Origin of the sequence: Hyphomicrobium sp. (assembly GCF_041659645.1) — a bacterium.
Lineage (GTDB): Bacteria > Pseudomonadota > Alphaproteobacteria > Rhizobiales > Hyphomicrobiaceae > Hyphomicrobium_B.
Genome location: NZ_JBAZXX010000002.1, coordinates 806008 through 861492, shown reverse-complemented (window position 1 = coordinate 861492; position 55485 = coordinate 806008). Strand labels below are relative to the sequence as shown.

General features: G+C 60.3%; 58 protein-coding genes and 1 other RNA gene (2 of these 59 cut by a window edge). 28 read left to right on the top strand and 31 right to left on the bottom strand.

All coding sequences use genetic code 11. The annotated features are described in order from the left end of the window. Positions 1–365 carry the start of a polyhydroxyalkanoate depolymerase gene (locus WC811_RS09110; RefSeq protein ID WP_372643319.1) on the bottom strand. It extends 1018 nt beyond the left edge of the window, so the window shows 365 of its 1383 coding nt (coding positions 1–365); its start codon is at positions 363–365; its stop codon lies beyond the left edge, outside the window. A 278-nt stretch (positions 366–643) separates the two neighbouring features. Here WC811_RS09110 and WC811_RS09105 point away from each other — a divergent pair, with 278 nt between their 5' ends. After that, on the top strand, positions 644–1945 hold the full coding sequence (locus tag WC811_RS09105; protein ID WP_372643316.1) for an NTP/NDP exchange transporter: 1302 nt from the start codon (positions 644–646) through the stop codon (positions 1943–1945). Positions 1946–2010: 65 nt separating this feature from the next. Here the strand turns inward: WC811_RS09105 and infA are convergent, their stop codons facing one another. From infA to WC811_RS09090, 3 genes are all read right to left on the bottom strand, one after another. Further along, positions 2011–2298: a translation initiation factor IF-1 gene (gene infA / locus WC811_RS09100; RefSeq protein WP_372643313.1), complete on the bottom strand. Its 288-nt coding sequence runs from the start codon at positions 2296–2298 to the stop codon at positions 2011–2013. A 90-nt stretch (positions 2299–2388) separates the two neighbouring features. Then, positions 2389–2595, bottom strand: coding sequence for a cold-shock protein (locus WC811_RS09095; protein WP_372643311.1), 207 nt, complete (start codon positions 2593–2595; stop codon positions 2389–2391). 301 nt (positions 2596–2896) lie between these two features. Then, positions 2897–3349 carry a YcbK family protein gene (locus tag WC811_RS09090; RefSeq protein WP_372643308.1) on the bottom strand — a complete coding sequence of 151 codons (453 nt, stop codon included), beginning with the start codon at positions 3347–3349 and terminating at the stop codon, positions 2897–2899. 418 nt (positions 3350–3767) lie between these two features. Here WC811_RS09090 and WC811_RS09085 point away from each other — a divergent pair, with 418 nt between their 5' ends. Next, entirely contained in the window at positions 3768–4223 is a 456-nt protein-coding gene (locus WC811_RS09085; RefSeq protein ID WP_372643305.1) for a hypothetical protein, read from the top strand. Between the two features lie 112 nt (positions 4224–4335). Further along, on the top strand, positions 4336–4584 hold the full coding sequence (locus WC811_RS09080) for a hypothetical protein (protein WP_372643303.1): 249 nt from the start codon (positions 4336–4338) through the stop codon (positions 4582–4584). A 6-nt stretch (positions 4585–4590) separates the two neighbouring features. On the opposite strand, the gene WC811_RS09075 is transcribed toward WC811_RS09080, so the two are convergent. The 4 genes from WC811_RS09075 to WC811_RS09060 all read right to left on the bottom strand — a co-directional run bounded on the left by WC811_RS09075 (position 4591) and on the right by WC811_RS09060 (position 7936). Then, complete coding sequence (locus WC811_RS09075) at positions 4591–4821, bottom strand: ribbon-helix-helix domain-containing protein (protein WP_372643300.1); 231 nt, start codon at positions 4819–4821, stop codon at positions 4591–4593. Continuing rightward, positions 4821–5054, bottom strand: coding sequence for a DUF4169 family protein (locus WC811_RS09070; RefSeq protein ID WP_372643298.1), 234 nt, complete (start codon positions 5052–5054; stop codon positions 4821–4823). The genes WC811_RS09075 and WC811_RS09070 overlap by 1 nt, the downstream gene beginning before the upstream one ends. A 199-nt stretch (positions 5055–5253) precedes the next feature. After that, complete coding sequence (fumC, locus tag WC811_RS09065; protein WP_372643297.1) at positions 5254–6645, bottom strand: class II fumarate hydratase; 1392 nt, start codon at positions 6643–6645, stop codon at positions 5254–5256. Positions 6646–6808: 163 nt separating this feature from the next. After that, positions 6809–7936: a linear amide C-N hydrolase gene (locus tag WC811_RS09060; RefSeq protein ID WP_372643294.1), complete on the bottom strand. Its 1128-nt coding sequence runs from the start codon at positions 7934–7936 to the stop codon at positions 6809–6811. 162 nt (positions 7937–8098) lie between these two features. Here WC811_RS09060 and WC811_RS09055 point away from each other — a divergent pair, with 162 nt between their 5' ends. Continuing rightward, positions 8099–8488, top strand: a complete 390-nt coding sequence (locus WC811_RS09055; RefSeq protein WP_372643292.1) for a GFA family protein — start codon at positions 8099–8101, stop codon at positions 8486–8488. An 18-nt stretch (positions 8489–8506) separates the two neighbouring features. On the opposite strand, the gene WC811_RS09050 is transcribed toward WC811_RS09055, so the two are convergent. From WC811_RS09050 to ssrA, 3 genes are all read right to left on the bottom strand, one after another. Further along, the gene (locus tag WC811_RS09050) at positions 8507–8935 is read right to left on the bottom strand and encodes a DoxX family protein (protein WP_372643290.1); all 429 of its coding nucleotides are present in this window, start codon (positions 8933–8935) and stop codon (positions 8507–8509) included. A gap of 210 nt (positions 8936–9145) precedes the next feature. After that, complete coding sequence (locus WC811_RS09045) at positions 9146–9817, bottom strand: SspB family protein (protein WP_372643288.1); 672 nt, start codon at positions 9815–9817, stop codon at positions 9146–9148. A gap of 89 nt (positions 9818–9906) precedes the next feature. Beyond that, positions 9907–10304: a transfer-messenger RNA gene (gene ssrA / locus WC811_RS09040) on the bottom strand. Between the two features lie 239 nt (positions 10305–10543). On the opposite strand from ssrA, the gene WC811_RS09035 reads away from it, so the two are divergent. From WC811_RS09035 to WC811_RS09020, 4 genes are all read left to right on the top strand, one after another. After that, positions 10544–11302, top strand: coding sequence for a lysostaphin resistance A-like protein (locus tag WC811_RS09035; protein WP_372643285.1), 759 nt, complete (start codon positions 10544–10546; stop codon positions 11300–11302). Between the two features lie 123 nt (positions 11303–11425). Continuing rightward, positions 11426–11749, top strand: a complete 324-nt coding sequence (locus tag WC811_RS09030) for a hypothetical protein (RefSeq protein ID WP_372643283.1) — start codon at positions 11426–11428, stop codon at positions 11747–11749. A 35-nt stretch (positions 11750–11784) separates the two neighbouring features. Then, positions 11785–13761: a caspase domain-containing protein gene (locus WC811_RS09025; protein ID WP_372643280.1), complete on the top strand. Its 1977-nt coding sequence runs from the start codon at positions 11785–11787 to the stop codon at positions 13759–13761. Positions 13762–13823: 62 nt separating this feature from the next. Continuing rightward, positions 13824–14618: a thymidylate synthase gene (locus WC811_RS09020; protein ID WP_372643278.1), complete on the top strand. Its 795-nt coding sequence runs from the start codon at positions 13824–13826 to the stop codon at positions 14616–14618. Here WC811_RS09020 and WC811_RS09015 read toward each other — a convergent pair. Next, complete coding sequence (locus WC811_RS09015) at positions 14615–15016, bottom strand: hypothetical protein (protein WP_372643276.1); 402 nt, start codon at positions 15014–15016, stop codon at positions 14615–14617. The two genes, WC811_RS09020 and WC811_RS09015, sit on opposite strands and share 4 nt — an antisense overlap. A 240-nt stretch (positions 15017–15256) precedes the next feature. Between WC811_RS09015 and WC811_RS09010 the strand changes: the two genes are divergently transcribed. From WC811_RS09010 to pssA, 7 genes are all read left to right on the top strand, one after another. Next, complete coding sequence (locus WC811_RS09010) at positions 15257–15781, top strand: dihydrofolate reductase (RefSeq protein ID WP_372643273.1); 525 nt, start codon at positions 15257–15259, stop codon at positions 15779–15781. A gap of 240 nt (positions 15782–16021) precedes the next feature. Continuing rightward, positions 16022–17236 (top strand): FtsH protease activity modulator HflK, encoded by a 1215-nt coding sequence (hflK, locus tag WC811_RS09005; protein ID WP_372643271.1) that lies wholly within the window; start codon positions 16022–16024, stop codon positions 17234–17236. 2 nt (positions 17237–17238) lie between these two features. Beyond that, positions 17239–18138: a protease modulator HflC gene (hflC, locus tag WC811_RS09000; protein ID WP_372643269.1), complete on the top strand. Its 900-nt coding sequence runs from the start codon at positions 17239–17241 to the stop codon at positions 18136–18138. Further along, positions 18135–18320, top strand: a complete 186-nt coding sequence (locus WC811_RS08995) for a DUF2065 domain-containing protein (RefSeq protein WP_372643266.1) — start codon at positions 18135–18137, stop codon at positions 18318–18320. Before hflC ends, WC811_RS08995 begins: the two co-directional genes overlap by 4 nt. Before the next feature lie 127 nt (positions 18321–18447). Then, positions 18448–19923, top strand: a complete 1476-nt coding sequence (locus tag WC811_RS08990; protein ID WP_372643264.1) for a Do family serine endopeptidase — start codon at positions 18448–18450, stop codon at positions 19921–19923. A 56-nt stretch (positions 19924–19979) separates the two neighbouring features. Beyond that, a complete protein-coding gene (locus WC811_RS08985; RefSeq protein WP_372643261.1) occupies positions 19980–20693 on the top strand; it encodes a phosphatidylserine decarboxylase in 714 nt (237 codons plus the stop codon). 94 nt (positions 20694–20787) lie between these two features. Continuing rightward, on the top strand, positions 20788–21702 hold the full coding sequence (pssA, locus tag WC811_RS08980) for a CDP-diacylglycerol--serine O-phosphatidyltransferase (RefSeq protein WP_372643258.1): 915 nt from the start codon (positions 20788–20790) through the stop codon (positions 21700–21702). 45 nt (positions 21703–21747) lie between these two features. On the opposite strand, the gene WC811_RS08975 is transcribed toward pssA, so the two are convergent. The 9 genes from WC811_RS08975 to WC811_RS08935 form a co-directional block, all read right to left on the bottom strand. Further along, positions 21748–23193, bottom strand: coding sequence for a mannose-1-phosphate guanylyltransferase/mannose-6-phosphate isomerase (locus WC811_RS08975; RefSeq protein ID WP_372643255.1), 1446 nt, complete (start codon positions 23191–23193; stop codon positions 21748–21750). A gap of 191 nt (positions 23194–23384) precedes the next feature. After that, positions 23385–25406: an ATP-binding protein gene (locus WC811_RS08970; RefSeq protein ID WP_372643253.1), complete on the bottom strand. Its 2022-nt coding sequence runs from the start codon at positions 25404–25406 to the stop codon at positions 23385–23387. Positions 25407–25420: 14 nt separating this feature from the next. Beyond that, positions 25421–26242: a sensor histidine kinase gene (locus WC811_RS08965; RefSeq protein WP_372643251.1), complete on the bottom strand. Its 822-nt coding sequence runs from the start codon at positions 26240–26242 to the stop codon at positions 25421–25423. 241 nt (positions 26243–26483) lie between these two features. Further along, positions 26484–27203, bottom strand: a complete 720-nt coding sequence (locus WC811_RS08960; protein WP_372643249.1) for an energy transducer TonB — start codon at positions 27201–27203, stop codon at positions 26484–26486. Between the two features lie 18 nt (positions 27204–27221). Further along, positions 27222–27674 (bottom strand): ExbD/TolR family protein, encoded by a 453-nt coding sequence (locus WC811_RS08955; RefSeq protein ID WP_372643247.1) that lies wholly within the window; start codon positions 27672–27674, stop codon positions 27222–27224. Next, entirely contained in the window at positions 27674–28357 is a 684-nt protein-coding gene (locus tag WC811_RS08950) for a MotA/TolQ/ExbB proton channel family protein (RefSeq protein ID WP_372643245.1), read from the bottom strand. The genes WC811_RS08955 and WC811_RS08950 overlap by 1 nt, the downstream gene beginning before the upstream one ends. A gap of 4 nt (positions 28358–28361) precedes the next feature. Continuing rightward, the gene (locus WC811_RS08945; RefSeq protein WP_372643243.1) at positions 28362–28814 is read right to left on the bottom strand and encodes a hypothetical protein; all 453 of its coding nucleotides are present in this window, start codon (positions 28812–28814) and stop codon (positions 28362–28364) included. Between the two features lie 353 nt (positions 28815–29167). Further along, on the bottom strand, positions 29168–30790 hold the full coding sequence (locus WC811_RS08940; protein ID WP_372643728.1) for a Wzz/FepE/Etk N-terminal domain-containing protein: 1623 nt from the start codon (positions 30788–30790) through the stop codon (positions 29168–29170). A gap of 200 nt (positions 30791–30990) precedes the next feature. Continuing rightward, positions 30991–31371, bottom strand: coding sequence for a hypothetical protein (locus tag WC811_RS08935; protein ID WP_372643241.1), 381 nt, complete (start codon positions 31369–31371; stop codon positions 30991–30993). A gap of 189 nt (positions 31372–31560) precedes the next feature. Between WC811_RS08935 and WC811_RS08930 the strand changes: the two genes are divergently transcribed. Next, a complete protein-coding gene (locus WC811_RS08930) occupies positions 31561–32529 on the top strand; it encodes a 2-hydroxyacid dehydrogenase (RefSeq protein WP_372643238.1) in 969 nt (322 codons plus the stop codon). 63 nt (positions 32530–32592) lie between these two features. On the opposite strand, the gene WC811_RS08925 is transcribed toward WC811_RS08930, so the two are convergent. After that, positions 32593–33951, bottom strand: coding sequence for an amidase (locus WC811_RS08925; RefSeq protein WP_372643236.1), 1359 nt, complete (start codon positions 33949–33951; stop codon positions 32593–32595). Positions 33952–34194: 243 nt separating this feature from the next. On the opposite strand from WC811_RS08925, the gene WC811_RS08920 reads away from it, so the two are divergent. Then, a complete protein-coding gene (locus WC811_RS08920; RefSeq protein ID WP_372643233.1) occupies positions 34195–35403 on the top strand; it encodes an alanine--glyoxylate aminotransferase family protein in 1209 nt (402 codons plus the stop codon). Here the strand turns inward: WC811_RS08920 and WC811_RS08915 are convergent. The 3 genes from WC811_RS08915 to WC811_RS08905 are packed head-to-tail and all read right to left on the bottom strand — an operon-like array spanning position 35400 to position 38525. Continuing rightward, positions 35400–37235, bottom strand: coding sequence for a cisplatin damage response ATP-dependent DNA ligase (locus WC811_RS08915; protein ID WP_372643231.1), 1836 nt, complete (start codon positions 37233–37235; stop codon positions 35400–35402). The two genes, WC811_RS08920 and WC811_RS08915, sit on opposite strands and share 4 nt — an antisense overlap. A 2-nt stretch (positions 37236–37237) precedes the next feature. Beyond that, on the bottom strand, positions 37238–38269 hold the full coding sequence (locus WC811_RS08910) for a ligase-associated DNA damage response exonuclease (protein ID WP_372643228.1): 1032 nt from the start codon (positions 38267–38269) through the stop codon (positions 37238–37240). A 49-nt stretch (positions 38270–38318) separates the two neighbouring features. Then, positions 38319–38525 carry a DUF465 domain-containing protein gene (locus tag WC811_RS08905; RefSeq protein ID WP_372643726.1) on the bottom strand — a complete coding sequence of 69 codons (207 nt, stop codon included), beginning with the start codon at positions 38523–38525 and terminating at the stop codon, positions 38319–38321. 253 nt (positions 38526–38778) lie between these two features. Here WC811_RS08905 and WC811_RS08900 point away from each other — a divergent pair, with 253 nt between their 5' ends. From WC811_RS08900 to WC811_RS08890, 3 genes are all read left to right on the top strand, one after another. Beyond that, the gene (locus tag WC811_RS08900; protein WP_372643225.1) at positions 38779–38955 is read left to right on the top strand and encodes a YdcH family protein; all 177 of its coding nucleotides are present in this window, start codon (positions 38779–38781) and stop codon (positions 38953–38955) included. A gap of 184 nt (positions 38956–39139) precedes the next feature. Continuing rightward, complete coding sequence (locus tag WC811_RS08895; RefSeq protein ID WP_372643222.1) at positions 39140–39499, top strand: ArsR/SmtB family transcription factor; 360 nt, start codon at positions 39140–39142, stop codon at positions 39497–39499. Beyond that, on the top strand, positions 39477–40415 hold the full coding sequence (locus tag WC811_RS08890; protein WP_372643219.1) for an SRPBCC domain-containing protein: 939 nt from the start codon (positions 39477–39479) through the stop codon (positions 40413–40415). Before WC811_RS08895 ends, WC811_RS08890 begins: the two co-directional genes overlap by 23 nt. A gap of 58 nt (positions 40416–40473) precedes the next feature. Here WC811_RS08890 and WC811_RS08885 read toward each other — a convergent pair whose 3' ends face one another. The 3 genes from WC811_RS08885 to WC811_RS08875 form a co-directional block, all read right to left on the bottom strand. Further along, on the bottom strand, positions 40474–41475 hold the full coding sequence (locus WC811_RS08885; RefSeq protein WP_372643216.1) for a catalase family peroxidase: 1002 nt from the start codon (positions 41473–41475) through the stop codon (positions 40474–40476). Positions 41476–41683: 208 nt separating this feature from the next. Then, positions 41684–42943 carry a zinc metallochaperone GTPase ZigA gene (gene zigA / locus WC811_RS08880; protein ID WP_372643214.1) on the bottom strand — a complete coding sequence of 420 codons (1260 nt, stop codon included), beginning with the start codon at positions 42941–42943 and terminating at the stop codon, positions 41684–41686. A gap of 139 nt (positions 42944–43082) precedes the next feature. After that, on the bottom strand, positions 43083–43850 hold the full coding sequence (locus tag WC811_RS08875; protein WP_372643211.1) for a DUF1236 domain-containing protein: 768 nt from the start codon (positions 43848–43850) through the stop codon (positions 43083–43085). A gap of 319 nt (positions 43851–44169) precedes the next feature. Here WC811_RS08875 and WC811_RS08870 point away from each other — a divergent pair, with 319 nt between their 5' ends. Next, positions 44170–44469: a hypothetical protein gene (locus WC811_RS08870; protein ID WP_372643209.1), complete on the top strand. Its 300-nt coding sequence runs from the start codon at positions 44170–44172 to the stop codon at positions 44467–44469. A gap of 18 nt (positions 44470–44487) precedes the next feature. Here WC811_RS08870 and WC811_RS08865 read toward each other — a convergent pair whose 3' ends face one another. Beyond that, positions 44488–45702 carry a polyhydroxyalkanoate depolymerase gene (locus WC811_RS08865; RefSeq protein WP_372643207.1) on the bottom strand — a complete coding sequence of 405 codons (1215 nt, stop codon included), beginning with the start codon at positions 45700–45702 and terminating at the stop codon, positions 44488–44490. A gap of 120 nt (positions 45703–45822) precedes the next feature. Here WC811_RS08865 and WC811_RS08860 point away from each other — a divergent pair, with 120 nt between their 5' ends. Together WC811_RS08860 and WC811_RS08855 are read left to right on the top strand one after the other, a co-directional pair. After that, entirely contained in the window at positions 45823–46479 is a 657-nt protein-coding gene (locus WC811_RS08860; RefSeq protein WP_372643204.1) for a glutathione S-transferase family protein, read from the top strand. A gap of 151 nt (positions 46480–46630) precedes the next feature. After that, positions 46631–48625 (top strand): acyltransferase family protein, encoded by a 1995-nt coding sequence (locus tag WC811_RS08855; RefSeq protein WP_372643201.1) that lies wholly within the window; start codon positions 46631–46633, stop codon positions 48623–48625. 33 nt (positions 48626–48658) lie between these two features. Here the strand turns inward: WC811_RS08855 and WC811_RS08850 are convergent, their stop codons facing one another. Beyond that, positions 48659–50284: an acyl-CoA synthetase gene (locus tag WC811_RS08850; RefSeq protein ID WP_372643199.1), complete on the bottom strand. Its 1626-nt coding sequence runs from the start codon at positions 50282–50284 to the stop codon at positions 48659–48661. Between the two features lie 257 nt (positions 50285–50541). On the opposite strand from WC811_RS08850, the gene WC811_RS08845 reads away from it, so the two are divergent. Beyond that, the gene (locus WC811_RS08845; RefSeq protein ID WP_372643196.1) at positions 50542–50856 is read left to right on the top strand and encodes a helix-turn-helix domain-containing protein; all 315 of its coding nucleotides are present in this window, start codon (positions 50542–50544) and stop codon (positions 50854–50856) included. Between the two features lie 90 nt (positions 50857–50946). After that, complete coding sequence (locus WC811_RS08840; protein ID WP_372643194.1) at positions 50947–52662, top strand: SulP family inorganic anion transporter; 1716 nt, start codon at positions 50947–50949, stop codon at positions 52660–52662. A gap of 24 nt (positions 52663–52686) precedes the next feature. Here WC811_RS08840 and WC811_RS08835 read toward each other — a convergent pair whose 3' ends face one another. Beyond that, positions 52687–53436 (bottom strand): DUF1013 domain-containing protein, encoded by a 750-nt coding sequence (locus WC811_RS08835; protein WP_372643192.1) that lies wholly within the window; start codon positions 53434–53436, stop codon positions 52687–52689. Between the two features lie 244 nt (positions 53437–53680). Here WC811_RS08835 and WC811_RS08830 point away from each other — a divergent pair, with 244 nt between their 5' ends. The 3 genes from WC811_RS08830 to ileS form a co-directional block, all read left to right on the top strand. Next, positions 53681–54118, top strand: a complete 438-nt coding sequence (locus WC811_RS08830; RefSeq protein ID WP_372643188.1) for a MaoC family dehydratase — start codon at positions 53681–53683, stop codon at positions 54116–54118. A 68-nt stretch (positions 54119–54186) separates the two neighbouring features. Then, on the top strand, positions 54187–55113 hold the full coding sequence (locus WC811_RS08825) for a bifunctional riboflavin kinase/FAD synthetase (RefSeq protein ID WP_372643185.1): 927 nt from the start codon (positions 54187–54189) through the stop codon (positions 55111–55113). Between the two features lie 197 nt (positions 55114–55310). Then, on the top strand, positions 55311–55485 hold the start of the coding sequence (gene ileS, locus WC811_RS08820; RefSeq protein ID WP_372643182.1) for an isoleucine--tRNA ligase. Its footprint extends 2978 nt past the window's final position; 175 of the gene's 3153 nt are visible here — the first part of the coding sequence; it begins with the start codon at positions 55311–55313; the stop codon falls past the right edge of the window.

Below are 55485 nucleotides of genomic sequence, written 5' to 3'. Positions count from 1 at the left end.
CGCAATAGCGTCGAGTAATGGCCGGACATTGGCGCCACGATCAAAACCTTCGGATCGTACCGTTTGCCGGTATCGGCTTCATCGCGCTGGAAATGGAGGAGATTGCAGAAGGGCTTGGAGGCGACGACCTCCTCGCGGATCGCGACCTTGAGTCCGGCGAGCTGAATGCTCTTGATCCCGAATTCGGGCTTGCCGTAGCGTCGCGTGATGTTTTCGAACACCTCGCAGGCCGCAATCATGTTCTTACCGGCTGTCGTATACCCGGCCGGATTGAGTGGCCACCCGAGCGTCTGCCGCAGGGCCTGAACGCCGAATCGAACCGGTGACATGAACGCATGGGCCATTTCATAGGCATAATAGTTCATATCGTTCCCAAGCCTTTGTTTTATAGGTGCTTTCTCCGAAGCGCCAAGATCGCACTGCAACCGTTGTTGCTGCATTGCATAAGTATAGAACGATTACACATCGTCACAATCTAGAAATACTTCATGTGCCTAACGAAAGAGCACACCTGGGCAGGAAAGGTACACTGTCCATAAGTCGCCTCCCATCGTTGCAGCGCATCATCCTTGTGACGCACCGCCCGTATTGATTGTTCCCGCTCAGGCCGATACGGCTACGCGAGCCGAAGCGCGGACGAACGATGTCGACTGAGAAATCCCCACCATCGCTCGCTGCTCATTCCTGGCTGCGCCGATTCGTCAACGTCGAACCCGGCGAGATCACAGCGCTCGTCGCGTCCTTCGCCATGTTTTTCGCATTGCTCTCCGCGTATTACATCGTGCGGCCTGTGCGCGATGAAATTGGCGTGGCGCTGGGGAAAGACGCGCTGCATCAGCTTTTCACAGTGGTCTTCTTCGTGATGCTTCTGCTGGTGCCGCTCTTTGGCTTCGTCGCGACGCGTTTTCCTCGCCGCTATGTGCTGCCGTCGATCTACGCTTTCTTCGCCTTGAACCTTGTCGCGTTCTGGTTCGTGATGAAGGCCGCTCCCGAAAATCGCGCGACGCTGGCGACGTTCTTCATCTGGGGAAGCGTTTTCAATCTCTTCGTCGTATCGCTGTTCTGGAGCTTGATGTCCGAGCTCTGGTCGCATGACGCGGCGAAGCGGCTCTATGGCTTCATTTCCGCAGGCGGCACAGCCGGCGCCCTTGCCGGACCGCTACTGACGCAAGGCCTCGTCCGCATCTTTGCGCCAGTCGATCTGATGCTCGTCTCGGCGGCACTGTTGATTGCCGCGATGAGCGCGAGCTTGCTTTTGCGCCGTATCAAACCACCGGAAGCAATCGATGCCGAAACCGAGCCTGGCGGCGGCGGCATTCTCGATGGCGCCATCAAGGTTTTCACGACGCCGTTGTTCGCGCGCATCGCGCTTTTTATCTTCATCGCGAACGTGATCGGCACGTTCTTCTATCTTGAGCAGGCGCGCCTCGTCGCGACATCGATCGACGGCAGCGCCAATCGCGTGTTGTTCTTCTCTGGCCGCGATCTTGTTGTCAGCATCGCGACGCTGCTGATCGAGGTCTTCGGCACGGCGCGCATTCTAAAGCGTTTCGGCGTGACGGTCGCTTTGCTCGCCCTGCCGGTCACAGGCGCGCTCGGCACGTTTTTGCTTACGTTTGATCCAGCGCTCGGCATTGTCGCCACCGTGATGGTCGCCGAACGCATCGCCGCATTTTCGCTCGCCAATCCCGCGATCAAGATCATCTACACGCTCGCGACGCCGGACGAGAAATACAAGGTGCAGAACTTCATCGACACCGTCGTATTCCGCGGCGGCGACGCGACATCCGGATGGCTTTATTCCCTTCTGGGCGGAGGCCTGGGATTTGCGGCAAGCGCGACGGGTGCCGTCGCCGTTCCGCTTGTCGTCGCTTGGGCCTGGATCGCGCAGCAGCTCGGCGCTGATCATCGGCGTCGTGCCGCGGAATTCGAAGATCGCGCTTAGGCGGCGTGAAGCGGTCGGAACATAAAACGCATCGTGACGTCAGGAGGCGGGATTGGGTGCGCCAATCACCGTCCGCCTCGGCGCTGCGGTCCGCTGCCACCCGTGCGCGGTGGGCCTTCGCCTGCCGGACGTCCATCCTTGTGACGGAAGTTGATGCGTCCCTTGGTTAAATCGTAAGGCGTCATCTCGACGGTCACGCGGTCGCCCGCGAGAATGCGGATGCGGTTCTTCTTCATGCGGCCGGATGTGTAGGCGATCACTTCATGCCCATTGTCGAGTTTCACGCGGCAGCGGGCATCTGGCAGAACTTCATCCACCACACCCTCGAACTCGAGCATTTCTTCTTTCGCCATTCGATCTCCGAACGTTGTTTGACTACCAAATAAGAAAAGCGGGGAGCAGACGATCTGCTCCCCGCAAGAGTGGAAGTGGTTTCGAAAACCTTAGAGCGGACGAAGGTTTATGGCAGCGATCTTGCCATTACGTCCACGTTCGGTTTCGAAGTAGATCTTCTGGCCTTCGCGAAGCGACTGAAGACCTGCGCGTTCAACAGCCGAAATGTGGACGAACACGTCGGTGCCACCTTCTTCCGGCTGAATAAAACCATAGCCCTTCTGACCATTGAACCACTTCACCGTCCCGTTCGACATCAATTGCCTCCAAAGCAAACATGAATTCTCCGGCATAATAGCCGGAGGCTAATCAAATCGCGCGATGGAGACGTCTTAGGGCAGGCGGTAGCGCTGTCGAAGAGTGAGCCAAGGCGTGTTCGATGGCGATCTATATGCCTTGCTCCAGTGAGAAAGGCAAGATCGTCGCAGGCTCTCTGAAGTCCGCGTCGACCGGCCGGATCGCCTTGAAATGCAGGCTGTTTCCGATCCCTTCCGCTAACCATTTACGACGTCCGGATGGGTAATGGAAGGCGGGAATTGACAGTCCCGCCTTCGGCCTTCAAGTGCGCCCGCTTGCAGCGTTGAGCGCAACGAAGCGCGGGCCGACATCGACGTGGATGTGATCCATGTCCCGGTAGGTCATGATGCCTCCTATGCGATCGTTCGCGATCAGCCAGCGGACCACTTCGGCTTTCCGGCCCGGAACGCGGAAGTCGATCGCTTGACCCGAGGCATGTTTCGAAGGTGTTCTTGTGCCGGCGATCCTGGCACCTGGACGACAGGTCGAGACGATCTCGAGGTTGCCGAATTGCGAGCGGATCCGCCCGAGGAGGTTGCGAGCCGCAGATGTTAGACACGCAGTCGATGTACCTGACAGGCCCGAAATATTGCGGCTGGTCATCGCCCGATCTTTGTACCGGTAGCCGTCGTCGGTGTACGTTCTGGCATCCGCGACACCCGCTGTCGTTCCGGCAAGTACAAGAGAAAGCACAGCAATCGTTCCCTTACGCATGGGAATTCCTCGTTTTGTTCAATGATGAAAAAGGCCCGACCGAATCCTGTCCGCTCCGTTTGGAAGCGGCTGCTGGCGAGCTGAAAGCTCGAACAGTCAAGCGATTGGATGAAAAGGGGAACCGCGAGCGCCAGCCCCCCGACGCGCCGCCTCAATTCAAAATCTCATCCGAGATTATGGGTGCCCATCCTGTGGATAACCGGCACCGTCGAGCGGCGCGCTCTGAAAGCAGGATGGGATGGGCAAAAATGAGGCCGGTCATCTCAAGCGGAGCAGAACCGTTGCTCCATGCGGACAACCTCCACCGGAAATCTGTATTTCGAGCACCGGGCAATGGATTCGCTTCGCTAAGCGGAGTAGCAAGAAAGTAGCGGGGCTCGTCGCGAAAAATAGGGGACATCGGGAAGGGGACACGACCATGAATGCCTTGAAGAGTCTTATCTTGGGCTTTCTCGCCGGGGTAATCGCAGCGGCAACGGTGCAAGAGGCGATCAGTTGGCTCTTCGTCCATTATTGGACCGGCTGGGACGCCGAGCCTTGGAGTCTTCGTCCGATGCCGAGCCTGCTGATGCCACAGCTTGTGCTGCCGTGGCTGGTTGGGAGCGCCATCACCGCCGGGCTTTGGGGCGCGCTTTTCGGCCTCATCCTCGGATGGAAGCCGATCGGCATGATGACGATCCGCGGCGCCATTCTCGGACTGTTTGGACCGGGACTCATCGGCGCTTTCATCGTTGTTCCCCATCTGGCGCATCTGCCGTCGCCCTTGCTTCAGGCCAACGTCAGCGAGATCGTCCCGATCCTTTGCATATCGGCCGGCTTTGGGGCGGTGACGGCGTGGCTCTATGGCCTCTTTAGCTGGGGACGTACTCCCTAACATTCTCTGTGCCGCGTCTGGTGTTCGGCGTTGCCAGCGCCTACCTGAGTCGTGAGGTGACGGTCCCCGGTCCCGGTCGGCCGTGCCGCTGAAGCTTCTCGGAAAGGTCGGAATGCGCCGTTCGTTTATCGCTCTGATTGTAGCGCTTTCAGCGTTTTCCGTTTGCGCCCCGGTCTTGGCGGATCAACTGCCGCCCGCCAAAATCAAGCATTCCTGGAGAAAACCGCAGCCGCGGGTCGAACGCGATTGCACGCCCATCAACGGCCGCTTCGGCTACTACGGCAACCCCTGGTGCGATACCGGCTCCTCGCGCCCGCCCGACATCGACTTTCGCGAGCGCCACCAAAAAAACAGAGGGTGACCGCGCCTAGGCTTTAGCCTTCCCGGCGGCTCGTGCCTTCAGGCGCTCAAGAAGCCACACGCGTACTGCGCTCGATAAGCCCGCTGCACCACGCGTTTTGTCGATGGTGTTGATCAGCCCCGCGAGTGTCACACCGTCTTCGGCGGCGGCGTCTTTGAGTTCGAGCCAAAACGCGGTTTCGAGCGAAACGGACGTACGATGCCCCTGGATCGAGAACGAACGCTTCTCAGGCCTCATTACGAGGCGTTGCTGGGATCGATGTCGTCGACATCATCCGTGGCTGCTGGAGCTTTATCGTCTCGCCGGGCGCCGTCAAGTTCGCCTTGCGACTTGCGGTGTTGGGTGTCGGCAAGGCTGCGCTCGGACTTCGATTGTCCGTACTTAAGCCGGTTCTCGTGCGCTTCGCGTTCGCGATCGGCGCGCTCGCGGGCTTTACGAACCTTATTGAGATTGATGATCTCGGCGGTCATAAAATGCTCTCCGCAAAGGATGCAAATCGCATCCTGCTTTCTGCCATTTTAGGAGCACCTACACAAACCCGTCAAACATCGTAGTGCATTTTATTCGGCCGAGTGCCGTTCGGTCGCAACGCTTCGTGCTTCAGCGTTGGTTCACAGAGGCCTCCTGCGCACGGCCTCGACCGCGCGCAGAGTGGCGCATTCGAAGATCTTATTCGGGTCCGATCATCTTCTCGGGGCGCACGATCTCGTCGAACTCTTTGTCCGTCACGTAACCGCCGCCGACGGCTTCTTCGCGCAGCGTCGTCCCCTTTTTGTGTGCCGTTTTCGCGATTTTCGCAGCGTTGTCATAGCCGATCTTCGGAGCGAGCGCCGTCACAAGCATTAACGAACGCTCGAGTCCCGCCTTGATGTTGTCTTCCCGCGGCTCAATGCCGGCGACACAGTTGTCGGCGAACGATACGGCCGCGTCGCTCATCAAGCGAACCGACTGCAGGAAGTTGTAGGCCATGACCGGATTGTAGACATTGAGTTCGAAATGACCCTGGCTGCCGGCGAATGAGATCGCGGCATTGTTGCCGAAGATCTGGATGCAGACCTGCGTCAGCGCTTCGCACTGAGTCGGGTTAACCTTGCCCGGCATGATCGATGAGCCCGGCTCATTTTCCGGCAGCGAAAGTTCGCCGAGGCCCGAGCGTGGACCCGAACCGAGAAGCCGGATGTCGTTCGCGATCTTGAACAGCGATGCCGCGACCGTATTGATCGCGCCGTGCGAAAAGACCATGGCGTCGTGCGCGGCCAGCGCCTCGAACTTGTTCGGCGCCGTCTTGAAAGGCATCTGCGTGATCGCTGAGATCCGCTCCGCAACCATCTCCGCAAAGCCGACGGGTGCGTTGAGGCCGGTGCCCACCGCCGTGCCGCCCTGCGCCAGTTCCATGAGCTTCGGCAGCGTCTGCTCGATGCGCGCGATACCGTTTTCGACTTGGCACGCGTAGCCCGAAAATTCCTGGCCGAGCGTCAGCGGCGTCGCATCCTGCGTGTGCGTGCGGCCGATTTTGATGATGTTCGCCCAAGCCCGCGCTTTATCGTCCAGCAGGTTCCGCAGTTTCTGCAGCGCCGGAATCAGCCGGTTCACGACTTCCTCCGAGCACGCGATATGCATCGCCGTCGGATAGGTGTCATTCGACGACTGGCTCATATTGACGTGGTCGTTCGGATGCACCGGCTTCTTCGAACCCATCTCGCCGCCGAGCATCTCGATCGCGCGGTTCGAGATGACCTCGTTGGCGTTCATGTTCGATTGCGTGCCCGAGCCCGTCTGCCAGACGACGAGCGGGAAATGATCGTCGAGCTTACCCTCGATGACCTCCTGCGACGCCTTGACGATCGTGTCACCGATTTTGGCATCGAGCCTGCCGAGCGCCATGTTCGTCTCGGCCGCCGCTCGCTTGACGATGCCGAGCGCGCGCACAATCGCGGCCGGTTGCTTTTCCCAGCCGATCTTAAAATTGCCGAGACTGCGCTGGGCCTGAGCGCCCCAGTACCGGTCGGCCGCGACTTCGAGGGGGCCGAACGTATCGGTTTCTGTGCGCGTCTTGGTCATGGTGTCTTCGTCCCGTTGCTGGTTCGCGGATGCCTCCGAATTCGAGCTTCGTCGCGCATGGGACGCGCTTTGTCGAGCGGTTTTCGTAAACAAGCCCTGTCATCCCCGAGCGGCGAGCGCGCGAGGATGACGTGGTTGGTGGAGCGTCCGTCTCAATGCTTGATCAGGGATTCAAATCCTTGGTGCGGTCTTCGATGTCTTCGGTCCGCACGCGGTCGAGAGGAAAGCTCGTAACTTTCTTCGCATCGAAATTGAGTTTCTTGAGGTCGACGCTACGCATGCGACGGTCGTACATTGTCCAATAGTAATAGACCTTGTTCCGCATATCGCCGATGACCGACCATTGCGTGAAACCGAGATGATAGTCTTTCTCGGACTTGCCTTCACGCACAAGCCCCTTCGGAATATCGAAGTTGTTGAGCATCGTCGCCGCTGCGCTGACACCTTCCTTGGCGTCCTTCACCGGTTCCATCGTCTGCACGTAAGCGACCGCGCGGATAAACCGGGAAGGCGGCGTGAAATCTCCGGGCAAACCAAGCATTCCGCTGCCCGCACCGAACGGCGCGATGGAAACGCCGTTAATGCTGCGCGCTGGGGAATCTCCGAGCGGCTTGAGGTTCGCGTAATTGCGTAAGTTAAGAACGTGCCAGTCGTAGCTTGGAGCATTCGTCATGGCGCCGACTTTATTGTCGAAAATTGACAGGTTGCCCTTCGTATATTCGATAACGATCGACGCCCCGCTCCCGTCGGCGACGATGTAATGCATTGGCGTCGGTGCACCGAACTTCGCGAGGATCGCGGTGTTGAGGACGACACGGATCGTCGGCATGACGTGCCGCACATCTTCGACCGTTTTGAAGTTTCCGAGCAGGTAATTCGCGACGTCGACATTGCTGATCGTCTTGGCTGTCGTGTCGTCTGTCGGCTTTTGATATTCGGCAAAGCCCGGAAAATACAGCAAGCCGACGACAAGCCCTGCTTCGTTCATCCCGTCGGCCGCGAAGGGAAGTCCGTTGGCGTTGATGCCGACGTAGCCATACTTGGTCTTCCAAGTCATGCCGGTTTTGTCGACCGCCAGCTCTGACGAAAATTTGGTCCCCCGCGGTACCAGAACCATTTGCGAATGCAGGTCGGACGCGCCCCACTCCATCGTGCGCGCGTATATGCCAGCGCCGTCCTGCGCCTTGAAGACCATCGACGTGCAGGCGAAGCTCGGCGTCACGCCGGAACACGCGAGCGAAACGGCAAGACACGCCTCAAGCAACTTTCTCGCCGTCGAACGAAAATGCATAGGTCTTCCCCGTTTGCTTGCGTTGAGCATAATGCCGGAGAAGGTCTTTCATCGGAAAACGGCGCGGTCAATTATCGGCACCGTGACATTCCCCGATTATACAAGGAAATGTCGTTCCTCTACATGTTGCTTGCGGGCTCCAGCAATTGGAGACAGATGAAAATGCTCGAAGGATCCTGTCACTGCGGCGCCGTGCGCTGGACGTTCGCGGGCACGCCGCCGGATACCACCGCCTGTAATTGCACAGTCTGTCGCCGCTATGGTGCGCTCTGGTCCTACGACTATGAGGGCGAACGCATCCACGTCTCGGGCCAGACGAAAGCCTACGTTCGCGGCAAGGCAATCGGCTTTCATTTTTGTCCCGAGTGCGGGTGCGTCGCTTATTGGCGTTCACTCGGTATAGGCAAGGACGGTCGCCGCCGCATCGCCGTCAATCTTCGTCTTGCCGAGCTCGATGCCGTCGCCGCTATTCCCGTTGACCACTTCGACGGTCTCGTAACTTTCGACGATCTCCCGCGCGATGGCCGCTGCGTCCGCGATCTGTGGTTTTAGCTGGCGTGCGAGGGCCGATCAGCCGCGGCTCATCCACCGGTCCAAAGAGTAGCGCCCCGCGCCGGTAACGTAGAGCAGGAACAGGCCGCCCATGATGGCGACGTTTTTGTAAAAGTTGATTTCTGCATCGACGGCCGCCTGCCCGGTCATGTTCCAGAAGGCATGGCCGACGAGCCCCGTCGCAAGCGTATAGAATGCAAGCAAGACGGCGAGCGGCCGAGTCAAGAAACCGAAGACGATGGCTAGGCCGACGAAGAGTTCCATGACGACAGCGATGACCGTCGCGAGGAACGGGAACGGAAGGCCCATGCTGGCGAAATAGGCTTCCGTCGCACCAAACCCGACGAGCTTCGGCCAGCCGAATATAATGAAGAGAAGCGAGAGCAAAATGCGTGAGAGCAGAATGAGAGGGTCTCTCAGTTTCTCACAAGCAAAAATTTCATTCATGGCAGCATTCCAGCCTAATTCCATTGCAGCCGCATAGGACCACGGCCGTAGTGAAGACGTCAGTGCACCGCAGTTGGCCAAATGGGTCTGAAATAGCAAGAGCCGCGGCGCCAAAGGCGCAAAAAAGCGTGCCAAGGCGAAATGCGCGTTCCGCTGGCGGACGATCGGCGTCCGCCCGCTGCGCGCGTGTCACCGATTGCAAGACAAAGCCTATTTCTTCCGGAATTGATCCAGGCTCAGGATCTTAGCGCCTTCGGGCGGCTTCTCGGCCGCCGTCTCGTCAGCATCTTTGGGCTGATGCTCTCCGGCGCGCGTCGCGGGCTCCGGATTGGGCGGCAGCGAATGCGCCGACTCGACGGCCGCGAGAGCCGGTGCGCCGATCGTTGCGTCCTTGTCGGCAGCTCGGGACTTTCTGGGTGCCCGCGGCTTCTTCGCCTGCGTGCGCGGAGCGTCGGTTCCGGCATCGTCGTAGGTTGCGTCGGCATTGAGGATACGGGGAGCCGGCGGCGCATCGCGCTCAGCTGCCTCTTCGTCGAATTGCAGACCATAACGGACGCTCGGGTCGATGAAGACCTTGATCGCCGCGAACGGCACGACGAGGCGTTCCGGAATGCCGTCGAACGTCAGCTTCACTTCGAAGCGATCGTCCGAAATGATCAAGTCCCAGAAGCGGTGCTGCAGGACGATCGTCATCTCGGTGGGATATTTTTCCTTGAGACGCTTCGAAAGGATCACGCCTTGCGCCTGCGTAAGGAAGGAAATGTAAAAGTGATGCTCGCCGGGCAGCCCGGTCTTTACGATCTGTTGCAGAACGGCGCGCACGACTCCGCGCATCGCCTCCTGTTGCAGTTTCGCGTAATCTATGGACGGCTCCGATGCCATGCCTCAGCCTTCAATCCCACTCAAATTTCAACTGACCTCTGAGATCAGATTTGCCGTCCCGTCAAGTCCATGCCGCATGAAAGATGTAAGGTGGAGGGCTTCTGTTGCCCGGTGCCCTCCGGACCGCGCCTTACCCTGCTAGGAGTAAGGGCTTCAAGTTCAGGCTAATCGCACTGCATTACGCAGCGAGAGCAACCTCAGCATAGTTGTCATTGGCAACTATTCTGTATGACCCGATAACGGTGGTATCATGCCGGGCAAAAGCTAAATCCTTTACGCCTTCGTCGATCCTATTTCGCCCCCATAAGTCCTTGCCGGCGCCCTGCGACTCTCCGGAGAGCCGGCCGCAGGGCGCGGCAAAGATAATTTGGTGGAGGCGCCGGGTACCGCCCCCGGGTCCGATCGGCTTATTACGACCGCGTTTATCACCATAGCTGGCAGAGCCAGCCCTCCGAATATAAGGGGCATTTCTTACGAAACAAAGCATTTCGATAGCCGAGGCCCGCTTGTCCCGGAAATCCTGTTGCCGGTTGTCGACTGCCAGGAGGTGTTCGGGTGGCGATTGAGCGGTTCGCGGAGCTGCTAAATGGGGCATGACATCTCCCAACGCGGCCAATTTGCGGAGGCCGGATGCGCTGGGCGGCCAAAGTTTAATAACGAGGACTTTATAGAGTGAGCGTTTCGTCGCAAGATAAGGCTCCGGAGAGGGCACCGGATAAAACCCCCGTGGAAAACGGATTTCGTCCTTGGCAAGGCGTCTTCGCCACGGCGTTCGTGGCCATCGCGATCGTCGCTCTCGCAACCGGCGCCGGCTACGGCGCGGCCGCCGCGTTCGATGTCTGGAGCGGGATCCACGAGCCTCGCGCATTTGCCGCCGGCGAGATGGAATCCCTGCTCACCGCCAGGGTTGCGTCGTCTCTTTTTGCCTTCCAGCTCGTAACCATCACCTCGGTCCTGTTGGCCGACGCATACCGGCGGCGCACCACCGGAGCGAGCATCTTGAAGTTTTCGATGCCGCCCGGCGGCTTGAAGACCCTAGCGCTCTCCGTCCTGGCCCTGATCGCGCTGGCGACCTGCTTCGCCTCAATCGTCTTCGCCTTCAACCCCGACGCGCTTCGCCACGATCTCCAGCCTTTTTCCGAGATGATGACATCCCGGACCTGGTGGCTGATCCTCGTAGCGGCGGGCATCGGTGCACCGTTGGCTGAAGAGCTTTTGTTTCGAGGTCTGATTTTCGGGGCGTTGCGATCGTCGCCTCTGGGCTTCGCCGGGGCGACCGTCATCACGGCGGTATCGTGGGCGCTGCTCCACGCCAATTATTCCGTCTACGGCCTGGGCGCCATCACGCTCATCGGATTGTATCTCGCATGGCTGCGCGAGCGAACCGGTGGCCTGCTGACGCCGATCGTGTGTCATGGTGCCTACAATTCTTTGATCATACTGCTCATGGTCCAGGCGCAGGGCGGCTTAGTCGGCTCCGGCTGAATGGCGGCGTTGGGGACGATGCGGGGATGCGGCGGTTCTTGTCAGGGCATTCCGCACGCGCCACAATGCGCGTGGAACGCTGAAAATCCGGCGCGAGAGCGTTGCGGGGAATGGGAGAAAAGCATGACGGCGGATGATTTGGCGCGGCTTGTCGCAAAAGACCTTGCGCCGGAACTCGGCGCGGATATTCCGGCCAAGACCGAAGCTGCCATCAGCGGCGAGCAATCCCGCAGTTGGGGGGCGAACGTCAGTCAAGCCGTCGAGGTCGGCGCTTTCATCGTCCACACCGCGAGCCTCGCCTGGGACATCTACAAAGAATATCGCGATACCGCGAAAGTCCGCGAATTTGTCGTTGCCGACGCCAAGCCTCCCGCCGGCGTCAGCAAGGAAAAAGCCGAAATGATCGTCAACAGCGTCATCGAGAATTTGCCGAAGACCGAGAGCTGACGCGGGCCGGGCAAGAGCCGGATAGGATCGTCGAAATGGCGACTGCAACTTCGGATGGGCAGGAGACCGGCCGCCGCGTAGCGCTCGTGATCGGCAATGCCGATTACCGGCTCGGGCCACCGCTCGCCAATCCGAAGACGGATGCCGCCGCGATCGCGGAAGCCCTGAGGCGTCTCGATTTCGATCCGGTGCAGCAATATCTCGACCTCGACAAGCCCGGCCATGACAAAGCGTTAAAGCAATTCGCAGCGCTGTCGAAGAAGGCCGACATGGCCCTCGTCTATTATGCCGGTCATGGCATGGAACTCGACGGCGAGAACTATCTGTTGCCCGTCGACGCCGAGCTCGCGGACGTTTCGAGCCTCGCCTTCGAGACGACCCGCCTGTCCGACTTAATGCGCGCGGTCGATGGCGCCGACCGCTTCCGCTTCGTCATCCTCGACGCCTGCCGCGACAATCCCTTTCGCCGCCAGATGCAGGGTATCGAAGCAACCCGCTCGATGCTGTCGCGAGGCCTCGCCGCCCCGCCCGATTTCAGCGGCAACACGCTCGTCGCTTATGCCGCGCGCCACGGCACGCAGGCGAAGGACGGCAAAAAGGGCGCGAACAGTCCGTTCGCAGCGGCGCTGCTGAAGCATATCGAGACGCCCAATACCGACATTCGTCTCGTCATCGGCCGAATCCGCGATGATGTCCGCAGCGCGACCGACAGCGTTCAGGAGCCGGCGTTCTACGGCTCTATGGGCGGCACCGAAATTCAATTGAAGCACGTCGCGAGCATCCCGACGCCGGTCCCCGCTTCGGAGGAAGCGTCTGCTCTTCTGAAAGCGCTCGAAGAAGAACGCGATTGGGAAAAAGCTCAACGCGCGGATACCATCGCATCGTACGAAGCCTTCGACGCTCAGTGGCCTTCCGGCCGTTTCAACGAGGAAGCCCTCCGCAAAATCGACGAGATCAAGGAAGCGCGCGATTTCGAAACCGCGAAGAAGGAAAGGGGCATCGATGGCCTGGTGGCCTTTCTCGCTCGCTGGCCGGAGGGCGCACTCAAGGCAAACGCGGAGAAAATTTTAGGCGACCGCGGCGCGGATTTGGCCTGGGACACGAACGTCAAAGCCATGATGTCGGTGTCGGGGCTCGCCGATCAATTCTCGGCCGCGGTGCTTCGCAATTTTCTTGAATCGTTTCCGTCATCGAAACACGCGCCAGAAGTTAAGAAGCGGCTCGATGCGGTCGAGCAAGTGCATGAGAAGGAACTCGACAACACGCATTCGCGCGCCTGCTACGAGCGCTATCTCGGGAATTGGCCGAACGGCGCACGCCGCGAGTATGCCACGCGTCTCCTCGAAGGCGGCGGCGACGACCGTCTTTGGATCGAAGTGCAGAAGCAGAGAACGGTTTCTGTTCTTGAGCGCTACATAAATGAATGGCCGAGCGGCCGCCACGCCAAGGAAGCGGCAACGCTCCTGCCGAAATGGAAGGGCACCGAACGCATCAAAGAATGGTCCCTTGCCGGTGTCGGCCTGACGATTCTTGGAGCGATTGCTGTAGCGGTTATTCTGTTCGTGATTGGCACCGCGACATTTGCCTACAACAACTACGGCAACCTTGGCGCGTTGGTGGACGGGGGCCGTCAATGGCTCGCGGATTTGATCAAACCGGCGTCCGATAAGCCGAAGTTTCAGCTCCAGCCGGCGGATTTCAAAGGCCTTACCAAAAATAACCTGCCCCCCGCGACTCTGAACAATCCGTTCAGTCCAACCGGCTCGCATCTTGGCCTTGGCTCTTCGGAGGATCTCATCCCCTCGACGTCGCCACCCTCCAAGATCAACAAATTCGATCCAAAAATCCTGGACGAGGTCAAAAAGTTAGGGGGGTGGAAGGCTCCTGCCTCTGGCTGGACGTTGGGCGAAAAGCCCGCGTCGTCTGATCTTTACAACTTTAACGGCTCAACGCTAAATCCGCCGCCGAGCAATTCAAACGCCGTAACGCCTCCGCCGAGCGGCAATCCGTAACCGCTGCGATAGGACAACGTCCGCGAGCAGCCTCCGTTTACGAATCGCGCTAAGTCAAAACCATGCAGCAATATCTCGAACTTCTGCGCCGAGTGCGCGACCACGGCACGAAAAAGACCGACCGCACCGGCACGGGGACGCTGTCCGTCTTCGGCCATCAGATGCGCTTTGACCTCAGCGACGGCTTTCCGCTGGTCACGACCAAGAAGCTGCATGTGAAGTCGATCATCGTCGAATTGCTCTGGTTCCTCGCGGGTGCGACGAACACCCAGTATCTGAAAGAGCATGGCGTCAGCATCTGGGACGATTGGGCCGACGCGGAAGGCAATTTAGGGCCCGTCTACGGCAAGCAGTGGCGCAGTTGGGAAGCCGCCGACGGCACGACCATCGACCAGATCGCAAACGCTGTCTCCGATCTGAAGCGCAATCCGGATTCCCGCCGCATCATCGTCACGGCGTGGAACCCCGGCGACCTGTCCAAGATGGCGCTGGCGCCGTGCCATTGTCTCTTTCAGTTTTACGTCGCTGACGGCAAGCTTTCCTGTCAGCTCTATCAGCGTTCCGCCGACATCTTCCTGGGTGTTCCGTTCAACATCGCGAGCTACGCATTGCTGACGATGATGATGGCGCAAGTGACAGGGCTGAAACCCGGTGAGTTCGTGCACACGTTCGGCGACGCCCATCTCTATCTCAATCATCTGGAACAGGCGGACCTGCAGTTGCCGCGGACGCCGCGCGCGCTGCCCGCGATGAAGATTAACCCCGACGTCGCCTCGATCTTTGATTTCAAATACGAAGACTTCGAGCTTGCGGGCTACGATCCTCTGCCGCACATCAAAGCCCCGGTCGCGGTTTAGTGTGTGCTTGACGTTTCAATTCGATCGCCCTGCGTATTGGCTTTCGTCATAACCGCCTGGATCTCTTCCGATCCCTTCAATGGGACAACGCGCGTTACGCGATCGTGTTCGTCGTAAGTCACCTCTGCGCTGAGTTGTGACCCCTTAAAGTAACCTTCTGTGGGTGTTCCGACCGCTTCCCACAAACCAAGGGTGGCAATATCCGCGGCTCCATGCAGAACGGCGCGCCCAGCTTTTGCGCCGCCGCTGTATCCCTGTGTGAAACTGAAAATGTCGGTGCGAACGCCTTTATCAACCTGGGTGCTCACGGGCGGTCCCAACTCGGCAATTAAATTAGCTCGCGGTTGGCCCGCCGAAAGGACCGTAAGGTCCTTCGCATCCGGCTGATGCGCCGCCATATAAACTGCGCAGCCGCTAGCGATCACGCCGCTTGACACACATACGATCATTGCCGCGATCGTGCGGGATCTCCCCAATCGCATTTCCCCACCCCAAGTTTTCCCCTATTTGAGGCAAAGGCTAGAACGCGCTTCGTAGAATGAGCAAGTTGCCGAAAAGAGCATTTCAACCGAATTCGCTCTCGGCTGACGATTTCAGATCGTTTGCCTTGCACGCCCGCCGTTGCTATGCGGTCGTCGATGAATGACACAGTCGTATCCCTGATCGTCGCCGTATCGGAAAATGGCGTCATCGGCCGGGCCGGTGGCCTGCCGTGGCACCTGTCGTCGGACCTCAAGACCTTTCGCCGGTTGACGATGGACAAGCCCATCATCATGGGCCGCAAGACGTTCCAATCCATTGGTAAGGCGCTCGACGGGCGCGATAATATCGTCGTCACGCGCGATCCCGCGTTCGAAGCTCCGGGCGTCTCGACCTGCGATACCGTCACCGACGCGCTGACGCTCGGCCGCGTTCTCGCGAAAACGCGGGGCGCCGACGAGATCATGGTTATCGGCGGCGCCGAGGTTTACGCTGCCGCCTTCCCCGTTGCAGATCGAATTTATCTGACCCGTGTTCACGCCGAAATCGAAGGCGACCGGCATTTTTCACACCTCGACGCCACCGAATGGCGCGAGACAAACCGCGAACCGCTGCCCCAAGGCCCGCGTGACGACCACGCGTCGACCCTTTTCGTTTACGATCGTCAAAAGCAGAGCGCCTGAAATGGGCAATCGCCCTTGAAGCCGCGTCCGGCCGCCCCTAATTGCGGTTAGCCAAACGAACGGGAATTTGCGATCAATCGGGCCCTGCCCTATAAGCTCCGCAAAATCTGGTTTTATCTACGTTGCTCAGGCCGTTGCAGTGCATGTTTTACATCCGGCGTCAGCTTGGCGCCAACATCACGGCGGGCCGAGGGGGCACGATCTCGATTTTCAACTCAAATTCAAAAGAGGCCCTGGTTTATGCCCTGGAGTAGTCAAGGCGGTAGTGGCGGCAGCAGCGGCGGGGGAAACGGCGGCCGCAAGGGCGGCGGCGGCCCGTGGGGCCAGGGGCCTTGGGGCCCGCAGGGCGGCGGTGGCGGCGGCAAGGAGCCGCCCGATCTCGATGAAATTCTGCGTCGCGGCCAGGATCGTATGCGCCAAGTGATGCGCGGCGGCGGTGGCGGCAACGGCGGTGGCGGCGGCATCGGTGGCGGCGTCCCGAAACCATTCCTGTTTCTGATCGCGATGCTTATTCTGGCGGGCGGCGTGTTCTACGGCTTCTTCTACCGCGTCAACCCGGACGAGCAGGGCATCGTCTTGCGCTTCGGCAAGTTCGAGCGCTGGGACCCGCCGGGCCTGCACTGGCGTCTGCCTTATCCGATCGAAGAAGTTCGGCTGCCGAAAGTTACGCAGCAGCGGACGATCGAGGTCGGTTCCGGCCGCAGCATTTCCGGTAGCCGCGACAGCGGCCTGATGCTGACCGGCGACGGCAGCGTCGTCGATGTTCGCTTCGTCGTCTTCTGGCGCATCAGCCCGAATTCCGATCCGGCGACGAGCGACACCGGCGTCAAGCAGTTCCTGTTCAACATCGCGCAACCGGAAACGACCGTTCGCGAAGTGGCCGAAAGCGCGATGCGTGAGGTCGTAGGTCAGTCCAGTCTGCAGCCGTTGCTGACAGGCGGCCGTCAGCAGACGCAGGAAAGCGTGCAGAAGCTGATGCAGAAGACGCTCGACTATTACGGCGCCGGCATCAAGATCGACCAGGTCCAGTTGAAGGAAGTTGATCCGCCTGACGAAGTCATCCGCTCGTTCCGCGAGGTTGCGGCAGCGGCTCAGGAAAAGGAAACCCTTATCAAGCAGGCGCAGACCTACGCCGATCAGGTGACGCCGCGCGCACACGGCGACGCCGACCGTATCGTTGCCGCCGCCGAAGGCTATCGCGATCAGACGGTCGCGGAAGCAACCGGTCAGGCCGCGCGCTTTCTCAAGGTTTACGAGGAATACAAGAAGGCGCCTGACGTAACGCGCGAACGGCTCTTTCTCGAAATGCAGGAGCGTGTGCTGACAGGCGCCGACAAGATCATCATCGATCAGAAGAGCAACGGCCAGGGCGTCGTCCCGTTCCTGCCGCTTGAGCAACTCCAGAAGCGCCCTGCTGATCAGCCGACCACCACCGACACGGATGGAGCGAAATAGACATGCGCGCGTTCTTCGCTTTTATTCTGGCCGTTCTCGGCCTCGCCGTGGTGGCGCTCTACTCGTCCGCCTTCATCGTCCATCAGAACGAGCAGGCGCTCGTGCTTCGCTTCGGCCGGGCGCTCCCGGCGATCACGACGCCGGGCCTCAAATGGAAGATGCCGTTCATCGACACCGTCGAAAAGTTCGATAAGCGCATCCTCGATCTCGACACGACCGAGCAGGAAGTGACGGCGTCCGATCAGCAGCGCCTCATCGTCGATGCTTACGCGCGCTATCGCATCATCGACTTGCTGAAATTTTATCAGAACGTCCGCTACGAAGACCGCGTCCGCGAGGTCGTCGGTCCGCTGATCGAATCTGAGATCCGCCGCGTTCTCGGTTCTGCCACCTTGCAAGAGGTCGTAAAGGACAAACGCGAAAGCCTCATGAAGCAGATCGCGGCGCAGGTGAACTCGGAAGGCCGCGAATATGGTCTCGAGGTCGTCGACGTTCGCATCAAGCGCGCCGACCTTCCGCAGGAAAACCTGGTGAAGGTCTACGACCGGATGAGGGCCGACCGTGTCCGCGAGGCGACCGAGCTCAGGGCGCAAGGCGAAGCCGAAAGCAATCGCGTTCGCGCCAACGCCGACAAGGCCGTCACGATCATCAAGGCGACCGCGACCCAGAAATCGGACGAACTCCGCGGTGACGGCGAGGCCGAACGCAGCCGCATCTTCGCCGATGCCTTCGGCCAAGACCCGGACTTCTTCCGCTTCTATCGGTCGATGCAGGCCTATACGGCCGCGCTGAAGCCGGAAGACACCCGCATGCTGCTGTCGCCCAACAGCGAATTCTTCCGCTACTTTGAAGACCCTAACGGCAAAGCCCCAGTCGCGGCCGCTCCTGCGCCGCAACGATGAACGACCTCCTGGCCGGACTGGGTATCGCCCTCGTCGTGGAGGGGTTCCTATGGGCCGCCGCGCCGCAAATGGCGCGGCGAGCCGTTGAAGAGATTGCGACTTTTAGCACCGGCCGCATCCAGAGCTGCGCCTTGGCCGCAGTGGCGGTTGGCGTATTTGTCGTCTGGCTCGCCCGGGGATAAGTCGGAACAGCAACTTATTCCCGTGGCTCGGCGGTATGCTACCTTGCCATGTTCACGCTTTGATATTGGGCGAGCTAGCATATCCTGCGGACATCCCCGGCGCCGGTCAGACTTGGAGTTCTTCGCGATGATAACGAAAGGTTCCACGGTTTTTATCGGCTTGGGGCTCAGTCTGTTGATCGGCCCGCTGATTGGCATGTCGAACGCGGGAGCGGAGACATTCCAGTATGGCCCCGCGTCTGTCGCCCCGCTCGCCAAACGCCTTTCCAACGCCGTCGTGAACATCTCGACCTCGCAGACCGTCAAAGGTCCGGCCGGTGTGCCGCTGCCAAAGGTGCCGAAGGGCGCTCCGTTCGAAGACTTCTTCGATGATTTCTTCAACAAGCGCGGCGGCGTCCCCCACGGCGACCGCAAGATTTCGTCTCTCGGATCAGGCTTCGTTATCGACGGCAAGGAAGGCCTGATCGTCACCAACAACCACGTGATCGAGGGCGCCGAGGAAATCGACATCAACTTCCATGACGGCTCGAAGCTCGTCGTCGACAAGATCATCGGCCGCGATACCAAGGCCGATCTCGCGCTTCTCAAAGTGACGCCGAAGAAGCCGCTCTCCGACGTGAAGTTCGGATCTTCCGACACGATCGAAGTCGGCGATTGGGTCATGGCTATCGGCAACCCGTTCGGGCTCGGCGGCTCGGTGTCGATGGGCATCATCTCCGCCAAGAGCCGCGATATCAATTCAGGCCCCTACGACGATTATTTGCAGACCGACGCCGCCATCAACAAAGGCAATTCCGGCGGTCCGCTTTTCAATATGAACGGCGATGTGATCGGCGTGAACACCGCGATTATTTCCCCGACCGGCGGCTCGATCGGCATCGGCTTCGCCGTGCCCTCCGATACTGTTTCGAACGTCATCGACCAGTTGAAGCAATACGGCGAAGTCCGCCGCGGCTGGCTGGGGGTCAAGATTCAGTCCGTGACCGATGACATCGCAGATACCCTGGGAATCGAAGAAAACGTCGGCGCACTCGTCGCCGCCGTCACGCCCGACAGTCCAGCTTCGAAAGCCGGATTGCAGCCGGGCGACGTCATCCTGAGGTTTGATAGCAAGGATGTGACGAGCATGCGCGGCCTGCCGAAGATCGTGGCGCAGGCTCCGATCGGCAAGGCTGTTGACGTCGAGCTTCTACGCAAGGGCCAGAAGCAGAGCACGCAGGTCACCGTCGGGCGCCTCGAAGAAGATGACGACAACGCCAGCGATCTGAAGAGCGACGACGGTTCGGAGGATGAAGATCCGAAGGGCTCCACCATCATCGGCCTCACGCTTTCGCCCTTGTCGGACGACCTGCGCAAAAAGTACGGCCTCGACGCCAAGATCAAAGGCGTCGTCGTCGAGGCCGTCGATCCGCAAAGCCCAGCTGCGACCAAGGGGTTGAAGCCGGGCGACGTGATCGTCGAAGCCGCTCAAGACGCCGTCTCTGATCCCGATGACTTCGCCAAGAGCATCGACAAGGTGAAAAAGTCAGGCCGCAAAGCAGTTCTACTCCGGGTCGAGGACGCGAAGGGCGACCTTCGTTTTGTCGCCGTACCGGTGTCGTAGCGGGCGTGCTATCGCCATTTAAAATTCACGCCCAAGATTGCGACAGGAGATAATTGGTGTCCGACGGTCACGGCCTACTCGATACGATCTTTGACCAGCTCTCGCCGGTGCATCCCGATGGACACAAGTTCATCGCGATCGCGGCTGCCGTGACGCTGCTGTTCTTTTTCCTTTATCCGCCGCTGGGCTGGCTCTGCGCCGGTATCACGGCATGGGTCATCTATTTTTTCCGTGATCCGCTGCGGGTGACCCCACTCCGGCCTGGGCTGGTGGTCTCGGCGGCAGACGGCAAGATTTCGGGGATCGAGAAGATCGTCCCGCCGGCCGAACTCGGCATGGGCTCAGAAGAGCGTGTCCGTATCTCGACGTTTCTGTCGGTGTTCGATGTTCACATCAATCGCTCGCCCGTCGCCGGCCGCATCATCCGGTCGCTCTACGTCCCCGGCAAATTCCTGAATGCCGCCCTCGATAAGGCGAGCGAAGACAACGAGCGGCGCATTATCGTCGTCGAGACGCCAACCGACGGCGATGTCGGCGTGGTGCAAATCGCCGGTCTCGTGGCTCGGCGGATCGTGACCTTTTCCGAGATCGGTGACACCCTGGGTGTCGGCCAGCGATTCGGGCTGATCCGCTTCGGATCGCGCGTCGATATCTATCTGCCGCCGGGAAAAACGGCCCTCGTCAGCGTCGGTCAGCGCGCCGTTGGGGGGGAAACAGTTTTCGCGGATCTGCACGCGTCGGAGCCGGAACGCGAAGCGCGTCGAGCTTGATCGTTTGCGGCGCGTTTCGCCGCCTTCAGCATGATGTAATTTGGGCAGATGCAATTCGGCCCGATATCATTCAGCGTGCGGCAAGGAGGCTGCCATGGATCCCGAGGAACCATTTATCGAGACCGATATGCGCCGCCGCCGGCGTCGGTCCTTGTTTCGGCATCGGCGAGTCCCGGTGCGTATGCTCGTCCCGAACTTCTTCACGCTTCTCGGGCTGTGCGCCGGTCTGACGTCAATCCGCATGGGCATCGAAGGCCGCTATGATTTGGCCGTTGCCGCGATCGTCTTTGCGGCCTGCCTCGACGGCATTGACGGCCGCATCGCCCGCCTTTTGAAGGCCTCGTCTCGCTTCGGCGCCGAACTCGACAGCCTCGCCGACTTCGTCAACTTCGGCGTCGCGCCCGCCTTCCTGATTTTCACTTGGGGCCTCGGAGATCTAAAAAGCGCGGGCTGGATCTGCGTGATGATCTTCGCGCTCGCCTCGGCGCTGCGCTTAGCGCGTTTCAACGCCGCCCTCGATGACGAGAAGCCCAAATGGCAGTCGAACTATTTCATGGGGATGCCGACGCCGGCAGCGGCAATTGTCGTGCTCCTGCCGCTGTATCTCTATCAGCTCGGTCTCGACGAAACAAAAGCCCAGTGGGCGCTGAAGATCGTGCTCGTCTACACCGTCTTCATTGCCTTCATGATGGTGTCGTCGATCCCGACGTATTCCGGCAAGCTGCTGGGTGAGCGCGTTCGCCGCGAATGGGTGTTGCCGATTTTCGTCGTCGCAATTGGTGTCGTCGCCTTTCTTTTCACCTATCCCTACGAAACGCTGACGGTGCTGACCTGCCTCTACCTCGCCTTCATTCCGCTGAGCTGGCGTGCGTTCCGCGACAAGTGCGAGGACGAAAGCGTAGCGCCTTCTGCGCCGCCGCAGTCGGGTGCACCAGACGGAAACGGGGCGGGACAACCGCAGACCACTGGCCGCGTCTTCACATTCCGCCCGTCCGACCCATCGAAGTAAATCTCCGAGACGCGAACATCGAAGCGGCGCCGCCGCTTCCCGCCGTTACTTCGTCTCTTCGGGCTGGCGATTGTAGATATCGTCCGTGCGCATGATGTCGTCCTCGCCGAGGTACGAACCGATCTGTACCTCAATGATCTCGACCGGAACCTTGCCGGGGTTTTGCAGCCGGTGCCATTGCGTCGCGAAAATGTAGACGCTCTCGTTTTCGCGGACGAGCTGTTCTTTTTCGCCGATGGAAACCTGTGCCGTTCCCTGCACGACGATCCAGTGCTCGGAGCGATGGTGATGCATTTGCATCGAGAGTTTGCCGCCGGGCTTCACGTGCAGCAATTTCACCTGGAACCGCGGACCGATGTTGAGCGTCTCGAAATAACCCCACGGCCGGTAATTCCTGAGGTGCTGCTCCTGCTCTTTCCGATTCGATAGCTTCAGGCGCTGCACGATCTTGGAGACGTCTTGCGTGCGACTCTTGTCCGCGATCAGCAGCGCGTCGGGGGTGTTGACGATCACGAGATCGCTGACGCCGATTGTCGAAACGATCGATTTCTCGGAGTGGACGTAGCATCCCGACGTATCTTCAAGAACAGCTTCGCCCTTGATGAAGTTACCCTTCTCATCCCGTGGCGCGATATCCCAGAGCGATGACCATGAGCCGACGTCGTTCCAGCCGACATCGATCGGTAGGATCGCGGCCTTCTGAGTTTTCTCCATGACGGCGTAGTCGATAGAGATATTCGGCGACGTCGCGAATTCGGTTTTATCGAGACGCAGGAAGCCGAGGTCTTCGCTTGCGCCCGCGAGAGCACCACGAGCGGCTTCCAAAATCTTGGGCTCGTAGCGCTCGACCTCTTCGAGAAAGGTCTTGGCGTTGAGCGCGAAAATTCCGCTGTTCCAGAAATATGAGCCATCCGCCAGATAGCCCTCCGCGGTGGTGCGGTCGGGCTTTTCGGCAAAGCTATCGACGCCGAAGGCTTTGCCGTCGAATTCTGGCAGCGCCGCACCGCGCTTGATATAACCATAGCCCGTATGAGGCTCGGTCGGCGTGATTCCGAAAAGAACGAGCCTGCCCGTCTCGGCGACCTTCGCTGCCCGGCGGATGCTCTCCGCAAAGAGTGTCTCGTCCGCTATCACGTGATCCGACGGCATGACGGCGAGAATAGCGTCGGGGTCATCCTTCATGGCGACAAGCGCTGCGATCGCAATCGCCGGCGCCGTGTTGCGCGCGATTGGCTCAAGAATGATGGCGCGAGGCTCGATGCCGGCACGATCGAGTTCCTCGCGCACGAGGAAGCGGTGATCGTTATTGCAGAGCAGAATAGGCGGCTCGAACCCAGCCTCTTGAGGTAGCCGCGCTAACGCCGCGCCGAGGAACGAAGTGTCTTGGCCATTGAAGAAGCGAATGAACTGCTTCGGATACATCGAACGCGAGAGTGGCCAAAGCCGCGTTCCCGACCCCCCAGACAAAATCACCGGATAGATGTTGCTCATGGAACGGCCAACCCCTCGCACGCTATGATTAAGATCTAGAGTGCGGCGCGTTGCGGTGCAAGAGAACGCGCGTTGATCGGTTAAATGACGATTTTACAAACACGCTTGGTTCCGATGGCGAGGGGCGCGCGCCGTCCCCCGGGAGTTGCGCGAAATCATTCCGCAGCGAGACGTCGCCTCTCGGCAAAGTCTTAACTTGAGGGCCGCGCCAGCCGTTCGCGGAGTGAGCGGAGAGTGTCGATGGGGCCGCTGCTGGCCGGTGCTGCCTTCCCGCCCGATGGTGGTGGGGAGGCCGGGGGAGCCAAACCATCGTAACCGCGCGCCGCAGCCGGAGCGGCCGGGGCAGGCGCATCGCGCCGCACGAGCGAACCGGTCGGGCGCGCCGACGAGGACGGCGAACTCGGATAGGGCGACGGCGGAGCAATTGGCGGCCGATAGCCTGCAGGCTCCGGCACGATCTCGCGAGCGGGGGGCGCTTCCGCGGCGGCCGAGGACGACGACAAGCCGAGCGCGTTTGCCATCATCGCCATCTGGAGCGAGCCATCGGCGGCCACAGGGATGCCGGACGCACGCCAGCGTTCGACGATCTGGTCGAGGAAGCCTTCGTCGTTCAGCGGCTTCTGCCATCGTTCGGAGAAATTCGCGGACGAGGATCTCGGCAACGCGTGCTTCGGCAATTCATCGAATTTGATACGCACCGGCAGCGCCATGCCGTCTCCGAACGCGATCGCTTCACGCTGTCCGAGCGATGGCAGGAATTCCAGAAGACCGGCGCCGGTGTCGGCGACGGCCGACGCGACAATCGCTTGGTCGCGGTCGTTCGACATGCGCAACGCGAAGACGGTGTTGCACTGGGAAAGGATCGTGGGGTCGATTTCGGCTGGGCGTTGCGTGACGATGCAAAGCGAGGCGCCGTACTTGCGCCCTTCCTTGGCGATTTTGGCAATCGCACGTTTGCAAGGCTCAAATCCAAGCGTCGAATTCGCGGGCACGTAACGGTGCGCTTCTTCGCAGACGAGAGTCACCGGAACTTGTCCTTCGCTCCAAAGAGCGAAGTCGAATGTCATACGGCACAAAACCGAGACGACCACGTTGACGACTTCCGACGGAATGCCCGTCAGCTCAAGAATGGTGATTGGCTTGTCGTTGACCGGAACGCGGAAGATCCGCCCGAGAACCTGCGCCATGCCGTCGTAGACGGTCCTTGATCCGAACATGAAGGCGTAGCGGCCATCTTGCGAGATCGTTTCGATGCGGTTCCTGAGAACGCGGTAGGGCGCGAGATCTTTCCTGTTCTCGAGCTTGCCCATGCGTTCGTCGATGAGCGAGAGAATGTCTGAAATGCGATAGGGCACCGGCGTATCGACGGTGTAGCGGCTCGCATCCCCCAAGCCACGCCGCGCTTTTGCCGGTTCTCCGGCGCGCCCCGTGCTGTACCGTGCCTTTGCGATCGGGATGAGGTCTTGCAGGATCTCGATTTCCGCCTTGCGTTCGCCATCGCCGACGAGAACTTCCGCAATCTCTTCAAAGGTCAGCAGCCAATAGGGAAGCTGCATGTTCCGCGGCGAGATGACCTCCGCCCATTCACTGAATGCCGTCGCATATTCGCTGTGCGGATCGAGCAATACGATGTGAGCAGCCGGGTTCTTTTCGACGATGGATCGCAGGATCAGCGCCGTCGTGCACGATTTGCCGGTGCCCGTGGTGCCGAGAATAGCGAAATGCTTGCCGAGCAATTCGTCGACGCGCACCATCGCCGGAATGCTGGCGTCCTGACGAATGGCGCCGACGCGGATCATCGCGCATGTATCGCCGCAGAACGTGGCTTCGAGTTCCGATTTGTGCGCCAGCCGAACGCGATCGCCGAGCGCCGGATAAGCGGTAACGCCGCGGTTGAACGAAACACGACCGCTTTGGTCCGCGCTTGCGAGTTCGCCGACGAGGCCGAGTTCCGCAATCCAGACTTCGCCGTCTCCCTCACGCTGCGACGGCACGGGAACGCTCAATGCCGAAACGATTGCGAGAACCGTTGTTCTCCCTGTCTCGATCGCGAGCAAGGTGCCCATCTCGGGACGGCCGTCGGGCGAGCGGGCGCGGAGGTCTCCGGCGCCGTCGAGGAGGACGATCGCTTTCGATCCCGTAACCGAGACGATGCGGCCGATGGAGCTATCAGAGCTGCCAATAGCCAAATTCTGGGTGCCGCTGCCTTGCATTCAGGATCCGGTTGTCAGGGGTGCGAAGCGAAATGGGTGAATGATTGTGTCGAAGCCACCGGGCTGACGCTGTCGCTCGCCGGGAAGGCGATCACGACATCGGTACCGGAACCCTTCTTTGAACGAATTTCGAGGCGTCCGCCGTGAAGTTCGACCAGAGCTTTTGCGATCGGAAGGCCGAGGCCAGCGCCCTCGCGCCAACGCGAGCGCCCTCCGTCGACTTGACCGAACGGCGTCATGGCGACGTCGATCTCTTGCTCGGTCATGCCAAGGCCGCTGTCTCGAATAGCCACGATCGCGCCGCCCCCGGCGCCGCGGTGGGTGATCACGTCGACGATGCCGGACGCCGGCGTGAACTTGAGGGCGTTGGAAATGATATTCATGAAGATCCGCCGCAGCTTCGTCGGGTCGCCGCGAATGGCCGGCACATCGGCGCCGATGTCGGACCGCAAATCGACATGCGCTTCACTTGCCATCATCTGGAAGGCGTTGACGCTGCCGGACACGATCTCCGCGACGTTCACTTCCCGCGCGTCGAGCGTGTACTTCCCGCTCTGGATCTTCGAGATATCGAGGATGTCGTTGATGACGGAAAGAAGATGCTCCGCCGCATCGTGGATCAAGGCCGCGTATTCGACGATGTCTTTGTCTGGCAGCTGGCGCTGATTGTGCTGGGCTAAAAGCTTCGAAAAGCCGATGACGGTATTGAGCGGCGTCCTGAGCTCGTGGCTCATGTTCGCGATGAATTCGGATTTCACTTTGTTGGCGAGTTCGGCTTCGATCCGTGCCGATTGCTCGGCGACGCGCGCGCGATGACGCAATACCGCATCGCTCAATAGCGACGCGTACTCGTCCATTAACGAGTTGGGTTTTGTCTGTCCAACCGATCCAAACACCATAGAACGCAGCCCAACGCGGTGACGATAGCCTGCTTCAATTTAGGGTGGAGTACCTAACTCAAGGTTAACCCCGCGTGTGCGGCCAGGTGGGCAAGGGCGCAACGCGACGTTTCAAGAGGTTAAGATATTGTGTTTCGCTGCGGCTTCTCGCGCCTGGCATCCACCATCGGACGTGCGCTCAGGGCACCGCGAAATTGAAGGATTGCGTGAAGGCCAACGCATTGGCGCTGACCTCAGGCGGGATCGGCGGAAAAGGCGCAGCGCGGTCGAGCGTCGCCGTGGCGGCCTCGTCGAGTGCCTTGTAACCCGAGCTCGTCACGATTTTTTTCGACAGGAGCTGTCCGTCGACGCCGACCGTGTATTGGACGACGACCATGCCCGTTGCCTTGCTACGCGCGTATCGCTTTGCCTTCTGCACGCGATTGTTGATTTCGCCCATGTAGCGCCCGAACGCCTTGGCGTTTCCACCCGAGCTTTCTCCGGCGCTACGGATTTCAAGCACCGCGACTTGTGCAGGCTGGTTGACGGTCTGCGCGACTTCGGGTGGCGGCGGTGGCGTATCGAGAGGCGGCGGTGGTTCTTCCGTCTTTACGACCTCCTGGTCGACGGAACTTTCCGCCGAAGAGATGACGTCACGCAACTCGTCCGGCTTTTTTTCCTCGGGCGGAGGCGGCGGCGCCGCCTGCATTGCAGCGATCTCGGTAAGGACTCGCGTCTCGGCCGCGTCGCCCTTCTCTACGCTATTGCTGGGGGCGCTTCCCTGCACCAGCATGATGTCCATACCCTTGCCCACGTCCATCGTCTGAACGTCGGCATTCTGCAAATGCGGAAGCATCTCGTAGCCAATCGCCCCATGAACGAGGAGAGACAGGAGAATGGCGGCAGCTCGCAAATACATCCCGGGCGGCTCTCGTCCTCAGTTGTTGGCGCTCGCCCCTGATGGCGCCGGTTGGGAAAGCAGCGAGACGCGGGCATAACCCGAATCTCCAACGCGACCCAGCAACTCCATCACGTCGCCATAAGGAATCTTTCGATCGGCTCGGACATAAACGACGGAGTCGCCCTCCTGAGCTTTGATCTGCTCGAGACGCGACACAAGCGTCTCGCGCGTCACTTCCTCGTCGCGAATGTAGAGTTTTCCGTCCGGTGCCAGCGAAACGACCATCGGCTTTTTCTGCGCGCCGATCTTGGAAGCGGACGTTTTTGGCAATTCCAGCGGCACACCCTGCACCATAAGGGGTGCCGCGACCATGAAGATGATCAACAGCACCAGCATGACGTCGACGAACGGCGTGACGTTGATTTCGGCGAGAGGCTTATAGCTGTCGCTGTCATCTCCTCCCGAGCCGCTGCCGACGGACATTCCCATTAGTTCACACCTTCAAGGCCGCGCCGGGCCATCGTCCGCGCAAGACTTACGACGGCTGGCGTGACGCGATCCGACGCACGCCCAAGCGCAACCGTGATCTGGTTATAGAAAATAACGGCTGGAATGGCGGCAGCAAGACCGACGGCCGTGGCAAACAACGCTTCGGCGATGCCCGGAGCAACGACCGCGAGGCTCGTATCCTTCTGCTGTGCGATCGCGGTGAACGAGTTCATGATGCCCCAGACGGTGCCGAAAAGACCGATGAACGGCGCCGCCGAACCAAGCGTCGCGAGAAACGGCAGGCCCTGTTCGATGCCCTTGAGCTTCCGTCTGACGGCGGCGCGCATTGCGACTTCAAGCCTGTCGCGCACCTCTCCGGTCGAAGCATCCGTCGCGCTTTCGCTCCACTCGACGCGCGCCGCGTCGCCGACCGAACCGATCAGGCTGCTGGCGCGTGCTTGCGGAAGATTGGCCGATTTGCCGCTTTTTTCGAGCACGCCGATTTCGCGATTGAGCATCCACACGCGGACGAACTTCTCGAACGCCATCGCCCAGCAGACGACCGAGGCCACGAGCAAACCGATGATGATCGACTTCACGACAATGTCGGCGTGGTGAAAGAGGCCAAGAACCGAAAGATCTTTCGTAGCGATTTCTTGGGACATCAAAAATAAGGGGTTCATCGCATCACTTCGAAAGTTGCACGTTGGTCAGGGTCGATGTCTTGAGAGCTTCGAGGCATCCAGGGACAGGCCCTGAATCGGCCGAGCATTCCATCACGTCGTTGATGAGAAACGATCCGATTTTATCGCACTGGATCGCATCGATCTCGAACAGCTTGACCGATTTCTTCTTGGCCTTGAGTGGCGCCAGATCAATCGAAAAGCGCTTGCCGATCACGCCGTCGGTCTGAAACAGCACGAGGTCGATCTTGTACGACTTGTACGACGTTTCTGCCGGGTTGGTGACGACCATGTAGGCCCGGCAACCTTTTTCCGAATGTTCAAGCTTGTTCAACTCGACCTGGAGCCCTGAATTCGCCGGTGCCGCAGTCGGATCTGCGCTGGCAAACGTCGTCCAAAGACCAATCGGAAGGACAATCGCACAAGAAATCGAGAAACGTTTCAGAGTTCTGATCACGCTAAGACTTTCCATTGCGTTTGAAATGAGAATCTCCGAACGCGTGTAACCACTTTGATCCATCGTTGCCAGTGTGAAATTGGTAAGAATATGCAGTTCTTTCTCAGCTTCCGGGTTTTGATTTAGAACAATTTTCAGGTGCGGTTGCTCATCGTTCGAATGATGGTTTTTGGCCGTCGCGGCGCACCAAGAATTTTTCCCGATCAAAGGCTTGAAAAATTCCCACACGCAGTTTGCGCAACGGCCGCCGGAATCAACAGTGGCTCAGGTTCGCTCGCAGCCGTCGAGATGTGAAATTTTGCCTAGGCAGTAGGCAGCCAAGCAGCGTGTGCGCCGTGCGGCCGGTGGCTGTGTCAGGCCGCGCGGTCGAGCGCTGGAATGCGAGCGGCGCGCCGGATCTCGTCGAACATGGCGGCAAAACTCATGAACCCGGCATCTCGGTCGTCGGAAATGTCGGCCAGGACGGCGCCGACGAGTTTGCGCTGATTGGCGTCAAGCAATGCCAGCGCCTTTTTCGCGAGGGCGCGGGGTGTCCGGTGCCAAGCTGTCAGGAACACGATTTGATCGGCAAGATCCGCCAGCGCCTGCGCGTCGGGAACTTGAAGCAGTGGCGGCGCCGAAACCACAATCGTCTGGAAGCGTGCTTTGAGATGCTGAAACGCCGCCGTAAACTCCACCGAACGGAGCGTAGCCGGCACAGCGAGTGCGATCGGCGCTGGTCCGGACGCCGGCAGGAAATGAACGCCCGTAAGGCTGTCGCGCAAGATGACGTTCTCGACGGGCGCGTTGCCCGCAATCTGGTCGAGAAGGCCGTTTCTGCAGTCAGGCGTGAGCTGATGCGTCAGTCCCTTGGAGTGAAAGTCGCAATCGACAAGCAGCGACGTCTGTCCCGCCATCGCCAGATGGTGAGCGATGTTGGAAGCAAACAACTCCGCGCCTTCGCCGGGCAACGCCGAGGTCACCAGGATCACGCGGGCGCCCTCGACATGGGGACGCTCCGCAAGCTCGCGGCACGCGGCCCGAACGGCATCGGCATAACGGCACGCAGGCTCCGCAATGACGAGACGCGCACGCCGCGCTGACATCGACGCAACGTCGTCCGGCGCCGCGGCTGGCAAAGAGGTCATGTGCGGACAGGCCAGCATTTGCTCGACATTTCGCATGCGGAGTAGCGCGTCCCGCTCAAGCAGCACGGCGATGGCGAGCATTAGAGCAAGCGTCGACGCCGCGGCTATCAAAACGATGCGCATGCGTTTCGGTCCCGCGGGCTGCCGCGGAACTTGTGCGCCCTCGACGATCCGCGCGCCTGAAAGCGTGTGCGTAGGGCCGTATTGCGCGAGCAGGGATGCGAAGACTTTTTCGGATGCCGTGGGCTCGCCCGGACGCGTCTTGCGCGCGTCCCCGTTTGAAGCGCCCGCGCGCCCCTGCGCGATATATTGAGCCGCGAGTGCGTTCGCGATCCTCGCCGCTTTCTCTGCGTCGCGCGACGCGAACCGGACGTTGATCAGAAACGAGTTGCGGACACGCTGGATGGTCAGCCCGGCCGCCAACATCTCGCGTGCGATGATTTCCGGACCGGCGTTGCGGGTCGGCGCGATGATCCGCGCGAACGCGGGTCGGGTTTGGAATTCCGGGTCACTCCCGAGGCGCAAGTCTTCGACGACGCGGTCGACGAGCGATGGCGACCGCAAGACCTCGATCTGCTGGTCGATCGCCAGCCGTTCCGCTTCGAAGGCCGGCTGGCCGGATACCGTGGACTCCTCCGATGGAACGGGAGGCTTCGGCCGTGGATCGATCTGGATAAGAACAGACGCCGCGTATCGGTCCGGAATGAGCGCGACGATCGCCAGCGTCGCAAGAGCGGCGATAATCGGCAGCAACGCCACGGCTTTGGCGCGCTTGACGACCGCCAGCCGAACGTTCGCGAGACCGAACCCAGCACTTCGGCTTTCTGCGGATGCCTTCTGCTCGGCCATAGCCACGGCAATATTCCCAACGGTGCCCGGTGTGCGCGCATCAGCCGAAGTAAGTCGCTGAAAACACTAGCGGTCGGCGGGCACGCCGAATCACCAAGCCATTGTCACAATCAAAGATGAACACGGCGTTGTTGATTAATGGCCGAGACGTGGCGAAGCGTGCATCTGCACCTAAGAGGACGTCATCCCGGCGAAGGCCGTCAGCGCGCCGATACCGTGAGCGTCGCGCCACCCTGACGCACGTCGTAGGCGCAGCGCGCGCCACTGTTGGTCATCGACGTTAGGATCAGTTGAGGGTCGCGGAAGCGCTGGCTCCAGAGCGGGTTCTGCGTATCCCAGATCGCAACGGAGACGTCGGGATTGCCGATGACGGCTTCGGCATTCGAAGCGGGACCCCAAGCGAAAACACCAGCGTCGCCGGATCCGGAGGCGCGCTTCAAGGCGCTTCGGCGACAAACTTCGATGGCCCGCGGGCGATACGCCTCGACCACCGCATCGGTCATGGCCGTGCGATAGGTATGGTCCTGGAACCAGACCTTAGCGCCGGCCAGCAGCACCAAACCCAACAAGATCGTACGCATGACGACGCCCCGGACGCGAAAACGTAACTTTCAGCTACCCCGTATCGTGCGCCCGTCATGGTGAAAAAAGCGTTTCGCTGCGGCCGGTTGCGGTGCAGCGCAGAGGCAAACCGGACTTGTCAGGTCCGGTTTGGTGAGGCACAAGCGTGGCCGCGATCAACGTCCGATGTCCGGGAGACCCTCCATCTCATGTCCAAGAAGAAGATCCTGATTACGTGGCCCCTGCCTGAAGCAGCCATGGCCCGCGCCCGCGAGACCTACGATGTCATCGCCCATGGGGACAACCCGAAGATCACGGTCGACGAAATGCTCGAGACCGCGAAGTCGGTCGACGCAATTTTGCTGACGCTGAATGAGAAGTGCCCGAAGGCCGTCATCGAGCGCGTGCCTGAGAACATCAAGTGCATCTCGACGTTCTCGATTGGCTTCGATCACATCGACCTCGAAGCCTGCAAGGCGCGCGGCATCAAGGTCGGCAACGCACCGCACGGCGTCACCGTCGCGACCGCTGAAATCGCGATGTTGCTGCTGCTGGGCTCCGCCCGCCGCGCAGGCGAGGGCGAGAATATGATCCGCACGCGGTCATGGCCCGGCTGGCAGCCACTGCAACTCGTCGGTCAGCGCCTCGACAACAAGAAGCTCGGCATCTACGGCTTCGGCAAGATCGGTCAGGCTTTGGCACAGCGCGCCAAGGGCTTCGACATGGAGATCCACTACTACGACATCTACCGCGCCAAACCCGAGGTCGAAGCGAAGTACAACGCTGTCTATCACGACAGTCTCGACAGCCTGCTCAAGATCTCGCAGTTCTTCTCCATCAACGCCCCATCGACGCCCGAAACGCGCGGCTTCTTCAATACCGCGACGATCGAGAAGCTGCCTCAGGGCGCCATCGTCGTGAACACGGCGCGCGGCGATCTCGTCAACGACGCGGATATGATCGCGGCGCTGAAGTCCGGACGCTTGGCCTACGCCGGCCTTGATGTTTTCGCCGGTGAGCCGAAGATCAACGAAGGCTATTACGATCTGCCGAACACGTTCCTCTTCCCGCACTTGGGTTCGGCGGCCATCGAAGCGCGTAACCAAATGGGCTTTGAAGCGCTCGACAATATCGACGCGTTCTTCGCCGGTAAGGACATGCCCTTCAAGCTCGCTTGAGTTTGTCGCCAGTCGCATCCATGAGATGGCCGGGTCACGCCCGGCCATTTTTTTGTCGCGGCGTTACGCGCGGAATGATTTCCGACCGCGCTCTTTCATCATCCAGGACGCGATGGAGAGAAGCCGCCCGCCATCACCGCGCGCGCCGACCAGCTGCACGCCGAGGGGCATGCCGTCGACGGTGAGCAAAGGCAGCGAGAGGCACGGCATGCCGAGGTAGGTCCACAGCCCATTGAACATCGGGCTGCCGGTGTTCGCGAGCCCGACCGGCGCGACGCCTTGGGCCGCCGGCGTCAGGATCACGTCGTTGTTGACCAAGATCGGTCGAAGAGCCTCGTAGAGCAATTCCTGCTTGCCGCGTGCATCGTCGTAGCTCGGCATCGAAAACGACTTTCCTTCGGCGATGACCTCTTTGAGCTTTGCCGAGACGCGACCCGGATGTGAGTCGGCGATGGGACCGTAATTCCGCGCGATGTCCGAGAACTGCACGATCTGCTGGAGGCGAATGATGTTGTCGAAGCCAGCAGGCAACGCCGTCTCGATCACATCGACATCCCCTTTGAAGGTCGATGCGAAGAGTTCGAATGCGGCTTGCATCGACGCGTCGCCCTGCGGCCATGCTGGTGATTTGACGAACGCCAAGCGTCGCGGCCGTACCTTGTGGGTTTCGATCTGAGCGAGGAGAGATGGCTTCCGGCCCGGCATCATATTTCGATCGGCAACATCGAATCCATCAATGCAATCGAGCAGCAGCGCCACGTCCTCGACCGAGCGTGCGTAACCTCCGATCGTGTCGAGCGGCGCCGATTGCGCCAGCACGCCCGTGCGTGACACGCAGCCGAACGTCGGTTTGAAACCGACGACGCCGCAATAGGACGCCGGCCGGATGATCGACCCCGCGGTTTGCGTCCCGAGCGCGAGCGGCACCTGGAAATCGGCGACTGCCGCGGCCGACCCTGACGATGAGCCGCCGGGTGTCCGTGTCGGCTCGTGCGGATTGCGCGTTTCGCCGGGACCGAAGAACGCAAACTCTGTCGTCACGGTCTTGCCGAGGATGATCGCCCCGTGAGCCTTAAGCTCAGAAACGACGAAAGCGTCTATCGTGGGCTGGCGGCCTTTGAATATCTCGGAGCCGAGTTCCGTCGGAAAATCTTTGGTGTCGATGATATCCTTGACGCCGACGGGAATTCCCGCGAGCGGCCCCATGACCTCGCCGCGCGCGCGTTGCGCATCGCTGGCCCTCGCCGCCGCGAGTGCGGCTTCGCCGTCGACATGTGTCCAGGCACGGATGGCGTCGCGTTTGGCGATTCGCTTGAGACATGCCCCGACAAGTTCTTCAGACGTGAGATCGCCCGTTGCCAACGCTTCCCGCGCCTCCAACGCAGTCAGGCGGACAAGACCATTTGGTTCACTTGCATTCATCACAGGATTGCGCCCCTTCGCCTCTGGTCACATGCGCTCCCGCGCGTGACGTTGCAAGGTGGCGTTAGGTCGTCGCCTCTGTCATTGCGGGAAAGAACCATTTTTTCTCGTTCGAACGACGGCCGAGACAAAAAGCGCCGCATAGGCGGCCGAATCGCGCCCCGAGACAATTGTATCCGGAGCTGTTCGGTACTACGACACGCGCGGAGACGAACAATAAGAAGACCCTTTGAGGACTATACAATGTCGAGAGAGCATCGCCGGCCCGGCCGCCACTTTTTGCAGATTCCGGGGCCGACCCCTGTGCCGGAGCGAATTCTGGCTGCCATGTCCCGCCAGATTCTCGATCATCGCGGCGTCGAGTTCGGCCATCTCGGTAAACGCGTCTTGACCGGCATCAAGGGTCTCTTCAAGACGACCGGCCACGTCATCATTTATCCGTCCTCGGGCTCTGGCGCCTGGGAAGCCGGACTTACCAACACGCTGTCGCCGGGCGACAAGGTGCTGATGTGCGAGACAGGCCAATTCGCCGTTCTTTGGGAAGTCATGGCGCGCCGCTTAGGTTTGGAGACCGAGGTCATCCCGACCGACTGGCGTATCGGCGCCGACGCCAATCTCATCGAGAAGCGGCTTCGTGCCGACACCGGCAAGACGATCAAGGCCGTTTGCGTGGTGCATAACGAAACCTCGACAGGCTGCCTCACGCGTCTCGACGAAGTTCGCAAAGCGATCGACGCAGCCGGTCATCCCGCGCTGCTGATGGCCGACGCGATTTCATCGCTCGCCGCCGCCGATCTCCGTCATGACGAATGGGGCGTCGACGTCACGGTGTCCGGATCGCAGAAGGGCATGATGATGCCGCCAGGCCTGTCGTTCACCGCGATCAGTGCCAAAGCGATCGAAGCAACGAGGACCGCCGGGCTCAAGCGTTCGTACTTCGCCTGGGACGATATGCTGGCGATAAACGCATCCGGCTACTTCCCATACACCCCGGCGACCGGCTTGCTCTACGGCCTTGCCGAGGCCATCGATCTGATCAACGCGGAAGGGCTTGAAAACGTCTTCGCACGTCACCGCCGCTTGGCGGAGGCGACGCGTCGCGCCGTCGAAGCGTGGGGTTTTGAAACTCAATGCCGCGACGCGAAGTACTATTCGCCCGCCGTGACGACCGTCGTCATGCCGGAAGGGCACAACGCCGACAACTATCGCAAGATCGTGCTCGATAACTTCAACATGTCGCTCGGCACGGGGCTCAACAAGATCGCGGGCAAGGCATTCCGCATCGCCCATCTTGGCGATACCAACGAGCTGACTGTCCTCGGTGCGCTGACCGGAGTCGAGATGGGCTTTGAGTTGGCGGGCGTCCCCTACAAGAAGGGCGGCGTCGCAGCTGCGATGAGCTATATCGCCGACACTGCTAATCCGGCCAAGGCAGCCGCCGAAGCCGCTTAAACCAGATGCGACGGTGCCGCGGCATTCGCGGCGGCACCGCCGACCAACTTCAGAATGCTTTCCAGCGTGTCGGCTTCGGTCGCGGGCTTGTCCCAGCGAATGCGGTGAATGCGCGGAAAGCGCATCGCGACGCCTGACTTGTGCCGCGTCGACGGTTGCACGGCATCGAAGGCAACCTCGAACACCAACTCGGGCTCGACGGCGCGTACGGGTCCGAACGATTCCGTCGTGTGGCCTCGAATCCAACGATCGAGCAGCAGCAACTCTTCGTCGGTAAATCCCGAATACGCCTTGCCGACGGGAACAAGCTGCCTGTCGCCGTTGTCGTCCGTTTGCCAGACGCCGAACGTGTAATCGGAATAGTAGGACGACCGCTTACCCGAGCCGCGCTGGGCATACATCAGCACGCAATCGAGCGTCAGCGCCGCGCGCTTCCATTTGAACCACTCGCCTTTGACGCGCCCAGCCTGATACGTGCTCGCGCGCCGCTTCAGCATCAACCCTTCGATGCCGTCCGCACGCGCCGACGACCAAAGCTCGCCCAGCTCTTCGAATGTCTTGAAGGCAACGAGCGGCGAGACGTCCGTCAGTCGCGGATGATGCGTCGCATGCCAGACTTCGAGCCGCGTGCGCCGCGCTTCGAACGAAAGCTGCCGCAAATCTTCCGGCCCATCGAAAAGAAGGTCGTAGAGGCGCACATGCGGCGGATACATCGCCATCATCTTCGCAGTCACGGTCTTGCGGTTAAGGCGCTGCTGCAAGTCATTGAACGGCGCGATCTCGCCATCGCGCATAATCAGCAACTCGCCGTCGACGACGCAATCGTGCCCCTGGAACGCACTGCGAATTTCAGGAAACGCGCCCGAGATATCGTCGCCCTGGCGCGAGAACATCTTCACGTCGCCGCCACGCGCCGCGATCTGAACGCGGATGCCATCCCATTTCCATTCCGCCGCGAAGTCTTGCGGCGAAAGTCGCGGCCAGTCTTCTTCTTCGATCGGATGCGCGAGCATGACCGGACGGAACACGGGCTTGGAGCCGGGATCGGGTTGCTCCGCCTTGCCGTCGAGCCATTGAAAGAGATCGAGATAGGGCGGTGTTAGCGCATGCCAGATCTCTTCGATTTCGGAGACGTCGCGGCCGTAACTTTCCGCCAGCGCCGTTCGCGCAAGACGCGCCGAAACGCCGACGCGCGGCGCTCCGCCGATGAGTTTCAGAAGCGCCCACCGGCCTGTCGCGTCGAGTTGATCGAGGAGATGCCCGAGACGCTCCGTTCGCTGCGCCGTCGTTCCGCTGGCCATCGCTTCGACGACCGCACCGAGCGAAAGCTCGGGCGGCTCGCCGGAATTATGCCCAGGATCACCCCACCCCCGACCCCTCCCCGTCGAGGGGAGGGGAGAAGTGTGCGGTTCCCCTCCCCCATGCGGGGAGGAGATAGGGGCGGGGGTAAAATTCAGGACAAGCTGCTTCGGCTTTTCGCTCCCCTCTTCATCCCGCTTTCCCTCTGTCGAAGAACCGGAGAGGGCATTGTTTTTCTGAACTGAGGAAATGACGACGCGATCGTCCGGCCAGAGCAGCGACACCGTCTCGGCCGTGTCGCCGACGTAATCGCGCGACAGTCGATAAAGGACGGGATCGACGAAGCGCGAAACGAGATCGCTCAGCATCCGCCGAAGCGGCAGCCGGATCGGTACGCCGTCGGTCAGCGCCGCCAGAGCCCAACCACGGTCGGGATCGGGCGCCGTGCGAAAGTAGTGCCCGAGCAGCGCGACTTTCCGATTGCGGCTCTGCGTGTAAACCAGACAGTCGAGAAGCCGGGCGAATGCGTGCATCGCTACTCCGCCTCTTCGCCGTAGCCGACAAGTGCGAGCGCGCGCGCTTTCCTCCCAATCGAACCGAGATAATGCACGAGCGCATCTTCGCGGCCGTGCGTGACCCAGATTTCTTCTGCCTCCGTCTCGATGATGGTTTGGATGAGTTCCGGCCAATCGACGTGGTCCGAGACGACGAGCGGTAGTTCGATGCCGAGTTGACGCCCGCGCCCGCGAACGCGCATCCAGCCGCTCGCGAACGCCGTTACCGGATCGCCGAACCGTCGCGACCACCGGTCTCCGAGCGCCGACGGCGGACACATCACGATGCCGCCGCGCATGGCTTTGGCATCCGTCTCCGAGACGAGATGCAACTCGCCGAGATCGATGCCGAGCTGCTGATAAAGCTCGGTCAGAGCCACTACGGCGCCGTGCAGATAGATCGGTTTGTCATATCCGGCGTCGCGAACGACGCGGATCATCCGCTGGCATTTGCCGAGATTGTACGCGCCGACGAGATGCGTGCGATCAGGCTCCGCCGCGAGAGACGCGAGCAATTTTTCCGCTTCGTGCGCCGCTTTCTCATGCCGGAAGACGGGAAGCGCGAACGTCGCCTCCGTCACGAAGACATCGCAGGGGACAAGTTCGAAGGGCGCGCACGTCGGATCGCTCGCGCGTTTGTAGTCGCCCGAGATCACCGCGCGACGACCGGCCCATTCAATGACGACCTGCGCCGATCCAAGAATGTGCCCGGCCGGGACAAGCCGCACGCTGACACCATTGATTGAAATCGTTTCGCCGGGCGCAAGCGGCTGGAAAGCTCCGGCGCAGTCATCGCCGTAACGCACTTTCATGATGGCGATGGTCTCTGCCGTCGCCAGCACGGCTCCATGACCGGCCCGCGCATGGTCGCTGTGGCCGTGTGTGATGACGGCGCGATCAACTTTGCGGCCGGGGTCGATATAAAAGTCGCCGGGCTCGCAATAAATCCCGGATCCGACCGGGTATAGCCACGTGTCGACGGGCGGGGCTGACGAAATTGCTGGCGAGGTCATCAACTACTAAACGCGCGTTAACGCAAAGCAGCCAAGTGCGAAACGCCGTTCACGCAATAATATCTGGAAGCAGCCTGTCCTCGATCTGCGTAATGCGATCCTTGAGAGCAAGCTTCTTCTTTTTTAGCCGCTTTATAAGAAGTTGGTCAGCCGAAGGGTCTGCTTCAAGGGCGGCAATTTCGCTGTCGAGCTTTCGGTGCTCGCCTCGCAAAGTCACCAGCTCTTCCCTGAGCTCGCGTTCGTCGCGTCGCTCCATGCCATTTCCCTGCAGTTGCCCGGTCAACCATTGCCTTTTGGGTGATTGCCTACTTTCTGGCAACTGGTCAAAAGCGCGAACCCCGGCGAACTTTCTAATCGTCTGAATTTATTTTACGAATCACTAATAGCCGCAGCTATGCAGCGCAGCGTAACAAAAATCAAACATCCAAGCATCGATCTAAGTCGCGTTGGACAACGTGAGGAACGTGTGGCACGATTTCAACGTCCGCAATCTCCATAGGAGGCAACTGATGACGATCACGTCCCACCTTACGGAACTCGCAGAAAAGCACCGGGTACTCGAACAAAAGATCAATCGAGCCGCAGCAAGCCCCGGATCGGACGACATTGAAATCCGGAGATGGAAACAAGAAAAACTGAAGCTCAAGGACGAGATTGAGCGATTACGGCGAGAGACGCGCCACTAGCTCCAAGACGTCAGAGTTTTCTTCATGAGCCCTGCCACCGGCAACAGTCCGGGCGGGGCTTTTATATTTTCATCGTCCGCGCGCTGCATGGCGTGAAGCCAAAAATTGAAAAGACATCGCTGTTGACCGACGTCTCTATCTCCATTACTTAACCATATGGTTATTTAACGGAATGGCTAAATGCATGGCTGCTGCCGATCGACTAAGCGAAACTTTTGCGGCTCTTGCCGATCCGACGCGCCGCGCGATCCTGGCTCGTCTCGCTCTCGGCGAAACGTCCGTCACAGACCTTGCTGAACCGTTCGATATGAGCCTTCCGGCCGTCTCCAAGCATCTCAAGGTGCTTGAGCGCGCGGGGTTGATCGTGCGCGGGCGCGAAGCGCAATGGCGTCCGTGCCGGCTCGACCCCTCGCCGCTGAAGGAGGTCGATGGTTGGGTCGAGCACTACCGTCAGTTTTGGGAGAAGAGCTTCGACCGGTTGGACGAGTATTTACGTGTGCTGCAGACGAAGGAGAAAAAGCGTGGCCCAAGGAAAAGCAAGTAAAGCCAAACCCGCTTCCGAACGGCCAGCCCGGCTCGAAATCGTGCGGATCTTCGAAGCGCCTCGCGCGCTCGTCTACGAAGCCTGGACAACGCCGGAGCATCTCGGTCAATGGTCCGCGCCCGAAGGCTTCACGATACCGGAAGCGCGTATGGATTTCCGCAAAGGCGGTATCTATTTCGCCCACATGCGGTCGCCCGGCGGAGACGATCATCGCGTTCAGGGCAAGTATATCGACATTGTCGAAGGCGAACGCATCGCGATGACCCACGCTTGGGTCAATGAGGCGTCTCACGCCGGACCTGAAACGACGATCACGGTCACGTTCGAGGATGTCGGTAACGACAAGACCAAAATGACTTTCGTACAGGAAGGATTCGCGTCGAAGGGTGTCCGCGACGGCCATGCCGAGGGCTGGAACAGTTGCTTCAACCTGCTTGCAATTCTGCTCGAAAAGCTGCGCGGCGGGCGCGACATCATCATTTCGCGCCTCATCAATGCGCCGCGCGAACTCGTCTTCTCAGCCTTCAAAGACCCCGAGCACATCACGCACTGGTGGGGACCGAACGGCTTTACCACCACGACCTATGAGATGGACTTCAGGCCGGGAGGACAATGGCTTTTCACGATGCATGGGCCTGATGGCACCGACTATCCCAACCGCGTGCGCTACACCGAAGTGAAAGAGCCGGAGTATGTCGGATACGATCACGATGCTGGAGAGGGCGGAGATCAAGCATTCGCATTTAAGGCGAGCTGGACGTTCGACGCCGAAGGCCGCAAGACACGAGTGACCATGCGCCTGATCGCGGCAACGCTGGAACTCCGCGAATTCATGGCGAAGTTCGGAGCTGTCGAGGGCGGCGATCAAACGCTTTCGCGACTTGATGCCTTTCTTGCCGGTACCGAAAAGCGCTGAGGCTTCCGGCGAAAGTCATCCCCGGCGCTAGGCCGGGGATGAACGCATCTGCTGTCGATCAAGGCGCCGCGCGGCGCGAGAACGATACAGCGTAAGCCTGCGAGCGCATCGGGAAGATCGTGTCATTCGCCGGGCCTTCGATACCGTCGACCACGTTCGTCGGATCGAAGAAGTTAGCGTCGCACGTCTTGTTGTCTTCGAATGCCGTGATCGACAGCGTACCAAGCGTTACCGTCTTGCGCTGATCTTCGTTCGGCCAACGCTCCGTCGGATCGTTGGTCGGATCGCCCGGCTCGCCCAGGATCGCGATCAGCTTAAACTGAACCGGACCTTTGCCCAAACGGTCTTGAAGCTCGGGCCGGTAGAAATCCGGATCTTTCTTTTTCGCGTCGTCGTCTGAAATCCCTACATCGCCCGCGAGCGGGATCGCCTTATATTTGAAAAGCTGCTTCTTCCCTTCCGCGTTCGTGGCCGTAAAGGAGTGTACGCCCCAGTAATCGATGGTCGCAAAGCTCGCGGGCACCGGACGGGCATTGAGCCACGCCGCCTGATGCGTCGCATTGGGGTTCTCCTTAAAGAACTCGCCGATCTTCGCTTTGTCGTGCGTCGCGACGGTCGTCAGCAGCTTCAGGAATTGATCCGGATCGCGCACGTTGAACACTGGCGCCGAGATAATGACGAGATCGGTGGTGTTGTCTTTACCGAGATCGAAATGCAGCGCCATACCGCGCACGTTGTCTTTTTGCGCGTTCGAAGCGTTCGGGTCACCGCCGCCCATTGAGAAGCGGCCAATCACGCCGACCGGTGTCTTGGAGTTGAAGTGCGGCGCTTTCGTCAGTGTCGCGGCCTCAGGGTCCGGTACGAAGTTGCCTTTGACGCACTGACCGTGCGTGTGCGCGGCACGGAGGCCCTTATGCGCGCCGAAGACGGCGTTGAGCGCGTTAATGAGGCTCTCCCCGTCCGCTTCGGCATAGGCTCGGGATATTGGGACGATCGAAAGCGCCGCGACAAGCGTGGCGGCAGCTACACGCCGATAGGAAACCATTGGAAGCTTCTCCATTGCAGATCTTTTTTGACGGGGGTCTCGCCGATAGACGCCACTGTCATTACGCTTCTCATCTATGGCGTACAAATGTTGCAATAGGACCTAGGCACCTCGCGCGGCTCTTAGCCACGCGAGGTGAGATCAAACCGATCGAAAAAACTGATGTAGGGAAAGACATTGGCGGACAATTGGCGCGAGAGTTGTCGCGCCGGAGACCCCGGGGTCAGGCCGCGTCGGGGCGCCATTCCGGGAAAGGATCGGGCAGCGCTCGCCAAGCCGACGTATCGAGTGGCCCGTGCTCGGCGATGGGAAGCAGGCAGTCGTCGAGGTCCGCCACGATTCTGGCCTTGTCCATATCCCGCGTGCCGATGAAGACGATCTCCTGGCGCCGATCTCCCCACACCTTATGCCAGCCCTTATCGATCCGCGCGACGAGGGTTTCGTCGTTAGGCCAATTCTTCTTCGGCACGGCCGCCCACCAGTAGCCGATGGCTTCGTGACGGACGAGCGCGCCAGCCTGGCTCAATTCACCAACCCATTGTGGGCGAGAAGCAAGCCAGAAAAAACCTTTCGCGCGTACGACGCCCGGCCAAGTCGTGTTGAAGAACGCATGCAGCTTCGACGGTTCGAACGGCCGCCGGGCGCGATAGATGAAACTCGCGATGCCGTAGTCTTCCGTTTCCGGAACATGGTCTTTGAAGCCATTGAGTTCCTTGAGCCACGTTGGATGGCGGCTCGCCTGTTCGAAATCGAAAAGGCCCGTATCGAGAATGTCCAAGATGTCGACGCGGGCGTGGCTCGTCTCGATGATACGAGCATCCGCATTGAGCGCGCGTATGATCGTTCGCGCCGCCATGACGTCTCGTGGCTTGGCGATATCAATCTTGTTGAGAATGACGACGTCCGCGAATTCGATTTGCTCGACGAGCAACTGCACCAGCGGGCGCTCGTCGCCCTCGCCCGCGACTTCCCCGCGATCCTTCAGAAAATCGCGCGACGAATAATCTTTGAGCAAATGCGCCGCATCGACCACCGTAACCATCGTATCGAGCCGCGCGACGTCGGACAGACTTCGTCCTTCCTCATCGCGAAACTCGAACGTCGTCGCGACGGGTAGCGGTTCCGCGATGCCGGTCGATTCAATCAGCAGATAATCGAACCGGCGCTCGGCCGCGAGCCGGCGAACTTCCTTCAGAAGATCGTCGCGCAGCGTGCAGCAGATGCAACCGTTCGACATTTCGACGAGAGTTTCATCGGTTCGCGAAAGATCGGCTCCGCCCATCGCGACCAGATCCGCGTCGACGTTGACCTCGCTCAAGTCGTTGACGATCACGGCGACCTTCAGGCCGTCGCGGTTGTTCAAGACGTGATTGAGAAGCGTCGTCTTGCCCGCGCCGAGAAATCCGGAAAGGACGGTAACGGGCAGGCGCCGGTCGGGCGTCACTGCCGTCTTTTTCATGTGCGCGATAATATCAGAATCCATGGACGATCTCCCGGGGTTGAAGATCGTGCATGTAATAGGATGTTATAACATCCGTCAAGTAAGCCTATCGGGAGGATAAACAGGACAAAAAAAGCCGCCGTGAATTCGGCGGCTTTTCACTTTCTGTGCGGTGCGAGCGTTACGCGATAACGATGATATCGACCACTTCCAGCGTATCCGGATCGACGATCGCAACGTGCGCTTCATCAATCATGAAGTACTCGTAGCCGCTGTAATCGGGCACGATCGACACGATTTCCTCGGGTACCGGATAGAAGTGAACCGAGCGCGGAACGACCACGCCGACATTCACGGCGATGCCTATACCGCGCGCCGGCTCAACGCGATGGCTGCCCCAGGCAGCGCGGACACGCGTTTTCTGCTCAGGGCTTACGTTCGTAAGCGAACCCTTCGGACGCGCCTTGCCTTCCGTTCCTTCGCCGGCACCGGTTGCGCCCTTATCGGCACGGGATTGGTCTTTGGCTTGATCGGAATTCTTCCGGTCATTGCGATCATTACGATCCGCCCGGTCGTTGTGCTTGCTGCTTCGATCGTTGTCTTCAGCCTGACGATTGCGCTCGTTCGTATTGAGCTTTTCATCGGTCGCCTGTTGACGATTGGCTTTGCCTTGCATCTTGTCCGATGCCGCGTCCTTACGCATCGAACCGGCGCTATCGCTCGTCCCCGAACTGCGGTCGCCTTTCATCTTCATCTCGCCGTCGGAAAAGGTCTTCGAGGGTGCCGAGCCGCTGTCCTTCATGGCTCCGCCCGGCGCCGAACCAGACCGCTCCATCGTTGCGCCACCTGCTCCAGCGCCACCTCCGGCTGGTCCGCCATTGTTCGGGTCCGCCATCGCAAACGTCGAACTCGCCACGAGAGCAACGGCGGCAATCGAATACTTCAGCATAACAATCTCCATACGTTGAGTTGAACCGCGACTGCCCGCGCGATTGGTTGTGCAACGTGCTGAAGGACGTGCCGTTCCAAAGTGCGAAAGTGGAATGTGTGCTGAAGGAATTGCGGAGCACCGGATGCGCCGCGCATTTCGAAAGCGGCCGCAAATCGAATATTGAACGCTGAATATATTGCGACGCGATTACTGCGACGCACAAGAATTAGCGCCATAAATCGTCATCAAATATTGGCGAAATTGCCGAACTCTTCTTGTTGCAGCGGATTTTCCATCATACGATTCAAGTATTCGAAATTAACCCACGGTGATTGCGATGACAGATGCCGCAACAGTGGAACGGGATCCCACCACTGAAACGCGCGACCTCACGAAGGCTGAAGTCGATAAGTTTCTCTTTGGAAAGCACATTACAGGTTGCCCGGTGTGTGGACGCTTTCGCGCGAACTGCGACGTCGACATCCATATGCTGACGTGCGAGCGCAAATCGTCATCGAGCAACGCGCCCGTCAACGTCCTGATGATTGTCTGCCAGAATTGCGGGGGCATTCAGTTCCACGACCGCTCGGTGATCGCGAAATGGCTCGATTGCCAGCACAGGGTCTGGGTGAAGTAGGGCGCTGACGGCGCCCTTCTATTCCATCGATAGAATGAAGTTCCGCACGACGGGATAGATCTCGCGCTCCCACCGCTTGCCGTTGAACGTGCCGTAATGGCCAACGTTGGCTTGCAGGTGATGCCGCTTGAGATGCGGCCGCAGCGAATGGCAGAGATCGTGAGCTGCCGACGTCTGGCCAAGCGCACAAATATCGTCGCGGCCGCCTTCGACCGTCAACAGCGCCGTCTTGAGGATCTTGCCCGGATCGACCTTTCGGCCGCGATACGTGAAATCGCCGGTCGCGAGATCGGCGCGCTGGAAAACCCGGTCAATTGTTTCGAGGTAGAATTCCTCCGTCAGATCGAGAACCGCGAAATACTCGTCGTAGAAGGTCTTGATCTTCTGCGCTTCCGCGATCTCGCCGTTGGCCAGATGCTCGTAAAGCTTCTGATGCTGTTGGCGATGGCGGTCGGAGTTCATCGCGACGAAGCTGAAAAGCTGCACGAAGCCGGGATAGACCCTGCGTCCACGACCCTTGTAGCGGGACGGCACGCGCGCCGTAACGTTGGCTTTGAACCACGACAGCGGCTTATCCATCGCGAGCTTGTTGACGGACGTCGGGCTTTCACGCGTGTCGATCGGACCCGCCATCAGCGTCATCGAACGCGGCGCCCCGGGATGCTTGTCTTCCGACATCACCGCGACTGCTGCAAGCGCCTGCACGCACGGCTGGCAGACGGCGAGAATATGCGTATCCGGCCCGATGCTTTCGACGAAGCGGATGATGTAATCGATGTGTTCGTCGACCCCGAAGCGGCCATCGTCCAGCGACACGTCGCGAGCGTTGGTCCAATCGGTGACGTAGACATCATGATCGCGCAACAGCGTCTCGCACGTCTTGCCGAGCAGAGTGGCGAAGTGCCCTGACAGTGGCGCGATGACGAGGACTTTCGGTTGAGGTGTGTCGACGTCCTTGCGAAAGTGCAGAAGATTTCCGAACGGCAGGCGGAGTGCCACCTCTTCCGTGACGGGCACGTCGCGATTTCCGACCCGCACCTTCGAGATACCGAATTCGGGCCTCGCATGCGTCAACTGGAACCGGGTAACCATCTCGAACCCGGCAGCCATGTGCTGTCTCAGAGCCTCGACGGAGGGCAAAAGCTGTTGCTCGACAGCAGCCTTCGAGTTTTTAGCGACTTCACGGAGCGGCGCGAGAAGATCGTCCTGAAACTGATAGGCTTGGTAAAGCATTCGCGAGAAATCTCCCGTCAGCAGTCAAAAAAAACCATGCGACTGAAAAACGTAGTGCATATTGCGCTGCGCTGCGAGAGGATTGTTTAGGCATGGTTGGCGCGAGGGAGATGATCGCCGATGGCGAAAGCGACACTGGCGATATCGTCGAAGAATTACTCTTCATGGTCCTTGCGCGGCTGGTTGCTGTGCCGGATGGCAGGACTCGATTTCGACGAAGAAATCGTTGCAACTGATGATCAAGAAGCCCGTCAGGAGCTTCTGCTGTTGTCGCCTTCGGTTCGGGTGCCGCGACTGACGAACGGCGGCGTGACGGTCTGGGACACGCTTGCGATTGCCGAATACCTGAATGAGATTGCTCCAAAAGCAGGCCTTCTGCCTGACGATCAAGCAACGCGCGCACACTGCCGCGCGGTTTCGGGCGAGATTCACTCGGGCTTCTACAATCTCCGTTCGGCCCTTCCGATGAATCTGAAGGCACGCCACGAGGCCTTCAAGATCTTTTCAGGCGCACGTCCCGATGTCGAGCGGATCAAGACCATCTGGACTGAGTGTCTGGTGAAGTACGGCGGTCCCTATCTCTTCGGCTCGAAGCCGACGGTGGCCGACGCGATGTATGCGCCCGTCTGCACCCGCTTCCGCACGTATGCCGTGCCGCTCGATCCGCAACTCTCGACCTACTGCGAAGCCATTTTTCATTGGCCGTTGATGCAGGAATGGACGCAGGGCGCCCTCGTCGAGCCCGACGAGATCGTCGAACTCGAGGTTGAGTTCTGAGTTCGGGATCGTGTGGCGACGTTTCTATTAACAGTTGAAACCTGAAAATTCTTGTGTCGCTCCGAGAAGCGGCGAATAATCCCAGTCGGCATGCCCATTCTGGGCGCCGGAATGACGTCGTCTGGAAGTCCGCCGAGGGTTATTCGCCGAAATGCACTCTACCGAAGCGTGTGGTCCCGGTCCGCACAGCGGCGTCGCTGCGGCTCATGCATATCGTCCCGATTTGGATGGCTTGAGAGGCATCGCCGTCGTTTCGGTCGTCGCCTATCACCTCGGCCTTCCGTTTGCGTCGGGAGGTTTCGTCGGCGTTGACGTCTTCTTTGTCCTCTCCGGCTTTCTGATTACCCGTTTGATCGCCACCGAATTGCAATCGGGGACATTCAGCATCGCGCGCTTTTACGAGCGCCGGATTCGCCGGATTATTCCGGCGTTGGTTTTTGTCTGCGCCTGCACGACGGCATTGGCGGTGTGGCTCCTGCTGCCGCAGGAGCTAGAGCGTTTCTCCAAAAGCCTGATCGCAACCGCATTATCGGTCAGCAACATCTGGTTTTTTCGAAATTCCGGCTACTTCGATCCCGGTGCCGAAACGCAGCCGTTGCTTCACACCTGGAGCCTCGGCATCGAGGAGCAGTTCTATGTCGTCTTTCCGCTCCTGCTCATGGCCGTCTTTCGCTGGTGGCCGCGTGCGCTCGGAAAAATTGTCTGGCTGACCTTCGCCGCATCCCTCGCCGCGAGCATCGTCTTCCTGCCGAAGTATCCACTCGGAACATTCTATCTGCTCCATTCCCGCGCCTGGGAACTGCTTGCAGGAGGCATCGTCGCGCTCGGCCTCCTGCCGCGTCCCGCGTCGCGGGCGCAGAGTGAGATCGCGACGGCACTCGGTCTCGCAGCCATCGCCGTTGCAATTTTCACGTATACGTCGAAGACGCCGTTTCCCGGCGCCGCCGCGCTCCTGCCGTGTTTGGGAACGGCGATGGCGATCTGGGCCGGGGAGCGCAGCAGCGAAGACGCTCGCATGATTGGCGCGCGCGTTCTGGCGTTCCCGCCGCTGACGGCGCTCGGATTGATTTCCTATAGCCTCTATCTTTGGCATTGGCCGCTCATCGTCTTCACGAGGCTTACGACCTCCGGACACCTCGATGTGATGCAACAGGTGGCGCTCGCTGTCGCCGCAACTGGCCTTGCGGCGGCAACTTGGTATTTCGTCGAGCAGCCGTTCCGGCGCCGCGGGCCGTCGGGTTTCGGTCGCGCCGCGATCTTCAAGGGTGGCGCGTTGGGTCTTGGCGCATTGACGGCATCGGCCGCCGCTCTCCTCGCGCTCGACGGCGCGCCTCAGCGCTTCCCCACCACCGTCCTTGCAATCGCCGCCGCGCAGGCCGACGCCAGCCCGCTGCGTGAGAGGTGCCATTTCCATGTCCGGGGCAATCGCTCTTACGACGACACATGCGTCATCGGTGACGACGTCCCGCCAAGCGTCATCGTTTACGGCGACAGCCACGGCGCGGAATTCAGCGCCGCGCTTGGTGAATTCGCGAAGTCGCGGCACGCAAGCGTTCGCCAGATCACGGCTTCGGGCTGCCCACCGGCGATGGGCTTCACGTTTCCCGCCGACGAGCTATGCGAGCGCTATAACGCTGGGATCATTGATCGGTTGACGTCGATCCCGCCGACGACCGTCGTGCTCGCAACGTATTCGCTGGCCTGGACGCGTGAATATCCCGAGCAGTTCTGGCCGGGCTTCGAGCGCACGATCTCGGCGCTCCGCACCGCCGGTCACCGCGTCATTGTCCTCGGACCCGTGCCGGATATGCTGCAGGCGGCAGGCATTCCGGCGGCTGTTGCGCGATGGACAGCGAAGGGGCGCGATCCGAGCGATTTTTCGTTTGAGTTCGGCGCCGAGGAAGTCGCCAGTGTGGAAGCCCACATGAACGAGATGGCGACCGCACAAGGCGCAATCTTCGTTCCCGTCTCGCCGGAGCTTTGCTCGGCTCAGGGATGCAAACCGTACGCCGATGGAGCTGTACTCTATTTCGACAACAACCATCTCTCGATGAGTGGCGCGCAATTGATCGCAAGCCGACTGCTCGTTCCGATCATCTGGCCCGAGCCCGGCCTGTCGGGGCTGAACGTCAGTCCGCCGCGATAGTGACTGCGGCCCCAGCTTCGTCCGCCGTTGCGCTCACGCCTGCTTTGCCATCTCGCGCAGCTTGTACTTCTGGATCTTGCCCGTCGACGTCTTCGGCACTTCCGCGAACACGACATGGCGAGGAACCTTGTAGCGCGCGAGGCCCGCGCGGCACCACTCGATGATCTCGTCGGCACTCGTGGATGTGCCCGGACGAAGCTCGATGAAAGCGCACGGGGTCTCGCCCCACTTTTCGTCGGGCTTCGCCACGACGGCGCAGAACGCGATCGCCGGATGCTTATAGAGCACCTCCTCGACTTCGATCGACGATATGTTCTCGCCGCCCGAAATGATGATGTCCTTCGAGCGGTCCTTGAGCTGAATGTAGCCGTCGGGATGCATGACGCCGAGATCGCCCGAATGGAACCATCCGCCCGCGAACGCTTCGGTCGTCGCTTTCTCGTTCTTGAGATAGCCCTTCATGACGATGTTGCCGCGGAACATGACCTCGCCCAGCGTCTCTCCGTCGGGCATCACTTCCTGCATCGTTTCCGGGTCGCGCACGCTCAATCCTTCGAGCGCCACGTAACGTACGCCTTGGCGGATGCGCTTGGTGCTTCGTTCCGCTGGCGGCAACGCGTTCCACGAGTCATCCCACTCGTTGATGGTGGCCGGACCGTAGGTTTCCGTCAGCCCGTAAAGATGGGTCAGATGGAAACCGGCTTCCGTCATCGAGTCGATGACGGCGGCGGGTGGTGGCGCGGCGGCATGATTGAAAGCAACGACATGCTCGATTTTTCGCTTCTCGTCGTCGGGTGCATTGAGCAGCGTCGCCATGACGATCGGAGCGCCGGAAAGATGCGTGACTTTATGATCCGCGATGGCGTCATACATCGCCTTGGCGCGCACCCACCGCAGGCAAACGTGCGTGCCTTGCACCATCGTCACCGCCCACGGGAAGCACCAGCCGTTGCAATGGAACATCGGCAGCGTCCATAGATAAACGGGAAAGCGCGTCATGCCGGTCGAGATCGCGTTCGCGTAGCACATCAGCGCCGCACCGCGATGATGGTAGACGACACCCTTCGGATTGCCGGTCGTGCCTGACGTATAATTGAGGGTGATGGCGTCCCATTCGTCCTCGGGCCACCGCCATTTGAAATCCGGGTCGCCCTTCGCCAGGAACGCCTCGTAGTCTTCCGACGACAGCGCTTCGCCCGTCTGTGGAAATTCGAGATCGTTGTAGTCGATGACGATGGGCTTCACCTTCGCCATGGCGAGCGCAGGCTTTATGCTGCTCGCGAACTCCCGGTCCGTGATCAGCACCTTCGCCGCGCCGTGATCGAGCTGAAACGCCAGGATCGCCGGATCGAGGCGGGTATTGAGAGACAGCAGAACCGCGCCCACCATCGGAACCGCATAATGAGCTTCGAGCATCGCCGGAGTGTTGGCGAGCATGACGGCGACCGTATCGCCCGGCCCGATGTATCTTTGCGCGAGTGCGCAGGCGAGCTTCCGGCAACGGGTATCGAACTCCGAATACGAAATGCGACTGTTGCCGTGAATGATGGCGGTGTGGTTCGGGCTGGCAATCGCTGTGCGCGACAGGAACGATAGGGGCGTCAGCGGCTGATAGTTCGCTGGGTTCTTATCGAGGTGGTGGTCAAACGGGTTCAACACGATTGCGGGCCCTGCTGCTTCCTGCGCACGAACATGGCCCCCAAAGGCGGAATGCATGTCCGAAAATGCGAGGACGCTAGCGAAACCGCCAACGGCCGACAATGCCGGATTTGGTGTGTGTCCCTCGATGGATGCTTGAGGCAAGGGCCGTTCGATGCGTGTGAGGACCAATATCATGTCTAATAGATTCATATTGATGTTTAAAACATCAATGATTAGACACGAAACATGAAGCGGCAATATAAGGAGGCGGACGCTTGATCACCGCCACACAGATGCGAGCCGGTCGCGCCCTTCTCGGCATCGATCAGCAGACGCTGGCCGACCGCGCTGGCGTTTCGCTACCGACGATCCAGCGTATGGAGGCCAGCACCGGCAACGTTCGCGGCGTCGTCGATACGCTGACCAAGGTCGTCGCCGCGTTCGACGCCGCCGGCGTTGAACTTATCGGCGAGAATACTCCGAGCATCGGCGTGGGCCGTGGGGTGCGCTTGAGGGAACGCGAGCCCGCAAAGGCAGCGGCGCCGGCACCGTCGCCTAGCGAGGGGCGCGGAAAAAAAGGCGGCGCCTGAGCGCGCCAAAGCAACTGTTCTTTCGCGACGACGACCGCCGACCGCGCTGCCGACGATCTCGCCGCTCCTCGTTGAAAGGGAGACGGAGACATGGAGACTTCGGTAACCGGCGCACGAGTCCGCGCTCGGCCAAGCTGGGTGGAGCTGTTCACTCCGAAGCTCGTCACCGTTCTGCGCGAAGGTTACCATCTGAGAGATCTCCGCGCCGATACGGTCGCCGGATTGACCGTGGCCATCGTCGCGCTTCCGTTGTCGATGGCAATCGCCATCGGATCTGGCCTGTCGCCCGATAAAGGCCTGTTCACGGCCATCGTCGGCGGATTTCTGATTTCGGCTCTTGGCGGCAGCCGCTACCAGATCGGCGGTCCCGCGGGCGCCTTCATCGTCCTGATCGCGACCATTGTCGGGCAGCGGGGTTATGAAGGTTTGGTCCTCGCCACCGCGATGGCAGGCATTATCATGATCGTCGCCGGGTTCCTGCGCCTCGGGACGTACATCAAATACATTCCCTTTCCCGTGACCGTCGGCTTCACGGCGGGCATCGCCGTTATTATCTTCGCCAGCCAAATCAAGGATCTTCTCGGCCTCGATATCGCCCATGAGCCGGCCGCTCTTCTGCCGAAGCTCGTCGCGCTCGGCTCGAATATCGCGACCGTGAAACCCGCCACCGTATCCATTGCAATGCTGTCGATCGCGCTGATCGTCGGCCTGCGCCGATGGAAACCCACCTGGCCGGGAATGCTGATTGCTGTCGGCGTCACGTCCATCCTTGCTTGGGTTTTGGGCTTCGACGTCGCAACCATCGGCTCTCGCTTCGGCGAGGTCCCGCGCACCCTTCCAGCGCCGCATCTTCCGGCATTCGATCTCGCCAAACTTCAGGCCGCGCTCCCGGATGCAATCTCGATTGCGCTGCTTGGCGCCATCGAAAGCCTGCTTTCCGCCGTCGTCGCCGACGGCATGTCGGGCCGCCGCCACCGTTCGAACTGCGAACTGGTCGCACAGGGCGTTGCGAACGTCGCCGCCGTCACGTTCGGCGGCATGTGCGTGACGGGAACGATTGCGCGGACCGCGACCAACGTCCGCGCCGGAGCACACGGCCCCGTTTCCGGCATGTTGCACGCTTTGTTCGTATTGCTCTTCATGCTCATCGCGGCTCCGCTCGCGGCCTATATCCCGCTTGCGAGTCTCGGTGGCGTTCTGGCGGTCGTCTCCTGGAACATGGCCGAGAAAGACGAATTCGGCGCGCTGCTGCGATCGTCCTGGGGAGACGCAGCCGTTCTGCTCGCGACGTTCCTGTTGACGATTTTCGTCGACCTGACGACCGCCATCGCCGTCGGCGTAACGCTCGGCGCCTTCCTTTTTCTGCACCGGATGGCGGAAGCGGTCGAAATCGAAACCGGCGCCTCCTTCATTAACGATGACGTTGCCGATACTGCGGAAAGCGAGAACACCGCCGACAGGATCGGCGCACTCGGCGGCGACGTGATGGTCTACCGCATCTCAGGCGCGTTCTTTTTTGGTGCGACGGCGTCTGTCAGTGCCGTTCTCGACCGCATCGGCGCCAGCCCGAAGACGTTCATTCTGGATTTTGCCGACGTGCCGCTCGTCGACAGCACCGCGGCGCGCACGCTTGAAAGTTTCGCGCATAAACTCGAACGCGCCGGAACGAAGCTGTATTTCACATCAGCCAGCCGGAACGTGCGCCGCACGCTCCTGGCGGCAGGCCTCAGAACGCCGCTCGTGCGCTACGCGGCGCAAATCGAAGATGCGGTCGAGTCGAGCCAACGCGAAAAGCCGGACCGCTGATAAGCGCGGTCCGGACGTCGGCGATTATTCGTCGCCTTGCTCGTCGTCCTTGTTGACCGACGACATTTCCTTGAGTTTGGCGAAAACGCGAGCCTGCTCCTGCTCGGGCGTTTCTTCGGCAGCTTCGGGGGAAGCCTTAGGCGCCAGGATCTCGGCGCGCGACGGCGACGTCGTTTCGGCGGCCGGCAGCAGCGTACCTGCGCGCTCCGGCACTTCGTCTCCATCCTTGCGGTCGCGGTCGCCGCGGCGGGCGGCCTTCTGCACTTCCGCGTCGAGGTCGATCTGCGAGCAAAGGCCGAGCGTCACCGGATCCTGCGGCGTCAACTGCGCCGAGTTCCAGTGCGTCCGGTCGCGGATCTGGGCGATCGTCGGCTTGGTCGTGCCGACGAGCCGCATGATCTGGCTGTCCTTCAGCTCGGGATGGTTGCGAAGAATCCAAAGCACGGCATTCGGCCGGTCATGACGGCGCGAAACCGGCGTATACCGCGGCCCCTTGCGCGTCTGCGGCATCGGCGGCAGCTCAACCTTGCTGACGGCGAGCTGCAGCTTATGCGAGAGGTTTTTCTCTCCCCTCGCAATCTCATCGCGGGTCAGCTGGCCGTTCGTGACCGGGTCCATGCCCTTGATGCCCTGGGCAACTTCGCCATCGGCGATGCCCTTGACCTCCAGCGGATGCAAACCGCAGAATTCGGCGATCTGATCGAAGGCGAGCGCCGTGTTCTCGACCAGCCAAACGGCAGTGGCTTTCGGCATCAGGGGGCGGCGATCGCTCATGGGTATCCTCTTTCGGTCCTTCGCATGGGTTCGCGAAGGACTGGTAAAACGGTAAATTAAAGGGAATGAACCTATATAACGCCTGCAGCCGCCTCGATGCAAGGCTCATTGCCTTAATCAAATGCAACAAGGCCGCAGTCGGTTTCGGTGCACCGTGGTTGCAGGCGGTGTTTATGGCGGGTTAGTGTCCAGGAAAAATGGCCTGATCCAACGATCTGGCTCGATAACATGCAGGGACGACTGAATGCTCGCAACAGCCGGCCGAACCAAATATTTCGAAGACTTAGAGGTCGGTCAGGAAGCCTCGATGTCGCGCATCGTGAGCGAAGCGGACATCGTTGCCTATGCAGCGCTTTCAGGCGACTACAACCCGGTTCACCTTGATTCTGAGTACGCCGCCAAGACCATCTTCAAAGAGCGGATCGCGCACGGCATCCTCTCGGCGGGCTATATCTCGGCCATTTTCGGCATGAAGCTGCCCGGGCCTGGCGCCATTTACATTTCGCAGTCGCTGAACTTCAGAGGTCCGGTAAAAATCGACGATCGCGTTGAATCGATTGTCAAACTCGTCGAACTCATCCCCGATAAAAAGCGCGCTCGCTTCGAATGCCTGTGCAGCGTGGCCGGCAAGCCGGTTTTGACGGGGGAAGCGGTTCTGATGGTTCCCGGCCGGCCGAAGTAAAGGCAAACTCGCCCGCGATCGATTCCCTTCAATGCCGTGATCGGGAACACCGACGAGGCCGCGCCGCAATGCACGTAATTCATGGACACAAGCACGTCCTTCCCGAGTTTCGCGGCTCGGCCGTTGCGATCGGCAATTTCGACGGCGTGCATCGCGGTCATCGCGCCCTGATCGCGGAAGCGAAGGCCCGCGCCGCGGAAAAGAAAATACGGTCTTCGGTAATGGCGTTCGAGCCTTATCCGCGCGAGTTTTTTCAGCCGGGCGAAGCTCATTTTCGCCTGACGCCCCTAAAGCGCAAGCTCGCGATTTTCAAGGCGCTCGGCCTCGATCTCGCGTTCATCGAAACATTCGACGCGGAGCTTGCGGCGCTTTCGGCGGAAGATTTCATCGCGCGCGTCATCGTTGCGGGCCTTGGCGCCAGCCACGTCGTCGTCGGCTACGACTTCTATTTCGGCCATAAGCGCGGTGGCAATCCCGAATTGATGCTGCGCGCTGGCGAAGAGTTTGGTTTTGGAGTGACCGTCATGCCACCAGTTGCGGAAGCGGGCGAGCCGTTCTCGTCGTCGGCCGTCAGGCTTTATCTCGCCCAGGGAGACGTTAAGAGCGCGGCCCATGTCCTCGGCGAGCCGTGGCGCGTCGCGGGCAAGGTCGTCGGCGGCGCCAAGCGCGGGACGGGCATGGGCTACCCGACCGCCAACCTCCCAATGCCGAAAGGCACGACGCTCGGACACGGCATTTACGCCGTCAGGGCCTATTTCGACGGCATTCCCCATGAAGCGGCCGCTTACCTCGGGACCCGCCCGACGTTCGACGACGGGATGCCCGTGCTTGAGGTTTTCCTGTTCGACTTCGACGGCGACCTCTATGGCCGCGACATGGAGGTCGAATTTGTCGACTTCATCCGCGCCGACCGGAAGTTTCACACCGTCGAGGAACTGGTCGCCCAGATGGATCGCGATATAGCAGCCGTAAAGGCGGTGCTGGCGAGCGCTTGATCCTTGATCTCGTCACCCCGACGCAGGTCGGGGGCCAGACAAGCCGCCTGTGTGGAAATATGGCTGGATCCCGGCCTTCGCCGGGATGACGACATGAAAATTGGGCCTTCGAGGGGGCTGTCAGGCCGCAGGATGACTTGCCGGACGCGCCTTGCTAGAACCCGCGCTGATTTCCTTGAAGATTGAAAGCTCAACTAATGTCGAAAGACGCCAAGGCTGCCGGCAAGACTGGCGCGACCCCGGACGCACAGGCTGCCCCCGACGGTCGTGACTGGAGCAAAACGCTGTTCCTGCCGCAGACCGAATTCCCGATGCGCGCCGGTTTGCCCGACCTCGAACCCAAGCTTCTGAAGCGCTGGGACGAAATCGGCC

What these genes read in the sequence shown, in the direction of transcription:
- WC811_RS09090 (WP_372643308.1), bottom strand. Translation starts at nt 3,349, where the DNA reads ATGCGTAAGGGAACGATTGCTGTGCTTTCTCTTGTACTTGCCGGAACG.
- pssA (WP_372643258.1), top strand. Translation starts at nt 20,788, where the DNA reads ATGGATCCCGAGGAACCATTTATCGAGACCGATATGCGCCGCCGCCGG.
- WC811_RS08975 (WP_372643255.1), bottom strand. Translation starts at nt 23,193, where the DNA reads ATGAGCAACATCTATCCGGTGATTTTGTCTGGGGGGTCGGGAACGCGG.
- WC811_RS08860 (WP_372643204.1), top strand. Translation starts at nt 45,823, where the DNA reads ATGGCGAAAGCGACACTGGCGATATCGTCGAAGAATTACTCTTCATGG.
- WC811_RS08990 (WP_372643264.1), top strand. Translation starts at nt 18,448, where the DNA reads ATGATAACGAAAGGTTCCACGGTTTTTATCGGCTTGGGGCTCAGTCTG.
- WC811_RS09010 (WP_372643273.1), top strand. Translation starts at nt 15,257, where the DNA reads ATGAATGACACAGTCGTATCCCTGATCGTCGCCGTATCGGAAAATGGC.
- fumC (WP_372643297.1), bottom strand. Translation starts at nt 6,645, where the DNA reads ATGACCAAGACGCGCACAGAAACCGATACGTTCGGCCCCCTCGAAGTC.
- WC811_RS08955 (WP_372643247.1), bottom strand. Translation starts at nt 27,674, where the DNA reads ATGGGAATGTCCGTCGGCAGCGGCTCGGGAGGAGATGACAGCGACAGC.
- hflK (WP_372643271.1), top strand. Translation starts at nt 16,022, where the DNA reads ATGCCCTGGAGTAGTCAAGGCGGTAGTGGCGGCAGCAGCGGCGGGGGA.
- WC811_RS08925 (WP_372643236.1), bottom strand. Translation starts at nt 33,951, where the DNA reads ATGAATGCAAGTGAACCAAATGGTCTTGTCCGCCTGACTGCGTTGGAG.
- WC811_RS08870 (WP_372643209.1), top strand. Translation starts at nt 44,170, where the DNA reads ATGACAGATGCCGCAACAGTGGAACGGGATCCCACCACTGAAACGCGC.
- WC811_RS09060 (WP_372643294.1), bottom strand. Translation starts at nt 7,936, where the DNA reads ATGCATTTTCGTTCGACGGCGAGAAAGTTGCTTGAGGCGTGTCTTGCC.
- WC811_RS08840 (WP_372643194.1), top strand. Translation starts at nt 50,947, where the DNA reads ATGGAGACTTCGGTAACCGGCGCACGAGTCCGCGCTCGGCCAAGCTGG.
- WC811_RS08910 (WP_372643228.1), bottom strand. Translation starts at nt 38,269, where the DNA reads ATGACCTCGCCAGCAATTTCGTCAGCCCCGCCCGTCGACACGTGGCTA.
- WC811_RS08865 (WP_372643207.1), bottom strand. Translation starts at nt 45,702, where the DNA reads ATGCTTTACCAAGCCTATCAGTTTCAGGACGATCTTCTCGCGCCGCTC.
- hflC (WP_372643269.1), top strand. Translation starts at nt 17,239, where the DNA reads ATGCGCGCGTTCTTCGCTTTTATTCTGGCCGTTCTCGGCCTCGCCGTG.
- WC811_RS09080 (WP_372643303.1), top strand. Translation starts at nt 4,336, where the DNA reads ATGCGCCGTTCGTTTATCGCTCTGATTGTAGCGCTTTCAGCGTTTTCC.
- WC811_RS08920 (WP_372643233.1), top strand. Translation starts at nt 34,195, where the DNA reads ATGTCGAGAGAGCATCGCCGGCCCGGCCGCCACTTTTTGCAGATTCCG.
- WC811_RS08895 (WP_372643222.1), top strand. Translation starts at nt 39,140, where the DNA reads ATGGCTGCTGCCGATCGACTAAGCGAAACTTTTGCGGCTCTTGCCGAT.
- WC811_RS09075 (WP_372643300.1), bottom strand. Translation starts at nt 4,821, where the DNA reads ATGAGGCCTGAGAAGCGTTCGTTCTCGATCCAGGGGCATCGTACGTCC.
- WC811_RS08835 (WP_372643192.1), bottom strand. Translation starts at nt 53,436, where the DNA reads ATGAGCGATCGCCGCCCCCTGATGCCGAAAGCCACTGCCGTTTGGCTG.
- zigA (WP_372643214.1), bottom strand. Translation starts at nt 42,943, where the DNA reads ATGGATTCTGATATTATCGCGCACATGAAAAAGACGGCAGTGACGCCC.
- WC811_RS09050 (WP_372643290.1), bottom strand. Translation starts at nt 8,935, where the DNA reads ATGAATGAAATTTTTGCTTGTGAGAAACTGAGAGACCCTCTCATTCTG.
- WC811_RS08885 (WP_372643216.1), bottom strand. Translation starts at nt 41,475, where the DNA reads ATGGAGAAGCTTCCAATGGTTTCCTATCGGCGTGTAGCTGCCGCCACG.
- WC811_RS08855 (WP_372643201.1), top strand. Translation starts at nt 46,631, where the DNA reads ATGCACTCTACCGAAGCGTGTGGTCCCGGTCCGCACAGCGGCGTCGCT.
- WC811_RS08935 (WP_372643241.1), bottom strand. Translation starts at nt 31,371, where the DNA reads ATGCGTACGATCTTGTTGGGTTTGGTGCTGCTGGCCGGCGCTAAGGTC.
- WC811_RS08900 (WP_372643225.1), top strand. Translation starts at nt 38,779, where the DNA reads ATGACGATCACGTCCCACCTTACGGAACTCGCAGAAAAGCACCGGGTA.
- WC811_RS08995 (WP_372643266.1), top strand. Translation starts at nt 18,135, where the DNA reads ATGAACGACCTCCTGGCCGGACTGGGTATCGCCCTCGTCGTGGAGGGG.
- WC811_RS09025 (WP_372643280.1), top strand. Translation starts at nt 11,785, where the DNA reads ATGGCGACTGCAACTTCGGATGGGCAGGAGACCGGCCGCCGCGTAGCG.
- WC811_RS09015 (WP_372643276.1), bottom strand. Translation starts at nt 15,016, where the DNA reads ATGGCGGCGCATCAGCCGGATGCGAAGGACCTTACGGTCCTTTCGGCG.
- infA (WP_372643313.1), bottom strand. Translation starts at nt 2,298, where the DNA reads ATGGCGAAAGAAGAAATGCTCGAGTTCGAGGGTGTGGTGGATGAAGTT.
- WC811_RS09085 (WP_372643305.1), top strand. Translation starts at nt 3,768, where the DNA reads ATGAATGCCTTGAAGAGTCTTATCTTGGGCTTTCTCGCCGGGGTAATC.
- WC811_RS09030 (WP_372643283.1), top strand. Translation starts at nt 11,426, where the DNA reads ATGACGGCGGATGATTTGGCGCGGCTTGTCGCAAAAGACCTTGCGCCG.
- WC811_RS09105 (WP_372643316.1), top strand. Translation starts at nt 644, where the DNA reads ATGTCGACTGAGAAATCCCCACCATCGCTCGCTGCTCATTCCTGGCTG.
- WC811_RS09095 (WP_372643311.1), bottom strand. Translation starts at nt 2,595, where the DNA reads ATGTCGAACGGGACGGTGAAGTGGTTCAATGGTCAGAAGGGCTATGGT.
- WC811_RS08830 (WP_372643188.1), top strand. Translation starts at nt 53,681, where the DNA reads ATGCTCGCAACAGCCGGCCGAACCAAATATTTCGAAGACTTAGAGGTC.
- WC811_RS08875 (WP_372643211.1), bottom strand. Translation starts at nt 43,850, where the DNA reads ATGCTGAAGTATTCGATTGCCGCCGTTGCTCTCGTGGCGAGTTCGACG.
- WC811_RS09020 (WP_372643278.1), top strand. Translation starts at nt 13,824, where the DNA reads ATGCAGCAATATCTCGAACTTCTGCGCCGAGTGCGCGACCACGGCACG.
- WC811_RS08950 (WP_372643245.1), bottom strand. Translation starts at nt 28,357, where the DNA reads ATGAACCCCTTATTTTTGATGTCCCAAGAAATCGCTACGAAAGATCTT.
- WC811_RS09045 (WP_372643288.1), bottom strand. Translation starts at nt 9,817, where the DNA reads ATGGCATCGGAGCCGTCCATAGATTACGCGAAACTGCAACAGGAGGCG.
- WC811_RS08960 (WP_372643249.1), bottom strand. Translation starts at nt 27,203, where the DNA reads ATGTATTTGCGAGCTGCCGCCATTCTCCTGTCTCTCCTCGTTCATGGG.
- WC811_RS09070 (WP_372643298.1), bottom strand. Translation starts at nt 5,054, where the DNA reads ATGACCGCCGAGATCATCAATCTCAATAAGGTTCGTAAAGCCCGCGAG.
- WC811_RS08905 (WP_372643726.1), bottom strand. Translation starts at nt 38,525, where the DNA reads ATGGAGCGACGCGACGAACGCGAGCTCAGGGAAGAGCTGGTGACTTTG.
- WC811_RS08970 (WP_372643253.1), bottom strand. Translation starts at nt 25,406, where the DNA reads ATGCAAGGCAGCGGCACCCAGAATTTGGCTATTGGCAGCTCTGATAGC.
- WC811_RS08930 (WP_372643238.1), top strand. Translation starts at nt 31,561, where the DNA reads ATGTCCAAGAAGAAGATCCTGATTACGTGGCCCCTGCCTGAAGCAGCC.
- WC811_RS08940 (WP_372643728.1), bottom strand. Translation starts at nt 30,790, where the DNA reads ATGGCCGAGCAGAAGGCATCCGCAGAAAGCCGAAGTGCTGGGTTCGGT.
- WC811_RS08825 (WP_372643185.1), top strand. Translation starts at nt 54,187, where the DNA reads ATGCACGTAATTCATGGACACAAGCACGTCCTTCCCGAGTTTCGCGGC.
- WC811_RS08915 (WP_372643231.1), bottom strand. Translation starts at nt 37,235, where the DNA reads ATGCACGCATTCGCCCGGCTTCTCGACTGTCTGGTTTACACGCAGAGC.
- WC811_RS09055 (WP_372643292.1), top strand. Translation starts at nt 8,099, where the DNA reads ATGCTCGAAGGATCCTGTCACTGCGGCGCCGTGCGCTGGACGTTCGCG.